The following is a 57,671-nucleotide window of genomic DNA, read 5'->3' as shown; positions in this document are numbered from 1 at the left end:
CTTCGATATTGACCTGAATATCTTTCAGTTTGCCGTGCGCGGTGGTGGACTGCGCTATCTCTTTCATCTGCTCAAATTGGCTGGTCACCCAACCGACAAATTGCCCGGCTTGCGCCAGCGAAAGAAAAGCAAACACGGGCGTGCGAGTCACCCCTTCATTGAGCAGTAGCGCACTTGCGCCGCCTGCTGCAGTGATGAGTTGGCTACCACGATGGTATGACGCCACTAACGCCGCTTCTGTGGTGGCCAGCGGAACCAAATAGTCCCCTTGCGCATGGGAGCCGTTAATACGCAGTGGCCCCGCAATACCGACAGGCAGTTTCACTGTGCCGATGAAATACTCGATGTTTTTTTGGTAAGCCTGCATGGTGCGCTCGGTTTGCTCATCCAAAAGCAGAGCTTGCGCTTCGGGCGCGGCGAGTTTTTGCCAACGCTTCATCACTTGTTGCTCGGTAAGAGCAGGGCTTGGCGTTAGGCGGACACTGGGTCTATCAAATCGGGGAGCAAGCTGATCTATCAATCTATCGGGAGCTAGCGTCGCCACATCTGGCGAATAAAGAGGTTGCAAAGCAAGCTTAGGCATAACAGTTCTTGGTATTGAGTTTGCTGGGCATTGTAAAGCCAACGAGGTGAATTTCAACGCGAGGATAAAAAAGCTTACAGTTTGGCTTAAACACGCACATCCAACATGGTGCCGAGCATATCTTGGTCACGCTGGATCAGGTTTGTTCCAATTCGGCTGTAGTGCGAGGCTTGATTAAGGCTATTGAGCGCATCAATGTGGTTGGCGTACTGCTTTTTCGGTGCGGGAGGCGCAGGTTGCAGCGTGGGGTCTATCGGTTTTCCGATAGTGGATTCAACGGGTAAGCTCGCCTGTTGGATCTCGCGCGCAGCATCCTCCATCATTTTGGAAGAGTGCATGACCATGGATGAACCATTAGAAACTGCTGATACGGACATCGCGCTTACCTCATCGTTACGGTTAAAGTTTAGTCGTATCGCCTGAGTTACTCAAGTTAGGAAAACAGATGCGCAATCGCATCGCGCTCTTCTTCGGTGAGCAATGCACTCTCATTTTGATGCAGCGAACGATCGATTTCCCCTTGCAGGGCGCGCAACTGCTGCGGGCTTAATTGACTCAGTTGTGATTTCCAGCGTTCAAATTGTTTAGGGTTCATTGGGTGTTCCGGTATTAACAAATAGAGGTCTTTGTTGAGACGTCTTCGACAATCGGTGCTCATGGTGTTGCTCCCTGTTGCCGCATTGCAATAAGCAAAAATTAGCGCTGAGCTGCTGGTTTCTTGTCCGAAAAGTGTCAAGGTTATCAAAAAAACAGGTGATATCTGCCTTGGCTACAACAGGTATCTGTGCAGCATCAACTCGTTTGGCAATAAGAAAAATACTCCTTTTGGGTGAGACGATCTTGCGGCTTTTCCTTATCTCTACAACACTTGAATGAAAACAAGCGCAAGTGAGGCAATCCAGATGCAAGGCATTATCTATACCGTTCTCTCCGATATGGTGATTGAAAAGTTTGGTGTGCTGTTTTGGGACCAGATGCTAGAAGATTTGAAACCCAGCTCAGAAGGGGTGTACACCTCTGGTCAGCAATACAACGACGATGAGTTACTGGCCATGGTGGGTTATTTGAGTGAGAAAGCCCAAATCCCTGCGCCTGATTTAGTCCGTGCTTATGGTGAATACCTGTTTACCCATTTATTTAATAGCTTGCCGGAAAACTACCCGCATAAAAGCGACCTCAAAACTTTCCTGCTTTCGGTGGATAAAGTGATCCACAAAGAAGTGCAGCGACTCTATCCCAATGCTTACTTGCCTCAGTTTGAAAACCGAGTTGAAGAGAAAACGCTGACCATGAGTTACTACTCGAAACGACAATTGTGCGCGGCGGCGGAAGGGTTAATTTTAGGCGCGGCCAAGCAATTTAATCAGCCGGTAAAAATTACTCAGCCCGTCTGCATGCATTGCGGGGCTGACCACTGTGAGATTGTAGTGGAATTTTTGCCATCATGAGTGCCGAAGCGCAATATCAACGCATTTACGAGCGAGAACGTAAAGCTCGGATCCTCGCGGAAAAACTCCTTGAGGAGAAAAGCCGCGCCTTGTACGACAAAGTTCTGGAGCTGCAATCCACGTTAGAGCAGTTGAATGGCGCTCAGGCGCAGCTATTGCAGTCAGAAAAAATGGCGTCAGTCGGTCAGTTGGCCGCTGGGGTCGCCCATGAAATCAATAATCCGATTGGATTTTGTCTGAGCAATTTGAATACCTTGCGTGATTATGCTGAGGTGTTTGCTCAGTTAGCGGATTTCGTTGAGCAGTCAGCGCCAAGTTTTGAAGGCAGTGAGTTTTATCAAGCTTGGATGCGCTTTAAACAGCAGCATGATTTGGCGTTCGTGCGCGAAGATGTGCTCAGCCTTGTCGAAGAAAGTGCCAGTGGTTTGCATCGGGTTAAAGACATTGTCACTAGCCTACAAAGCGTCTCGCACAGCAGTGATGGCCGTTTTGCGGAATGCAATCTCAACGACTGCATAGAATCGGCACTGCGCATTGTGTGGAATCAGTTTAAATACACCATGCTGGTTGATCGGCAACTCGCTGAGAATCTACCCAAGATCAAAGGGATTGCCCCTGAAATACAGCAGGTGCTGATGAACATGTTCATCAATGCTTCCCACGCTTGTGATGAGCACGGCGAGTTAACCATTACCACCGATACCTTGAATGAGAAGGGCAAAACTTGGGTACAGGTGCAAATTGCGGATAATGGCCATGGGATTTCACCAGAACACTTAGCCAAAATTTTTGATCCCTTTTTCACCACCAAACCGGTCGGGGTTGGAACCGGGCTGGGGTTATCCATTGCGTTTGGAATTGTGGAAAAACATCAAGGTAAGATCTCGGTGACCTCAGAAGTGGGGCAGGGAACACGGTTTACCTTATTGTTCCCTGCGATCTGAATGGCGCGTTCAGTCGGATTGAGAATCGACCTTGACCGCAAACTTGCTGGCGAGCGTGTGCAGCTCAGGCAGCATGCGATAAATCAAGTGCAGCTGTTGCAGTACCATGCGCGCCGAGCCTTCATCATCTTCACGCCACTCAGCAAGACGTTTCTCTAGGCCTGAGCTATCAATACCGCTGGTATCACACTCTTCACAGTGGTTGGACAACTGTTGATGCAGCAAGTCGAGATGTTGATGGATCACGCGATGTGAATCGAGCACCAACTGATGCACGGTTTCATCATCCAGTCGGGTTCGATGCGCTCCAAGCGCCGAGATATAACTGAGCAGCGCGTGGTTAAGGGTCAGGAAACGAAAGCTCTCATCGGCCGCCGCACGATAACGCCCCGGCTCCGCCAGCATATTGGTGACCGCGGCAGAAAGCGCGGCATCTTGGTTGTGGGCATGACGCCGCGCAATCCGGTAACTCAAGCTGTCTTTTTTACCAATCCGATATTGACCAATGATCTGCGCCAAGTACTGCTTATTGGCATCAATTGCTTCCGCCATCACTTTATGCAGCCGTTTCGATTGCCAGTCCGGCAGAATGAGCACCACGGCCGCTACCGCCAAGGCGCAGCCAATGAGGGTATCGGCCAATCTTGGTAATACCACCGCATAGCCTTCACCTAACTGATTGAAACAAAACAGCACCAATAAGGTGATAAAACCGGTCGCGTAGCCGTAGTTGTTGAGGCGAAACGCAAAAAACATCACACCGGAGAAGACAATAAACACCAATTGGCTCTCTTGTGATGGGAAGAAGGTGAGTAGCGGCACGCCAATCAGCAAGCCGGCTAAGGTGCCAATGATCCGCGCGGTGAGTTTTTGCTTGGTTGCGGCGTAGTTTGGCTGACAAACAAACAGGGTAGTGAGCAAAATCCAGTAACCGCGCTCAATGCCGAACCCTTGGATGATCGCATAGCCCAAGGTGAGCGTGATGGACAAGCGCAGCGCATGGCGAAATAACAGCGAATCTTTATTGAGATTGGCGCGAATACGTTGCCACATGCTGCTTAAGGTGTGCGCTTCAGTGTCATCCAGTACCCCTTCTTCGGGTTTGGCCACATCCGGGTTACTGACGTTATTGAGCTGTTTTTCTACGGTCGCTAAGTTATTGAATAAATAGCCTAATTGACCCAAAAGACTTTTCCAATCTCGTCTCTCTTGTTGGCGAAGATAGCTGAGTGATAACTGCAGTTCATCCAGCGCGACAATCGAAGCAGAGTCGTGTTGGTAACTGTGTCCAAGACGAATCGATTGAGCGATATCGCGGCACGCTTTCGCTTGCGTCTCCAATAAATATTTAAAGCGGAACAGAATGTCTGAGCGTCCAAAGTGATCGGCCAGCTCTTGGTAACGGTAATGGCTGGAACTCACTCGTTCGTGAATGTCTTGCGCCAGAAAATAGATGTTTAAAAAGCGATCGCTGGCGCTGTCCACATGCCCCCGTTTAGAGCGGGTCAGAAACACCGCCTTGCACTGGTTTAACGCATTGACTGTCGCGGCGTTAAGATTGGCTTCAATGATCCGGTGTGGCTGCGGGATCATGTTGGAAACAGGGTGGAAAAGGGTGGATTTCGCCTCTAAATAATTGGCCAGTTGCAGAAACACGTTAGCGAGGTTTTGTTGTACGGGCTGCATTGGCCAAAAGGCATGCCACAGCATCGACATCAGGTAGTACCAAGCGCTGCCGCTGAGTAAAAGTAACGGCTGAAACCAGATGTTAGTGCTTTGATGGGCACCGAGCATGGTGTACACGGCAACCAGTAGAGAAGCAAACGCGATGCTGGCGTAGCGTGCCCCCATAGCGCCGAGCATGATAAAACCAAAACTTGAGGTGAATAGACCAAGCGCAAACAGCCACGGGGTTTGAAACAGAATCTCAATCGAGAAAGCGGCAATCGCAAAGCAGATCAAAGTGAGAATGATGGATTTCAAACGGCCACTAAAGCGGTCATCTCGATCGGCGAGTGCCGCGGCAATCACCCCGAGAATCAAAGGGGTGATCCAAGTGTTGAGCTGATAATACCAAGCGGGGATCACCACACCCAGTAAAGTTAATAAGATCAAGACACTGTAGTTAACAGTTTTATTCGCCCAATACAGGCGCAGTTGGTTAATTTTCGGCACAGCGCAGCACATTCATCAGTGTAGAAAGGGCAAAGTCTAGCAGATTACACCAATAAGATTCTGATCAAGATAAAGAAAACCTCGGTTTGTTGCTTCTGCGCTATGCTCGTTAACCGTTAAGAATATTGACATTATCTTTTCATCGGCACCGGAGTTTGGGGTATGATTGCCGACAACTTTGTTAGTGGGCTTTTACCAATGCAGCTGAATGCGAATAAGACTGCACAATTTTTTATTGCCAATGAATATTACCAAGTCCAGCTTGAGAAAGAGTGGTTGGTGTTAACTTCGCTCAGTAGCGAAGAACGTATTCCCTTTCATGTCTGGAACGGTGAAGTGCAGATCCGCAGAGGCGTGTTTTGGGGAACGTTGCAGTTTTTTGCTCATCCCGAAGAGGGCGTGCAGCGCAGTTGGCTGGTACAAGGTCTTCCTTGGCCGGAGTGTCGCCATTTTGCGCACCAATTAGTGGCGCATTATCAAGCGTGGCACAATCGCCAATGTGAGCAATTGAGCCTCTATTTTCCGCGTTGGCAGCAAGAGTTGTCTCGTCTAAAGCGCCTGCCGTCTTTTCTATCCCACTCCTCCGTTGAAGCTTGGGTCGCGCAAGTGTATGCCGATTTAAAACTGATGGACATGACGCTGCATGAAGCGCAAAAACATCTGCCCACGGTTTTCGATACCTTACTGCCTTGGCTGCTCGATACCTCCGCGACGCTGTATGAGCGTAATAAAGCTTGGCTAGAGATAGAACGCGCGAACTGGACAGTCTTGTTTTCCCAGTGTGAATCGTCGCCGCTCAACGTCTCGCAACAATACGCTGTGCTGCTGAATGACGATCACAACTTAGTGTTGGCGGGCGCAGGTTCAGGTAAAACCAGCGTACTGACTGCGCGCGTTTCCTATTTATTGCAGAGCCATTTGGCGAAACCAGAGCAAATTTTGTTGGTCGCTTTTGCACGCGATGCGGCACAAGAGATGGCCGAGCGCTTAAAAAACAAAATTGGTTTGGAAGCTGAGCGTTTGCACATCAATACCTTCCATCAGTTGGGTCTGCGCATTATCAACCGAGTGGAAGGCAAAACGGTGATCATGTCGCCACTCGCGAATGACAGCAAACTCAAGCAGGCTTGGTGTATTGATTGGTTAAAGCGCCACTGGATGACCCCGACCAATTTTAAACGCTGGCAAAAACATCTCGCCAAATGGCCGATTGCGTATCTGGCAGGGGATGATGAGCTGGGTAGCCACGTAGAAAACCCGAAATTGATCGCATGGCTCGAGAAGCAGCTCGATCAATTGGCACAAATGGGATTGAGTAAAAAAGAGTTGCAAGAGCGGCTGGTGGATCACGATGACTATCCACGCTTAAACAGCGAGCTTTCCTTATGCTGGCCGTGCTATCAAGCGTGGCAGCAGATGCTTAAAGATCAAAACCAGATTGATTTCAACATCATGATCACCAGAGCGACCGAGTATGTGGAAAAAGGCAAATTCCGCTCGCCGTGGAAATTTATTATGGTCGATGAGTATCAAGACATCTCGCCGCAGCGTTTACGCTTGCTACAAGCGCTGTGTGAGCAAAACCAAGGCCAGTGTAACCTGTTTGCGGTCGGTGATGATTGGCAATCCATCTACCAATTTGCGGGTTCCGATGTGGATTTGACCACCGGTTTTGCGTCACGTTTTGCGCATTCGACGGTGCACCATCTCGATACTACTTATCGTTTTAATGATCAGATTGGTGCGGTCGCCAACCGCTTTATTCAGCAAAATCCGCATCAGTTACCCAAAACGCTCAATAGCTTTAAAACCCAGAAGCAAAAAGCGGTCATGCTGGCACCGAACCATTCGATTGAAAAAATATTGGATGAAATCAATCGATCCACCAATAAGCTGAAAACCGTGCTATTGCTTGGTCGTAATCACTACCATAAACCTGAGTTACTGAAAGATTGGCAGAATCGTTATCTCTCTCTCAAGCTCGATTTTATGACTTGCCATGCCAGCAAAGGCAAAGAGGCGGATTATGTGATTATTTTGGCGGTCGATGAAGGCCAATTCCCCGCTCGCGTGAAAGCTTTGCATTTGGATGATGCGTTGAATCAAAGTGAGGATGATTTCCCGTATGCCGAAGAGCGGCGCTTATTCTATGTCGCGTTGACTCGTGCCAAAGAGAAAGTGTGGGTGACTTATAACGGCAACGGCTCCAGCTTTGTTCAAGAGCTGTTGAATGATGACTATCCGGTTGTTAAGCAAAAATAGAATTTGGAATAATTTTAAATGGAGAGAAAAGGCGAGCTAAGCTCGCCTTTTTCAATTAAGACTGTTCACTATTTTGTGAAGATGTTTTATGCCCGATCAGCATTCCATGCACATAAGGATGCCCAGTAAATTTAGACATAATAATGACTGCTGACACATGGACGGCAACGGCAGCCATGGTCAGATTAGCTAAGGTTTCATGCACCTCTTTAATCCAGTCTTCACCCCAAAACAGATCCCACTCACTCATCCAACCCGATAAACCGGTGGCGAGCAGTAAAAACCACATTGCCCAAATCATAATCGCACCAGCAGGGTTATGCCCAGTGTGATTATCTTGTTTGGTTCGCACCACTTCTTTAATGTGCTCAATGGCTTTGGGAATGGATGGCGTAAAAGCCGTTAGCCGAGCAGGGGAGTGAGTGATTACCCCCCAGCCTAAACGCAGGATAATGGCTCCCATAACCACATAGCCAACCCATTCGTGTAAATCACTGCCCTCTTCAATTGCAAAAAAATTAGCCAAGAAAAGGGCGGCAACCAACCAATGCGTTACTCGAACAAAAAGATCCCATGTGTATGGTTTAGCCATCTTTTTCCTCTTTTACTTTCTCCATATTGGTTGGGTTGAAATAGATTTCGACTCGTTTACCCTCTTGGTCGTGACCATACAATTCATAGCAACTGGTTTTGGTGATTTTGAACACTTTAATCTTATAGCCCATATCTTCCACTTGTTGCTGAGCTTGTTCAAAAGGAATCCAACTGCTTTCGGGTTCTGTTGTACAAGTCGGGTCAGCGAATGCTGCCGCAGAAACTAAGCCAAGAGAAGTAATAGCGAACAGACGAGAAATTTTGAGTAGTGACATAATGCGCTCCTTTACGTTATGCATTGATCTCATCCTACCGATTCAAGCTTAATGAATACTTAAGAGAATACTTAAGAGAATAGTTAGAGGAGGTTCAGAATTGAACTCAGTAAGCGTAGCGCAATAAAAAAGGTTTGCTTGAGCAAACCTTTAAATCAACATGAGGGAATATTTACAGTAGGATCCACGTCCAAGTAAACGCGGCAAAACAGAGCGAAACAAAAACCGCAGCAGAGCCAATATCCTTGGCGCGCCCGCTCAATTCGTGACGTTCAGCACCAATGCGATCCACCACAGCTTCAATCGCTGAGTTGAGTAATTCCGCAATCAAGATCAACACTAAACTGCCCACCATTAACACCTGTTCAATCGTGCTTACGGGCAGAAAAAAACTCAACGCGATCAAAGGGAGTGCTAAGGTAACTTCCTGACGAAACGCGGCTTCATTTTTCCATGCTGCGGCAAAGCCTTTCATCGAATATCCAGTGGCGTAAATAATGCGACTTAAGCCAGTACGAGAGTGTTTCATGCGGAGAACTCAGTTAGTCAGTGGAAATAAGCGTGTGATTATATACTCTTAACGGAAACATCGGCAGTGTTAATCGGCGTTAAGATAGTGATGAAATCGCTAATCTGTGCCCAAACTCAAGTCGCAGCGCCAAGTCATTTGGGTATGGAGAAATGGGAAGATTTCCTTTTCACTCTGCAATGAGTTTTGTAAAGTGGCGGCCTATACCCTTCCTACTTGAAGCTGCAACGCCAAGTAGTTTGGGTAAAAACCAATAAGGTCCATTAAATACACATACCCCACTCCCGATAAAGGAAACGAGGCGATGAGCAAAGCACTTCTGTTAGTTGATGTCCAAAATGATTTTTCACCCAGCGGTGCGCTGCCTGTGCCGGATGGCGATGCGATCGTCCCTGTGATTAATCAATTGCTTCCGCTCTTTGAACATGTGATTGCCACCAAAGATTGGCACCCAGCCAAACACGCGAGTTTTGCGTCCGTGCAGGGGAAAACTCCGGGCGAAGTCATTGACCTTAATGGCATTCCACAAGTGATGTGGCCTGATCACTGCGTGCAAAATACCCATGGTGCAGAATTTATAGCTGGCTTAGATGTGCAGCGAATTACGCACATTGTCACCAAAGGCACCCATCTTGATGTGGACAGCTACAGTGGCTTTTTTGATAACCAACGTTTCCATGCTACGGGATTGGCCGAATACTTGAGTAATCATGGAATTTCAGAGGTTTACATTGCAGGTTTGGCGACCGACTACTGTGTGAAATATACCGCGCTGGATGCGGTTTCCCTCTACTTTAAAACTTGGGTCATTCAGGATGCGTGTCGAGGGGTTGAACTGAATGCGGGCGATTGCGCGACAGCGTGGCACGCGATGCAAACGGCAGGGTGTCAGTTGATCACTTCTCAGCAGTTGCTTGCCGGTTAATGCTTTACCTCAGGCTTTATAACCATGGCTATCTCAAGACATAGCCATGGTTGCGATTAGGCCAAGTGTTAGGTGCGTTCAGCGAGATAAGCTTGGTAATCCGGAATTTCAATTTGCACTTCCTGCTCCATCAAAGACGATGAAAACAAGAACTTAGCACTGGCGCGGTTGGTGGCGACGGGAATATTCCACACACTGGCGATACGCAGCAGCGCTTTCACATCCGGATCATGCGGAACGGCATTAAGTGGATCCCAAAAGAAAATCAGCACATCAATTTTGCCTTCAGAAATTAACGCGCCCAGTTGCTGATCACCGCCCATTGGGCCGCTGATCATACTTTTGATCGCCAGTCCCGTTTCTTTACTGAGCATATGCCCCGTGGTGCCAGTGGCATACAGGAAATGGCGTTGCAGTTTTTCCTTGTTCTCTGTTACCCAGCGCAGCAGTTCACCTTTGCAGTTATCGTGAGCCACAAGAGCAACGTGTTTGTGCGCTGCCATAGTGCGGGTGGTTTTTTTCATGGGTACATTTCCTAATGATTTTGGATGAGAGGTTTGATAACCAAATTTTCGAGTTTATTCAACCGCTTTTACTTGAAATACGGGCCTGTATTCGGACGGAGATAACGAATCTGCAATGATCTTTCTCTCTAGGTGCTTGGGGGTTAACGCTTCAATCTTAGGTGCTTGTTGTGTCGCGTACGGTTTGTTGCGTAAAAACGCGGCGGCTTGGCGTACGGAAAGCCGACCTTGTTCGACCATTTGATCGGTTGGGGCAAACTCTACGCGCCCTCGCAGTAATCCGCGATAAACGCCATGACTCAAATAGGTTGCGATAAGGCCGATTTGGTCACTTTTGTTGAGTGAACGCAATTCGCTGATCGCCGCTTCAATCGCCACCGCACTGCCAACCAAATAACGCACGTCCGGTTGCTCTAAGGCTTGCTGTATCAAATTGCGTTGCAGCTCTTTATCGTTGTCCGCCCACAAGATTTCCGTAATACGCACATCGCTGTGACGAATCGCCTCTTCCAGCCCTTGTAAAACGGGCTTTGTTCCGCCACTCGAAGCGGGGCCGGGTAGCACCACAATCTTAATTTCGCCGCTGCCTTTAGGGTGTTTACGCGCTAAATATTCCCCTGCGTAAAATCCCATCCAATACCAATCAACGCCCACTTCGCCTTTTAGGTGCTCTTGCTGTTGCTCATTCAACCGCAACTGATTCACTGTAGCAAACACAGGAACGGAGCGGGTGTAGTGGGCTAAATCATCTTGGTACAGTTCGGGTGATACGGTGCCAAGCAAAATGGCGTCAGCTCCCCAACGTACACACAGGGCAATTTGTTGCTGCTGTTTGTGGTGATTCGGGTAGCCACCTGCCTCCATAACGCGCAAGTTGAGGTTGAGCTTACGTGCTTCCTCCACCATGCCGTAGTTGACCGACAGCCAGTAAGAATCTTTAAGATGAGGGTAAAGCGCACAGAGTTTTTCCGCCGCAGCCGCTGGCAGTGCAGAGAGCAGCAAAAGTGCAGAAATCAGTGAAAATGAGTGCAAACGCAGATTTGGCATGAGGTTATTCGTTGGCGAACCGGAGTAAACACTGCACAATATAGCCCAATCCGCCACGCAGAAGAAGTCAACAAGAAGGTTTTCCCCATGCGTCTCGCCAAAGCCAGTATTGGTCGCAAGCTCTTATTTTCTTTTAGCGCGATGGCGTTGCTCGTGCTTCTCTCAGCGCTGATCGGCGTTCTAGGTTTTTCTCTGGTTGCCAAAACTGAACGTGATGTGGTCAATAATGCCATTCCTTCGATGATCGAGGCGCGCCAAGTCGCTGAGCTCAGTCATCAAATCATTGCTTCTGTACAGACTCTTTCTAACGCCAAAAATGAGCAAGAACACCAAGCCGCTGGGCAGAAGGTTTTTTCGCAGTTGGAGACTTTGCTCACTCATATCCAGCAACTGGGAGAAGAGGCGTTTGATAGCGTGTTGCTGGATAGATTAGAGCAAGACGTACAAAACGTGATTGATACACTGGCGCAATTAGGACGGCGCGTTGAGCACCGACTCACTTTGGAGAGCCAATTGAGTACAAGCGTCAAAGAGATGCGCAAATTGGCACAAGAGCTGGAGCAGCTAACCCGTACCCAAGTGCTCAACACCAGCACGATTGCAATCGCGAATGTCACGCACATCTACGATTTATTGCAAAAGCACCAGCAAGCGCAGGTTTATCAGGCGTTAGACAATCTGGTGGAAGTCGATTTGGATTTAGCGGAACGCTTACATGAGCTGCATCTGTTGGCGTTTAAAGTGCTCAATGAGATAGAAGAGACGCAAACCGTGACCGATTTAGAGCGGATTTTGGCGTTAGATAGTGAATTTGCCGCCAACTTGAGCATTATGCAGCGCCGTGTGCAAGCGGTGGAAGACCCAACGCGCTCCAAACAAATGGTGAGCTTGCTGAGAGGGTTGGAGAAGCGCCGAATCGTATTCGAACTATTGAAACAGCGCTACAGCAATGAACAAGCCGCGCAGCAATTACAGCACGATACCTTGACCCAATTCGCCAAGCTCAATAACACGGTCAATCAGCTGGTGGATGCGTCAAATCAAGTGACCACCGCCGCGGTAAGTAAACTCTCTAACACCCTCTATTACGCGCAATTGATCCTCACCGTGCTGGGGTTACTCGGCCTTGTGATTGTGGTGTGGATCGTGTGGAAGGTCGTTTATCGCTCGGTCATCCAGCGTCTCGATCAACACACCGCCGCGCTGCTCTCGGTGGCAAAAGGGCAACTCGACGTCGACGTTTCAACTCAAGGAAATGATGAACTGGGTCAGATGGGGCAGGCGATTGCCCATGCGCGCGATACCGCCAAAGCGCTCAAAGTGGTAGCAGAGAGTGAAGTATTAGCCAAACGCGAGTTGCAACAGCACAAAGAACATTTGGAAGAGTTGGTTGAACAGCGTACATGTCAATTGAGCGAGATGAACCATAAGCTCAATCAAGAGGTGCTGAACCACGCCAAAGCGCGCCAGCAAGCGGAGCAGGCCAGCCGTGCCAAATCTGCCTTCTTGGCCACCATGAGCCATGAAATTCGCACACCGATGAATGGGGTGTTAGGCACGGCGCGTCTACTGCAAGATACCACGCTGACCTGCACTCAGCAGCACTATGTACAAGTGATTAACCGCAGCGGACGATCGCTGCTGGCGATCCTGAACGACGTGCTCGATTACTCCAAAATCGAAGCGGGGCATCTGGAAATCCATCACACTCATTTCGATTTGTATCGATTAGTGCGTGAAACCCATGAGCTGATGCAAAGCCGGGCGCGAGAAAAAGGCATCACCCTCACTTACCACATTGATGAGGATGTCACCCAATACTGGCAAGGGGATGAGATTCGTATCGGGCAAGTGCTTAATAATTTGGTTGGCAACGGGATCAAGTTTACTGAGCAGGGCGAAGTGCGTATTCGTGTCCGCCTCGCCCCCGATGGTCAAGGCATTCGCTTTGCGGTGGAAGATTCGGGCATTGGGATTGCCGAGGAAGAGCAAGCGACTTTATTTGATGCCTTTACCCAAGCTGACGCCGGACGGCGCAAGCTTGGAGGGACGGGGTTAGGCTTAGCGATAAGCCGTAAGTTGGTGCAGGCGATGGGGGGCGAGTTACAACTCGCTTCGCAGCTCGGTCAAGGCAGCTGTTTTTGGTTTACCTTACCGCTACCAGTGGGAGAGCCAGTTGAAACGCCCGCCTTAGCCGTAGATGATGTGCCTGTGGCTAACGTGCTGCTGGTCGAAGATAACGAAGTCAACTGTTTGGTTGCGCAAGGTTTTTTAACCAGCCTAGGTCATCAAGTGACTCTCGCGAAAAGTGTGCAAGAGGCGAAACTCTGCTTTCAGCAACAACGCTTTGATATTGCTCTGCTTGATATTCATCTGCCCGATGGCAATGGGGTGGATCTGCTGCGCGACCTGCGACAAATGGAAGACAGTATTCACAATGCGGTGATTCCGTTTATTGCCGTTTCTGCCCACGTGTTTAATGAAGAAGTGGCCGGATACTTAGCGGCAGGATTTGATGGCTATCTGCCTAAACCGCTGGTCAAAGAACAATTAGCCGCCATGTTGCGTCAACAGTTAACGGCGAAGAGCGGAGATGATGCCGATATGCGCGATAAAGCCGATAGCCACGATACAAGCAGCATCTTCGATAATGCCCAACCGCAGGGCGAGCCTTCGCCTGAAGCGCAAGCTGCGCGCAAAGAATGTGTCGCGGTACTGGAGCATGCCAAATTTGAGCAGGATGTGCAGATCCTTGGTGTGGAGAAAATGCGTGAGATTGTTGGCTATTTTGAACAAGGGTGTGCTGAGTTTTTCGTTCTGTGCGAGGCAGAGCGCGATAACGATGCGCAGATCAAAAGCCAAGCTCATAAATTGAAAGGTTCTGCTAGCGCATTGTGGCTAACGCAACTCTACCAACTGTGCCAGCAAATCGAGAAAGCCGATTCGCCTGCCGCGGCATATCAACAAACGCCTCTGGTTGATGCGGTAGAAAATGCCAAGCAGGCTTTGCGTAATGCATTGGATTTGCTGAGTAAAGAATAAAAAAAGACCTGCGACAAGCGCAGGCCAAATCCCTATGTGGAGCATTTGGGAGAGTATGATTACAAAGTTTTGGGGGATATAAGTAACGCGAAACCCTACTTTCCGCGTTACTTATTGGGTTAGGCGAACAGGGCTTCCTGCTGCGCCAAATTCAGTAGTCGGCACACGTTGACGTGACCAACCCCTTCGACCGATTCCAGTTGAGTGACCAAAATCGAGGCGATTTTTTTCTCTTGTGCGGGTTTACGCAGCAAATGAATCAGTTGAGTCGCAATATCACCTTGCTTATCTAAATGTGGGAAATAGGTCGGTGTGACACCACGCAAAATAGCAAGCTTACGCAGTAGCGCAGGTTTATCAGACACCGCCCAAATGGTGGCTTGGCTTTGACAGCGTGACATCAAAAGCGGCGTTTCTCCTTGCTCAGTCACAATCGCAACACCGAGATCTTTATTGACTTTGGATGCTGAAATCATCGATGACAGAGCGAAGCTTTTGCCCGCATCGCTGCACAGATGCTGTAGCGCATCCCAACAATTTTGCGCACAGTGAGTTTCGTGCTCAACCCCTTGGGCGATGCGCACCATGGCTTGTACTGCTTCAACAGGGTAACGTCCCGCTGCCGATTCCGCAGAAAGCATGATCGCGTCAGTACCATCAATCACCGCATTCGCCACGTCTAACACTTCTGCACGTGTCGGCAATGGATTTTCGATCATCGATTCCATCATTTGCGTGGCGGTGATGACCGGTTTACCTAAGTGCTTAGCACGCGCGATCAGCGCTTTTTGTACGCTTGGCAAACGAGCATCACCAATTTCTACGCCCAAATCACCCCGCGCCACCATGATCACATCTGATGCGCGAATAACGCTGTCCATCGCTTCTTCACTGGCTACCACTTCTGCGCGCTCAACTTTGGCGACAATGTGCGCATGGCAACCTGCTTGAGTGGCGAGTTGGCGCGCGTATTCAATATCTTCCGCATTGCGTGGGAAAGAGACGGCTAAGAAGTCCGCTTGCAGCTCCGCCGCAGTAATGATGTCGAGCTTGTCTTTTTCTGTGAGAGCCGGAGCGGAAAGACCGCCGCCGAGCAAGTTAATGCCTTTACGATTGGACAGTTTGCCACTATTGAGTGCGATGGTGTGAACAAGGCGAGCTTGCGTATCGACGGCCGTGACTTCCAGTTGAATGCGGCCATCATCGAGGAGCAGGATGTTGCCTACGTTTAGATCATCAATCAGTTCTGGGTAGTCTAAACCCACGCGCTCTTGTGTGCCGGCTTGACCATCTAAATGGCCATCAAGAATAAAGGTGTCGCCAGCGGCGAGTTGAATCGCGCCTTCTGCAAAGCAAGCGATACGAATTTTAGGGCCTTGTAGATCAACCAGTACGCCAACGCTCACATTGAGCTGCTGCGCGATCTCACGCACCATTTCCGCGCGAGCAATGTGTTCTTCAGCGCTGCCGTGAGAAAAGTTCAAGCGAACCACGTTCACGCCAGCTTGGATGAGTTGAGTCAAAGTTTCACGAGTTTGGCTAGCAGGGCCTAAAGTGGCCACAATTTTGGTTTTACACATGTTGTAATTCCTATAACGACGCTCAACAAGAAAATAAAAAAGAGAAAGTAAGCAGGAGCTAGGCTCCTGCTTGGCGTAGATTAAGAGGCTTCTTGAGTTTTCAGAGGTTTGCCTTCAGCTTCGTCGATATCGACGACTTTCTTCGCATTCCACACGGTTAGGGCGAGTAGTACTGAAACCACCCCCGCTGCCAGCCAGAAGTACTGAGCGTTACCGAAGTCGTAGTGTTTTACGCCTTCGACTTCAGTCACAGTGATGAGTGATGCAGAGATCAGTTCTTGAGCAGAAGCAGCGATGTAAGAACAGAGACCGATCAGACCTTTCACGGCGCCGACTGCGTTTTTCGGCATCAGGTCACAAGCGATAAGGCCGGCAAGGAACACCACTAGACCACCGATCGAGAAGCCGATCATGCTCAGTGCTACCGCATCAACGATACGGTTATCTGGGCCGAAGAACATTAGACACATGCCTGCGATGTTGGTTAATCCGTATAGCAGGTTCGGGATGTTACGGTTACCTTTGAACACTTTGTCAGACAAGATACCCGACAAAATCGCACCGGCCAGACCCGCAGTTGGGTACATGGACATGGCAAAACCGGCGTCAATCAGTGAGTAGCCTTTTTGCTCTTGCAGGAACAGCACTGCCCAAGAAGACATGGCGTAGCGAGAGATGTACATCGCCGCACAAGCCAGAGCGATGAGCCATACCACAGGTTGCTTCAGGATGAACATTTGCGCACGGCGTGTTTCTTTTGGATCGTTGGCTTTTTTGATTTCCGTGCCTTCCTCAAACGCTGTGCCTGGATCAGGCATACCATAAGTTTGTGGGCGGTCTTTCAGTAGCTTAAACATGATGAGAGAAGCCACGACACCCGCGATACCCGCACCGATGAAACCTGCTCGCCAGCCGAAGTAGCTCACCAAGCTTGCGGTTAGGATCCAAGTGATACCTTCACCGATGTTACGTGAGCCACCCCAGATGGAGTAACGGCTACCACGTTGCTTTGGAGAGAACCATTGGTAGATAGAGACGCAAGATGGTGCAGAACCGACCGACTGGAACCAACCGTTCAAGCCCCACAGTAGAACGAAGAAGAACGCGACCGTGTTCATCCCCATGAAGATCGAAGCAACGCCCGACAGCAGCAGTGAGAACGACATAAAGCGGCCAATGTTGGCGTAGTCAGATAGAAAGCCGTTCAGGAACTTACCAAAGGCGTAAGTGAAGAAGAAGGCCGACCCCATGATGCCGAGTTCTTCGAGGGTGACGATGCCGGCATCCAGCATCGGTTTTTTCACTACGCCGAGCGCCATACGTACCACGTAGAACATGGCGTAACCGAAAATCAGGCCAATAAAGACTTGCCACTGATAACTTTTGTAGCGTTTTAACATTTCCGCTTTTGAGCTGCTGAGTAAAGGCAGATCGGGGCGGGTTTTAAAGAAATTAAGCATAAGAGCTCTCCCTAGTTCACGATTTCAAACGAGCTGTTTGTCGGGAAGCATCATTAGCCAAAGCCAGTTGTGGCTCAAAAACACCTTTTTGGGACAGAAATGACCCAAATGCGCGTTAGCTGTGAGTCAAAACTGGGAATTTTGCCCTCAGTGGATAAGCAATTGCTGATAAAATTAATGACAGAAAGGTCAGAGTTGACCCAAATGCGTGGACGACTTTTTTTCAACAAATGACAGAGATTTGAGTGAACGCACAAAAACTAGGGATTTGCCTAATGCCGCGATGGATTTTTGCCTTTATTTTGCCCTGCCTCTTACTGAGTTTGGGCGTACCCACTCAAGCTCAGGCTGCCGAGAGAGAGTTGGTGATCCTTACGACATTTTCACGTGAGCCCTTACTGCCTTTGGTGGAGGAGTTCAGTCGCCGTTATCAAGGCATTGAAGTGCAGATCATTCACCGCCGCGCGCAGTCGAGCGTGCAGCTGCTCAACAAAAGCTATATTCAGAATATTGATTTGGTGCTGAGTTCATCGCCATATTTGATGCAGAATTTGGCACAGAGCGGTAAGTTGGCCGCCTTACCAGAGCCGATGCAGACCCCTGAATGGTTGAAACCTTACGCACTGCCGATGACCGAACATGTGGCGACGATCGGTTATTCAGGGGCGGGATTAGTGTGGAATCAAGACTATCTCAAAACGCATCAATTGCCTGAGCCGAAGCAATTTAGCGATCTGGCGAAACCGGTCTATTTTGGGCATGTCACCATGAGTACACCAGCACGCTCTGGCACCACGCAGATGATGGTGGAAAGCATACTGTCCAAATATGGCTGGCAAAAAGGATGGGAGATCTTGCTGCGCGTCGGTGCCAATTTGGCGACGGCATCGGCCAGAAGTTTTGGCGTGAGTGACTATATCGCCAATGGTCAGTTTGCGGTGGGCCCGACCATTGACAGCTATGCCCTGATCCTTGGTCGTAAACTCGACTACGTACAGTTTGTTTACGATGAAAGTTTTACCTTGATGCCGACGTATGTTGCCCAAATTCGGCAAAATCACAACGATCAGTACGCTAAAGCATTTATCGAACTTCTGATGTCCAACGCTGTACAAACCAACATGGAAGGCAACGATTTTGCCAAACACAGCGTACAAGATCAGTCTCTAGTCAACGAGCGATTCACCCGTTTGCCCATGGGCAGCATTATTCGCCGCGAAGAGTGCCTGAACGATTTATTCGATTTGGCCATCACCAAGCAACTGCCGCAACTAAAAGATACGCTACTTGCGGTACTTGAAGCGAAGGCGCAGTTTGCACGTCGTCCTTCTGTATTGGCTAAAATTGAGCAGATTGAACGCACGGTTTTTACCATGCCAATCACTGAGCAAGAGGTTGATGCTTTAGCCATACAAATCGCGCCAAACTCGGCGCTGAGTGAAGAGCAGCAAGCGGAATCCGCCATGCTGCTTGCAGAAAAAGGGCACGAATGGCAAATGCGTTTGGAAAAACAGCTTGAGCAAGCTAACCAAGAATTGAAAATCTTGCTGGCTGAGGAAGCGCAATGAGTTTGACCACTCGCCACACCATAGGCGCAAGACTGTTGCTGGCATTTGCGTTCAGCACTTCGCTTTTGACTATCGTCAGCTTAGTGGCTTGGGGTACATGGAGCCGACTGGATTATCAAGTGGCGGAACTGCTCAATCAAAGCGTGCCCAAGTACAACACCAGCTATGTATTGGAAACCCGCAGTTCAGAAATTCGCAGACGAATTCAACTGATCGTCAGTGCAACCAGCAAAGTGACACTCAATCAGCAATATCAGCGTTTGCAAGAGGATTTCACCGCGATCCACGCAGCGTTGGCGAGTTTGCCACAAAATGAACAGCAAGCGGCGTTGCAACAAGGGTACACAGAGTTGCGGCAAACCACGCAACAGATTAACGATCTGGTTTCGGCTCGGATTGATGTCGACCGACGTTTAGCCCTGTTTGCAGAGCAGTTGGATTGGCTACATCAAGATATTGGGATGGAGCTGTCGCCGATGCGCCAAGAGCTGCAGTGGCAATTAGAGCGAGGTGGCGCAGCCCAGCCACAAGCCCAAGTGATGTTTCAGAACATTAATCTTATTCAAACTATCTTAGATGGTGAAACCCAAGCCTTTTTGTTTGTGGATGAACTACTGAAAGCCAAGCATCTCACCCAAGTGGATAACGGCATGCGCGTTTTGCAGTATCGACTTGATGAATTGAGCCGATTAAGCCAACCGCTATTTACTCAGCCATCGTCAATTGCCTATCAACAACTGCTTGAAGAGTGGCGTAATGTGCTGCGTTTAGAGGGCGATTTTCAGCAAAGCCTGCGTGATAGGGTGGTGCTGACCCAAAAGTTAGAGAGCACGAGTGAACAACTGCAAATTCAGCTCGATCAACAGCATACGGCAATCGCAGATTTGGTGGCGAATGCGGATGCGCTGTTTGTACAAGTCAAAGGACAAACGGCTCAATTGGTGCAAGAAGGTAACCGAGTGCTGCTGCTCTGCTTTGGGCTCTCCATCGGTTTGAGCTTGTTGTTGATGTATTACTTTGTGCATAAACGGATTGTCGGACGCTTACACCGCTTAAGTGAAAGCTTGGATGCGATTATTCATAACGACCTTTCTCACCCGATCACCGTGGATGGTAAAGACGAGATCGGGGCATTGAGTGAACAGCTCATCTTGTATGGCAAAAAAGTGGAAGAGATGGAACGCACTAACGCGTTGAGTCTCATCAATAACACGCAAGCGAGTCTGATCACCTGTGATCGGTATGGGCAAATTGAATCCGCCAACCCGAGTGCAATGGCCACGCTGCGTTTAGAATCTCTCGCTCAACCGTTGACGCTGTGGAGCTGTTTTGCTGAACACGTACAACCTAAAGTCGGTCAATTATTTGATACGAAAGGGAATTTAATTCAGAAAGGGGCGGAGAGTTTAACCTTATCACTTGGTAATCCAGAAAAACCTCATTACTTGCGCCTCTATTTGCGCCGCTACAGCCAAGGCTTGCACGATAAAATCATTGTCACCATCACCGATGTGACCGACCAAGAACACGCCAATCGCTTGTTAGAGCAACGAGTCAAAGAGAAAACCCAATCACTGCGCGAGAAAAACCGTGAGTTACAAGCGGAGGTCGAAGAGCGCCAGCGCGCTGAAGCGCACTTGAAGAAAACACAAGGCGAGCTGATCCAAGCGGCGAAAATGGCGGTCGTTGGGCAGACCATGACCAGTCTTGCCCATGAGTTGAATCAGCCGTTGAGTGCGATGTCGGCTTATCTTTTTTCAGCTCGATTGGCATTAGATGAGGCACCACAGGCTCAATTGGCAGCATCGCTCGACCATATCGAAAATCTCACTGAGCGAATGGGTAAGATTGTGAACAGTCTGCGCCATTTCGCCCGCAAAAACAGCAGCGATGAATCGTTGCAGCCAGTGCGGCTCAACAGCGTTGTAGAACAAGCATTGGTATTGGTGCAAACCAAAGCGAAACGACAGCAGATCAAACTTATCAATACCTTACCCGATGATCTCATGGTAATGGCGGATGCATTGAGTTTAGAGCAGGTCTTAATCAATCTGATTGTGAATGGCTGCGATGCTTCAACAACCTGCGCGCAACCCTGGGTCAAGCTGATTGCGTTAGGCACAGAGCGAGGGATGCAGCGGATTGCGGTGATTGATAGTGGGCAGGGTTTTGAACACGAAGTCGTTGATAAATTATTTACCCCATTTACCACCACCAAAGAGGTGGGCTTGGGGCTTGGGCTGAGCATTTGCCAGTCATTAGTGGAAAAGATGCAAGGCCGGATTGCACTGGCCTCTAATTTGGAAAAAGGTGCAATGGTTATTTTGGAGTTACAGCAAGATGAAAAGTACCGTACTGCTGATTGATGACGATCAGGATGTGTTGGATTCCTACCTACATTTGATGTCGATTGCCGGATTAACCGCCAAAGCGGTGATCGATCCTACTCAAGCCATGAGTCACATCCAACCCGATTGGAATGGCGTCGTGCTGCTGGATATGTACATGCCTCAACTGCATGGCATGGAATTGCTCAAGCAGATCAAAGCCGTAGACGACAAAATTCCGGTCATCGTGATCACAGGACACGGTGATATCCCGATGGCGGTGGAAGCGGTCAAAATGGGCGCGTGTGATTTTCTTGAAAAACCGATCAATCCTCCGCAATTGCTCACGCTGATCAAGCAACATCTTGAGCTGCGTCGTTCGTTCATCGAGCAGAAGCTGCTGTTATCCCGTTCAGTCAAACGTGAATTAGTCGGCAAATCTGCACAAATGGAGCAAATTCGCTCTCATGTGGCGCAATATGCGCTGCTGAATCGCCATGTGGTGATAGTGGGGGAGTCGGGCTGTGGGCGGCACACCATCGCCTACCTTATCCATCAACTGACCACCAATAACGGTCACTTGCCCTGGGTTGAGTTAGTCGCTTCGGCCAAAACCGAGTGGAGTACCGTTGAACCTAAAGTGCAAGAGAGTGCGGGTGGAACCTTGTTGATTGACCATATTGAGTTGCTCAGCGAGGAAGTGCAGCGCAATGTGGTACAGAGTTTACTCAACCAAGAGCGACTCAATCGCCCCAGAACGCGAGTGATTGCGGTGATTGATCAGCCACCCGAGCAGTTAATTGCTCAAAACCAGCTTTTGCCAGAGCTTTACTATTTGCTCAATCAAGGGCAGATCGATGTGCCTTTGCTGCGTCAAAGGCCTGATGACATTGCGGCGCTGTTTCACTACTTCCTAAAACAGAGCTGCTATAAGCTCGGCAAACCCATGCCCAATGTTGAGCCGCATTATCTTGCCTTGCTGCGCGCCCACCAATGGCCGGGGAATGTGCGTGAGCTGCGTAATGTGGCGGAGTTGTATGCGATTGGCATTGTAAAACTGGCGGGCAAAGAGCGTCTCTACAATCAAGAAGAGATGCTGTCGCCATTGGATGAGCTGGTGGACGATTACGAAAAGCAAGTGATTGAAGATGCGCTGTTTCTGTTTTCTGGCCGAGTAGCCGATGCCGCGAACTACCTACAAGTGCCGCGTAAAAAGCTCTATCTGAGAATGAAAAAGCATGGTTTAGAGAAAGATGCGTTTAAAGCCCGAGGTTAGGGGATGACGGACAAGGTTAGTAAAGCCTGCGCGCTGTAGTAACTAAACATCACCACATGTCGTGAAAACTGCGATGAAGAGCGAAATCGGTCAATGGCTAGCACCAAATCGGAAAGCATAAACATCGCCGCCCCCATGAGAGCAAGGCGTGAGGCATTGTTGTTATAACCTAGCCAGTACTCTGTGGCGGTGCACGCCATGAATACGATAACGGCAATGTAGCCCGCGACTGGAAAAGTCATTTTGCCAAGGTTGGGCAGTAGCAGTAAAAAAGCGATTACGCCCAGTGCTGACCAAATGGCGAGCGGCCACCAAGTAAAGGTGGTGATGGTGGTGCTAAAACCGAGCGTATAAGCGATGTGGGCCAGCAGAAAAGCCAGCAAACCAGAGACAAATTTATCCTTTGGATGCATCAGTAATATGTCGCCAAGCGCTGAGAGCAAAAGGCCTGCCACGATCCACCACGCAAAATCGGATAATGGGTTAGGGGTGATCACAATCGACAAGGCCATCAGCAGGATCGGGGTGGGCTTCGAGAGATAGAACATCCAACGTGGACCGCGATCAATCGTGATTAATTGAACAACACAAAGAGCAATAATCAACAGCCACATAACTCTATCCGCAATAACATCCGCAATAACATCCGCAAAACGACCATAAACGAAACTCAAAAAATGCAGCACGCCATCCGCATTGGATTGACGTGCTGCAAGAGTGTAACAGGATTTATCGTTTAGCGAATAGCGCTGCTTGGCTCAGATTTAATACAAGGCGTTTTCTAAGATCTTGCGTGACTCTTGTAAGTCAATCGTGCCTTGTTCACCCAGTTTATGCATACCGTGGGCTGTCAGTTGCTGCAATACCGCATCGACGGCAGCCTCTTTTGCCATGCCGTGTTCACCAAATTGGGTCGCCACATTCAGTTGGTGGTAAAAAGCTTCAATGGCCGCAATGGTTTTTTCCGCTAAATCATCGGATTGCGGTAAACCAAAGACATTTTTGCCCATCTGTTCGAGTTTGGCTTTTTTATGCTTCAGTTGATTGCGTAGCAGCCAAGGTTGCACAATCGCTAGCGAACGAGCGTGGTCGACATGCCATAACGCAGTGAGCTCATGACCGATCATATGCGTTGCCCAGTCTTGCGGTACTCCAGTGCCAATTAAGCCATTTAGCGCTTGGTTGGCTGTCCACATGAGGTTAGCTCGCCATGCGTCATTGTCTCGATTTACAAAATCTGCGCCTAAGGCTAACAGGTTGCGTAGCAGCACTTCGGCATAGCCTTCTTGCACCATGGCTTGAGTGGGGAGTGTCAAATACTGTTCACACACATGCACCCAAGCATCGACTAAACCATTCACCAACTGGCGTTCTGGCAAGCTCTTCATCACATCAGGGTCAAGCACGGCAAAACGTGGCTGAACGGCGGGAGAGAGAAACGCCAATTTATCTTGTGTTTCCGCTTTGGTGATGACCGCACCAGTATTGGATTCAGAGCCGGTAGCGGGCAGAGTCAAAATCGCGCCGATCGGTGTGGCTTGTTTTACGGTGTGTTGCCCGGTCAAAATATCCCAACCATCGCCTTCATAAAATGCTGCGGCGGCCACGTACTTTGAGCCATCGATGACCGAGCCACCGCCGACGGCAAGAATAAAGTCAATGTGTTGGTTTTTCACTATGTGCACCGCTTTATCCAGTGTTTCCTTGGTTGGGTTAGGCTCAACACCGGAAAATTCAACCCATTGATGTTCACTTAGTGCCTCAACCACTTGGTCATAAACGCCATTACGTTTAATGGAACCACCACCATACAGCACTAACACTTTGTGATCTTTTGGAATATCCCGACGGATGCTGGCGATCTGCCCCTGTCCAAAATGGATCATGGTTGGGTTGACGTAACTAAACTGCATCTGCTCACCTCATTAGTATGGTTTTTGGAGTAGCCGTGAATCGGAAAAACGAGCAGCCCAAGCTGCCGTTAGCCCACAAGTTTATAGGCTGAATGCTATTACGCATCTGCAAAACACAATAGGTCATTTTGCGAGGAAATTTTGTGTATTGTGCGAGGAAATGGGCATTTCATATCCCCTTCCTACTTGAAGTTGCCGCGGTGTTGGCTACGTTCGTTCACCCCAATCACATAGTTTGCCTATGCTCATGGGGAGTCACTCACTTGCTGCCTACCTGTAACTCCAAGTTGTTTGGGTATCGCAAGGGTTAACAAAAGAGGAAGTAAAATTATTGATGTTTTACTCTTTTGTAACAATAAGCATAGTTGTAGGCTTGTGCTCCCTCTTAGGAAAAATTGTCACACAAAAATTGTTGAACCCCGTATTTTGTTCTGAAAAACGGGGCTTTTTTTATGGTGAAAAATTTATGAGTAATTCGTTGTTGATGCAAAATAACTCGCTTTGATTTGCATAAATCAGACACTCGTTTGCGAGTCATTATTAAAATTCACACTTTTTTGAGTGCCAAATTATCCCTCTATTCTAAAGTTGTTTTACGCAAGATTTTAAGTGAACCGATGTCGACGTGGTTTATTTAATGGTTGAAATAATAACTTGAGGGAAGAACAACAATGCGTGTACTCGAAGGAAAAGCAGGGAAGAGTGTTTTTACACTAAGCACTTTAACCGCTTCATGTTTAATGGCTTTTAGCAGCTATGCTGCGGTGGATTGCTCGACGTTACCTGAATGGCAATCGTCTGCGGTGTATACCGGTGGTGCCAAAGTGCAGCACAAGGGCAATGCTTACCAAGCCAACTACTGGACTCAAAACAACGATCCTGAAACCTTTTCTGGTAACTATGCCCAATGGAAACTGTTGGATTCATGCAGCACATCGGGGGGGACTAACCAAGCACCGAGTGTGACGTTAACCTCACCGCTTGCCACTGCGCAGGTGAAAGCTGGAGAGGTCGTGACACTCGCAGCAAACGCCTCTGATGCAGATGGTTCTGTCGCGCGTGTTGAGTTCTTAGTGGATAGCGTATTGGTTGGTCAGGCAACCAAAGCCCCGTACAGCGCGAGCTGGACAGCGACCAAAGGAACGCATGAATTTAGTGCGGTTGCCTTTGATGATAAAGGGGCTGTCAGCACCAAAAATGCAGTCACTCTGACGGTGAGTGACGCTGGTCCAGCGAATCAAGCGCCAACCGTGGCGGTGGCTCTCTCTGCATCAAGCGTGGATGTTGGGGCGGTCGTAACGTTGAGCGCAGAAGCGGCGGATGCGGATGGCTCAGTAGAGAAAGTCGATTTCTATGTTGGTGGTGCGCTTGTCGGCACTTCAGCAAAAGCACCTTACACTCTCAATTACACGGCAACCAAAGCAGGTTCACTAGCGGTTTACGCGCGTGCTACCGACAACTTAGGGGCAGCCACAGATTCTGCACTGACCACGCTGGTGGTGAATGGCGTCGCACCGGTTGCGAATTGCCGTCCGGATGGTTTATATCAAACGGAAGGCGTACAAGTGCCATACTGTACCGTTTACGATGCAGATGGCCGTGAGAAAATGGGCGTGGATCATCCACGCCGTGTGATTGGTTACTTTACCAGCTGGCGTTCAGGCGATGATCCGCAAGCCGCTTACTTGGTTAAAGACATTCCTTGGGAGCAACTGACACACATTAACTATGCGTTTGTTAGCATTGGTTCGGATGGCAAAGTGAATGTCGGTGATGTCAACGATCCAAATAACGCGGCCGTTGGTAAAGAGTGGCCTGGGGTAGAAATCGATCCAACGCTAGGTTTTAAAGGTCACTTTGGTGCTCTAGCCACTTACAAACAAAAATACGGTGTAAAAACCCTGATCTCTATCGGCGGATGGGCCGAAACTGGCGGTCACTTTGATGCAAATGGTAACCGTGTGGCTGATGGTGGCTTCTACACTATGACCACCAATGCTGATGGTTCCATCAACCACGCAGCGATTGAAAAATTTGCGGCATCTGCAGTTGAGATGATCCGTAAGTACAAATTTGATGGTGTGGATATCGATTACGAATACCCAACCTCCATGGCGGGCGCAGGAAATCCCGATGATAAAGGTTTTATGGAGCCACGTCGTGCTTACCTGTGGGCTTCTTACCAAGAGTTGATGCGTGTTCTGCGTGAAAAACTCGATCAAGCCTCGGCGCAAGATGGCCATCACTACATGCTGACGATTGCCGCACCATCTTCTGGTTACTTATTACGTGGTATGGAAACATTCGATGTCACCAAGTATCTCGACTACGTCAATATCATGTCTTACGACTTGCATGGTGCGTGGAACGATCACGTTGGTCACAACGCCGCGCTCTACGATACAGGTAAAGACTCTGAATTGGCGCAGTGGAACGTTTACGGTACAGCGCAATACGGTGGTATCGGTTACCTGAATACGGACTGGGCATATCACTACTTCCGTGGCTCAATGCCTGCAGGTCGTATCAACATTGGTGTGCCTTACTATACCCGCGGTTGGCAAGGTGTCACCGGTGGTGAGAATGGACTCTGGGGCCGAGCGGCACTGCCGAACCAAAATCTCTGTGCACCGGGTACTGGTGAAGGGGAGAAAAACAACTGTGGTCACGGTGCAACCGGCATCGACAACATGTGGCATGACGTTAACGCTGCAGGTGACGAAATGGGCGCAGGCTCTAACCCAATGTGGCATGCGAAGAACCTAGAAAAAGGCATTTGGGGTTCATACGCAGCGGCTTATAAGCTCGATCCAACCACCACACCGCTGATTGGTACTTATGTACGCAATTATGACAGTGTGGCCGTGGCTCCTTGGTTGTGGAACGCAGAGAAGAAAGTGTTCTTGTCGACCGAAGATAAACAGTCAATTGATGTGAAAGCCGATTACGTTATCGACAAAGAGATTGGCGGTATCATGTTCTGGGAGTTGGCGGGTGACTATAGCTGTTACAACCTTGATGCCAACGGCAAGCGCACCTCAGTGGATCCTTCTGAGCAAGCGTGTGCCACCGGTAAAGGTGAGTACCACATGGGTAATACCATGACCAAAGCCATCTACGACAAGTTCAAAGTCGCCACGCCTTATGGTAACAAGGTGGCAACGGGCGCAATCCCTGCTGAAGCGGTGAATATTGCGGTGAAAGTCGGTGGCTTCAAAGTCGGTGACCAAAACTACCCAATCAATCCGAAGATTACCTTCACCAACAATACAGGGGTTGATATCCCGGGAGGAACGGAATTCCAGTTTGATATTCCGGTTTCAGCGCCAGATAACGCGAAGGATCAATCGGGCGGTGGTTTGAAAGTGATTGCGTCGGGTCATACTCGTGCCAATAACATTGGCGGATTAGACGGTACGATGCATCGCGTGGCGTTCTCTCTACCCGCTTGGAAATCACTTCCTGCAGGGGCAACCTATGAATTGGATATGGTTTACTACCTGCCGATTTCAGGTCCAGCGAACTACACAGTGAAAATCAACAATGTGGAGTACGCATTTAGCTTTGAGCAACCGGATCTCCCTGTCGCCGATTTGACTGCAGGTGGCAATACGGGAGGCAATACCGGCGGTAACACTGGTGGTGGTACGGGTGGTGGCTCAACGGGTGATGTCATCCAGTGGGTTCCCGGTTCGACCCAAGTCCAAAATGGCACAACGGTGACTTACAACGGTAAATGCTTTGTAGCTCAAAATAGCCCCGGCGTATGGGAATCACCGACACAATCTAACTGGTTCTGGAAAGAAGTGACTTGCCCTCAGGCGTAACTGTTCGAATCAGGTCATCAAGAACCCCCGCATTGCGGGGGTTCTTCTTATTCAGTCACTCAAAGAGTGTATGGTTTGCGATAGATGAGCCATGAACGGTCTAATATCTACTTTCCGGGAAAGCTACTCGGTCGAAAACTGATAACTTTCTGGTACGACAACAACGCCTCGCTCTGAGATATGAAAGCGTTTTCTATCCTCGATAGGATTAAGGCCAATTTCGGTATAGGGCGGAATTTTTACGTGTTTATCGATAATGCAATGAATGAGCTTACACCCTTCGCCCACTTCAACATCATCAAACAAAATACTGTCGACGATCAGCGCAGAATCATTGATGCGAACATTGGAAGAGATGATCGAATGTTGCACCGAGCCGCCCGAGTTGATGACGCCGTTAGCAATGATTGAATTGATAAAAATCCCTTCGTTACCCGTGGCTGACGAAACGGTTCTTGCTGGCGGGTACTGCTGCTCATAAGTGCGGATTGCCCAGTTTTTTTGATACAAATTCATGGGCGGAACGGGCTGCAACAAATCCATATTGGCATCATAAAAAGAGTCTATGGTTCCGACATCTCGCCAATAGCAATCCCGAGCGACGCGGCCTTTACCAGAGCAGAACGAGTAGGCAAAGACACTTCCTGTCGCGATCAATTTAGGAATGACGTCTTTCCCAAAGTCGTGGCTAGATTGCTCAATTTCAGCATCTTCGGTTAATGCTTTTTTCAGTACATCCATATTGAAAATATAAATCCCCATCGAGGCTAAACTGTGATCGGGTCTGTTGGGGATACAAGGGGGATCCGCGGGCTTTTCAACAAAGCAGGTAATACGAGAGTCGTCATCAATGGCCATCACGCCAAACGCGGAGGCTTCATGTCGAGGCACTTGCATACAGGCAATGGTTAAAGTGGCATTTTTGCTGATGTGTTCTTCGAGCATGGCAGCATAATCCATGCGATAGATGTGATCACCAGAAAGCACCACGACATATTTGGCATCACTACGCGCAAGTAGCCACATATTGTGGAACAGCGCATCGGCGGTTCCTTCGTACCATTTTCCTCCCTTACGCATTTGCGGCGGCACCACGGTGATGAATTCACCAAGCTCGGGATTGAATATGGACCAGCCATTACGAAGATGTTTATGCAAGGAGTGCGATTTGTATTGAGTTAACACCAAGATGCGGCGTAATCCAGAATGCAGGCAATTGGTTAAGGTGAAATCGATAATCCGATATTTTCCACCAAAAGGTACAGCGGGCTTGGCTCTGTCATCCGTCAGCGGGGAAAGGCGTGAGCCCATTCCTCCTGCGAGAATCACAGCTAAAGTGTCCTGCATAAAGCATCTCCATGAATCGATTTGTGACTAACTCCTTCCTCCTTGAAGTTGCAGTTGTGTTGGCAATATTCAATCATCCCAGTTACATAGTTTGTCTACGTATATGAGAATTTATTCACTTGCCGCCTACCTGCAACACCAATGAGTTTAGGTGTGTTTGTAGTAAAACCAACCTATGAAGCGTAGTACAAGACGCAAAAGTTAGCGGAGGGCTTAAGAGCCCACTCGATAAGGCTGAGTGAAAATCGCTACAAGCTGTGAGGTAGCTCTTAATAATCTTTGCTGCTTACATCGATTTTGCATCACGCAAAGTGATGCATTTCCATGGCGGTGAGTACTGATATTTGGTTGCGTCCCGATGTTTTGGATTCATATAAAGCCAGATCGGCTCTTTTGTAGCTTTGGTCGGGTGATGTGCAAACATCGGTAACACCACCACTTAGGGTCACTTGTTGATGGTGTAATGAAGCGATATGCAGGCGTACGCGGTTAAGTACTTGTTCGGCTTCTTCAATGGAAGTGTAGGGGAAAATAATGGCAAACTCTTCTCCGCCAATCCGTGCGATAAAATCCGATTCCCGTAACTGATCTTGGATGCCTTTCGCAACGGTCCGTAACACTAGGTCCCCTTCGTTGTGTCCGAATTTGTCGTTAATGCGTTTAAAGTGGTCGATATCAATGATAGCAAGGCAGCTCTGGGCTTGATCGGGATAACGGCGACGCTTAGCGCACTCTAAAGAGATGGTTTGATCGAATTTACGTCGATTCCACAAATCGGTTAACGCATCTTTTTCGCTCAGCTCACGCAGGCGATTCTCCAGCGCCTTGCGATGTGAAATATCCACAAAAGAGGCAACGTAGAATTGAATGACATTGTCTTCATCGCGGATGCTTTGAATACGGAGAATCTCGGTGATGCTTTCGCCATCTTTGCGTTTGTTGATCACTTCACCTTCCCATACGCCATTGTCTTGCAGAGCTTTCCACATCTGCATATAGAATTCGACTTTGTGTAATCCAGAAGCAAAAATGGACGGCTGCTTACCTTTGACATCTTCAAAAGTGTAACCACTTAGGCGGGTAAATTCGTTGTTTACTTTTATGATGCGATTCTGGCGGTCGGTAATGACCACCGCTGACATGCCATCCATCGCTGCTCGAGCCAATTTACTGTCAAGGCTATTTTTCAAATGGTTGATGTTCCATGCCGCAAATCCAGCCGCAATGATAGAGAGTAGCGATAACACTGTCACCGCTTGACTCATCAGTGCCCAGCGCGCATTTGCGTAGGTCTTATCTATTTCTGCCTTATTGATGCGCAGTACCAATACCAAAGGTTTAAAGTCAGGTAAGACAGAACTGAGATCCACTTTGATATAGCTAAACCAGGTTTGATTGGATAGAGCAAAGCCTTGTTGGTTGAGTTGGATTTTTTGCCAAAGCTCTGGGTGTTGGGCTGAAAAGTGGAGTGAATAGGTTGAACGCGTACCGGATGGCTTGTGTTCACTGAGCAGTAATTCTCCTGCCGAATTCAAAATATCCGGTGAATCAAACTGATCATAAATAAAAGAGAGACGTTGATAGAGAGACTGTAGCTTCACCGTCACGACAAGAAAACCTTGCCGTTGGCCTTGATGCTCAATACCCGTCACAAAACGAAAGGTCGGCAGCATACCAGAAGGCGTATCTGCTGACATCGCCACTTGCGTTGCCCACACTTGAGGCGTCGTGAGTTGGGCGTATTGAGCCACAATTTGCTGGCTGAACGGATCTGTCGTTTGAGCAGATTCAACAAAGGTGACTTGGTGCCCATCGTAAATCGCTTTAAGTTGTTCTTTTCCTTGTCTATCCAGCAATCTGAATGAAGAGAAAATAGCTTGCGATCTTAACGTCACATCCCACAATGTTTTGAGTTGACTGAGTGCTTCTTTGCTTGGTGTGGTGACAGCCGTGAATAAAAGGTCATTTTTAGCTAACAGCTGGGTGGCTTGGTGTGTGCTTTCCAGCATCCGTAACAAGTCATGCTGACTGAACTCAAGTTGTAAGCGAGTCTGTTTTTCAACGCTGCTGACCGCTTGAGTCTCAAGTTGGCTAGCAGCATGTATGAAATACAGTGTAGGAATGAAACCAAGTACAAACGCAACAATGGCAAATTGTATGAAATATTTACGGGCTGAGGTGTACATAATTCGATGTATAAGTCGTTAAGTGCATACTATAGAACGAATCAAATGAGATTTCGCTTCCAGAATTTTACTTCGTGCACTCGATCATAGTTTGTGTTTGTTAATAAACGAACCATGCTCAATTTTTCAGCAGAGGATCCGATTAAGAGAGGCAATTCGATGATGTCTGCCGCATTTACATTGTAAATCTCGCATTCATCTTGGGGGTCGATTGGGCGACTCGGTGACGGATGATCTTCCATAACCGCAGCATGAAGTGTGTCTTTACTTCAAAAAATCTTTTTATCAGAAGATTTCTGGTCAAGCTTTGTTCAAATATCCCGCTATATTGATAAGAAAGTAAGATTCGTCGCATTTTCGTATTAATGACGTTGCGCTAGAGAAATTTTACGAGCGGGGGAAAATGAAAAAAATACTCATGCTACTCGTGCTGATACTCGGATTAGGCGGAGCAGGTGCGGGATTTTATCTGTTTTATCTCAAACCGCAGATGGATGCGGAAGCGGCTAAAGCCAATGAAGTACCTGAAACTGCGCCTGAGACTCCTGCAGAGCCAACTCCCGCTATCGAAGCCAAACCTGAGATTATGGATTTTTATGTCGATGCGGTGACATTAAGCATTCGTGAGCAACCCGATCCCAATGCTTATCCGGATGTTGATAAGCAACTCTATCGTGGTGACAAGGTTCATTTGCTTGAAAAAAAAGGGGGATGGGGGCGTATTTCGGATTATTACGTGTATGAGGACGGTGGGCTTGAAGTGGCAGAGTGGATCCCCTTAGAAGGATTGACCGTCGAACCGCCTGTGATTACGCCAGAAGAGCGCACTAAAACCTTAATAGGCTACATCGAAAGCTCGGATGATTTTCTTTTGCATCAAGAAAAATTCCTGACTACAACCGATACCTTATTAAAAGAGGGAAATTGCTCGCCCAAAGATTTTGAAGAGCTCGGAGGCTGGGTGCGCTCAGTCACTTTCGGAGAGCAGCCGGTGTATTTTATCTACTGCGGAGGTTTGAGCCAGACACATAAGATCTACCTGAACGTGCAAACTGGCCAAATTTTCTATCGCTAGATCACATTTTTTCGCTTGAGCTTCACTGAGCATCGGCCTACACTGCTCACTTATCTAAGAGGCGAGATCTGAAGTCATGTACTTGCGTGTTCTGATCCAGTGTTGGTTTGCTTTACTTGCGGTGGTGCTACCTTCGCAGGTTTTTGCTTATGCGCTGGAAAGTGAAGCAAGCTCCGCATGTCCAGAAGCCAGCATTTCGACAAATCCGATCCTTGAATCCGATTGGCTTTTGAGTTCAGCTCCGCAGCCTGCCATACCGAGTTCGCAGTCGCACGTTAGTCATGGTGCTTATGCCATTTTAAATCATTCGCGTCACGCCCCGACACAACGTCTTCTCGTAGGGTGTGGCTCTGATCTGCCGTTGGACGCTGATTTTGATGAGCCCCAATTAGGCACTTCTCACAGTCGGCCGCTTTTTGCTACAACGACCGACTACTGCAACCGAAGTTACGACTTTTTCACCTCCTCTCACCGACTTGCGGGTTGGAAAGAGAGTAACGCTATGTATGTAGCGCTCAACAGCCAATTCTAACGTTCCCATATTCATTTTTTAGTGTGACATTGTCACTTGTTGAATCACTCAGTTTAGGCTGAGAGGGAACTATGAAGAAAAAAACACAAAATCAGGCGGCTAAACGCCTGATCAACCACTATTCCGCTTGGAAGTATGTGGTTCTGGTAACCACCATCATCATTCTAACCTTAAGTGCTATTCCTACTTGGTATGGCGAACAACCTTCTATTCAGTTGCAATCTAAAGATGCAACGAGTGTATTACGCAATGTTCCTGAGCTGACGCAATTGCTCAATAAGCAAAATATTCAGGCCGATGAAATTACCCAACAAGGGGATAACACCACCTTGGTTTTTGCCAACGAAACGCAGCAGTCACAAGCCAGAAATGCACTGGATGCGCTTGTGAAAGAAGGGGATACGATCACGTATTCTTATGTGTCTGTTGCGCCAAAGTGGCTAGGCAATTTGGGTTTTTCACCCATCAAATTAGGCTTGGATTTACGCGGGGGCGTACAGTTTCTGCTGAATGTGGATGTCGATAAGGCCTTCCAAGAACAGCGCGACAGTATGATGGATGCAGTAAAAGATTCGCTGCGTACAGAGCGTTTGCGCGGTGTCTCGGTGCAAGCGATGGGTAATGATGCTTTTGAGGTCAAAACTGAACAGCCGCAAGCCTTGAGCCATGTACGCAAATACTTGCAAGAAAATTATCGAGGCTGGGAGATTCGTCAAGGCTCAGATCAGTTGCAGGTTCAGCCATCACAACAAAATAAATCCGAGTTTCAAACTGCGACGATTCAACAGAACTTGAAAATCATGCGTGATCGGATTGAAGAACTTGGGATTACAGAAGCTCTGGTTCAACGCCAAGGTGAACATGCGATCCGTATTGAGCTGCCCGGTGTGCAAGACCCCTCACAGGCGAAGAATGTGATTGGTGCGACCGCAAGTTTAGCGTTTTATGAAGCAAAATCTCCAACGGATGCGCGCAGTTACGACGATTTAATCCTAGAAGATGGCAATGGACGTCCTGTGATTCTGGCTAAGCGTCCAGTGCTGAGTGGCGAGCATATCGTCAATGCCCGTGCGGGTGTGGACAACATGGGTATGTCTGAGGTGAACATTTCACTGGATCACGCAGGCGGCAAAATCATGAGTGATTTTTCCGGTAAACACATTGGCAAACCGATGGCGACCGTCTATCGCGAATATAAAACCAATGCGCGTGGCGAAACCGTTCGCAGTGAGAAAGTGATCAGCGTTGCCACCATTCAATCTCAATTGGGGAGCCAATTTCGTATTACGGGCGCAGGTTCAATGGAAGAAGCACAGCAGCTCGCCCTACTGTTGCGTGCAGGCTCGCTGACGGCACCTGTCACCATTGTTGAAGAGCGCACCATCGGTGCTTCTTTGGGTGAAGAAAATATTGCCAACGGTTTTGCTGCCTTGGCGCTTGGTATGGCAATGACGCTGACGTTCATGGCGCTTTGGTATCGCCGTTTGGGTTGGGTGGCAAATGTCGCTTTGTTGGTCAACATGGCTTGTTTGTTGGGTCTGATTGCTTTATTGCCAGGGGCAGTATTGACCCTACCAGGTATTGCAGGTTTGGTGTTAACCGTGGGTATGGCGGTGGATACTAACGTGCTGATCTTTGAACGTATTCGCGACAAACTCAGTGAAGGGCGTAACTTTGCACAAGCTATTGATACCGGTTTTGACAGTGCTTTCAGCACGATTTTAGATGCCAACATTACCACCATGATCACGGCAGTCATTCTGTATTCGATTGGTAATGGTCCTATCCAAGGCTTTGCTTTGACTTTGGGCTTAGGCCTACTCACCAGTATGTTCACTGGCGTATTCGCTTCACGAGCATTGATTAATTTGGTTTGGGGACGCGATACGCGTCGTGATGTGAGGGTATAAGCCATGGTTGACTATTTAAAATCTCGAATCCGTTCGATTCGCTACATCACTGGCATTATTTCGGTCTTGTTGATGGTGATCTCGCTAGGGGCTTTTGCAATCAAAGGCTTGAATATGGGCTTAGATTTCACCGGCGGGATGGTCACGGAAGCGATCATTAATCACTCGGTGACCAAGTCTCAGCTGATGGATCAATTACAGCCGGTACTGGGGGAGTCGGTTTCTGCCACGCCTTCGGGAGAAGAAGGGCGTTGGGTGATCCGTTATCCATTAGCTGCTGAAGATGCTACGCCTGTAGACATTGCGACAGAGCTGCATCACATCTCAGATCAAGTGCAAATTGTCAGTAACAGCATGGTGGGATCGCAAGTTGGGCAAGAGTTGATCGATCAAGGCGGACTCGCTTTGTTGATTTGTCTGCTCTCAATACTGGCTTACTTGAGCTTTCGTTTTGAATGGCGTTTAGCGAGCGGAGCCCTATTAGCCCTACTGCACGACGTGATCTTGGTACTGGGTTTCTTTGCGATAACGCAAATGGAATTCAACTTGACGGTATTTGCTGCAGTCTTAGCGGTGCTCGGCTATTCATTGAACGACTCGATCATTATTTCGGATCGTATCCGAGAATTACTGTTAGCGAAGCAGCAGACGCCAACCGCAGATATTAATGACCAAGCCATTATTGCGACCTTCTCACGTACAATGGTGACATCAGGTACCACTTTGATGACCATTTCGGCACTTTGGCTGATGGGCGGTGCCCCGTTACAAGGTTTCGCCATCGCCATGTTTATCGGCATAATTTCAGGGACTTGGTCATCGATTTCGATTGGTACTGTGTTACCTGAATGGTTAGGTTTGGAATCGAAGCACTATCTCCCTGTTGAGTTGGATGCAGCACCATAAATTGCTCATATAAAATAGAATAAAGCCAGTTTGTACTGGCTTTATTTGTATTTGAAGATATTAAATCTATTATTTTGCTAAATGTATCTATAGTTATATTTGTTAATTCAATATTTGTTGGTTTAATTGCTGATAATAATAACGCTATCCTGATATAAAATGATTAATGTCAGTCCTGTTAATAGTACGTCTGTAATCAGAGACTAAATCGCTACTGTTCGAATCTGTGTTATCTATCATTAACACATCGAAAATGTGTTACGTTTAATGTTTCTTATGTAACCATTTTTGATTTTAACTCGCTGATAAAATTGATTTATTTTTATTTCACTCTGAATTTTTGAGTTAAAACCTCTTATCTTTCAAGAACATTTATTTATTTAACATTTTATTATCATTTCATTTGAATAGCGATATTGATCAACTTTTATAAAAATACACAAAACTGAATTTGAAATGTCATAAACCTCGATTAGGTTTAAATAGGATAAGTAATTCGAATAACCTATCTAACTGATTATTTAATAAATAATTTGGTTATAGAACTACTTACGAATAAGCATTTTTTATTTCATGTTGAGCGTAATATACCTTCGCCAATTCAAACCACACTGAGTGTCAGAGTTGGAGAGGTATAAATCTAATATTGCTGTTGAGAATGGAGTCTTGAATGAGAAAAATCGCTTTGATCACAGGATCGAAAGGCGGGATTGGTTCTGCAATTTCAACCCAGTTGGTCAGTGAAGGTTATCGAGTTATTGCCACTTACTATACGGGCAATTACCAATGTGCGTTAGATTGGTTTAATGAAAAGCAATTTACCGAGGATCAAGTGCGCCTCTTAGAGCTAGACGTCACCAATACCGAAGAGTGTGCTGAGCGTTTAGCCAAACTGCTTGAAGAAGAAGGCACCATTGATGTGGTGGTCAACAACGCAGGTATCACGCGTGACAGTGTGTTCAAAAAAATGCCCCATCAAGCATGGAAAGAGGTCATAGATACTAACCTCAATAGCGTATTCAATGTCACCCAGCCTTTGTTTGCCGCTATGTGTGAAAAAGGGTTTGGTCGAATCATCAATATCTCCTCGGTTAATGGTCTAAAAGGTCAGTTTGGTCAAACTAACTATTCGGCTGCCAAAGCTGGGATGATTGGTTTTTCTAAAGCATTAGCTGCAGAAGGCGCACGCTACGGTGTGACGGTTAACGTGATTGCACCTGGCTATACGCTGACGCCAATGGTTGAGCAAATGCGCGCTGAAGTTTTGCAATCGATTGTGGATCAAGTACCCATGAAACGCTTGGCTAAGCCGGAAGAGATAGCCAATGCCGTCAGTTACTTAGCCAGCGACGCCGCCGCCTATATCACAGGGGAAACCTTGTCGGTGAACGGCGGCTTATACATGCGCTAAGTAGGAGGTAATATGGAAAAGATCTATATCGTGGGCGCAAAGCGCTCAGCTATCGGAGCCTTTGGTGGTTCACTTAAAGAGTGTTCGGCAGGTGCTTTGGCAGGGCAAGTCATCCAAGCCGCTCTTGAAGCCGCACAAGTCAAACCTGAAGCTGTGGATGAAGTGATTGTTGGTAACGTTGTGAGTGCCGGACAAGGCATGGGTGTTGGGCGTCAAGCGGCTTTAGCGGCTGGTGTTCCACAGTCGGTTCCAGCTTACAGCATCAACATGGTGTGTGGCAGTGGGATGAAATCGGTGATGGATGGGGTTGCGCACATCAAAGCGGGAGATGCTTCTGTCGTTGTGGCCGCTGGTGTTGAGGTCATGTCACAAATCCCATTTGTTACGCCTGCCAGCTTACGAGATGGGCAGAAAATGGGCGCGTTTGAAGTGAAAGATCTGCTCATCCATGACGGTCTGACCGATGTTTTCAATCAATATCACATGGGTGTGACGGCAGAAAATATCGCTAAACAGTACGACATCGCTCGTCAAACACAAGATGAGTTTGCGTTGGCCAGCCAAATGAAAGCGACAGCGGCCATTGAAGCCGGACATTTTAAGCGAGAAATTGTGCCTATTTCGGTCAAAAAACGCCGTGAAACCGTCGTGTTTGATACGGATGAATACCCCAAACCGACGACCACGTTGGCAGCATTGCAAGGTTTACGCGCCGCGTTCGATGCGCAAGGTACGGTTACCGCAGGTAATGCTTCTGGAATTAACGATGGTGCCAGTGCGGTGATTATCGCCCGTGAAAGTGCGGTAAAAAAACTAGGCTTAACCCCTATCGCAGAAATTATGAGTTATGCACAAACAGGGTTGGATCCGAAAGTCATGGGCTTAGGGCCTGTGAGTGCAGTCACTCAAGCATTAGCGAAAGCAGAATTATCTATCACTCAGGTTGATCTGTTTGAACTTAACGAAGCGTTTGCCGCTCAAGCATTAGGTGTCGTTTACGGTTTAGCTGAGCAACACGCGATTCAACCTGAGGCGATTTTAGAAAAAGCTAACGTCAATGGCGGTGCCATTGCGTTAGGGCATCCACTAGGGGCATCGGGTAACCGCATTCTGGTGACTTTAATTCATGAATTACAGCGTCGCCAAAAACACTATGGCGTTGCTTCACTCTGCGTCGGCGGTGGCATGGGCACCGCGATCGTGATTAAAACAGTTTAACTTTAGATTCATTCACTAGGAGATAACGTATGTACACGGAATTTTTTAAAACATTCAGCGATCAAACTGAGAAGAACTTCGAACCGTATATCAAGTTCAACAAGTTGGTGACCAAGAATGTTGAAGTGCTGACTGAGCTACAACTCAATGCCATCCGCACTTATAGCGAGTTAGGTCTGGCGCAGATGAAAGCTGCCAGTGAAATCAAGGATGTAACCTCTTTAACTGCATTTAACTCACAGCAGTTAGGCGTGCTGAATAAACTCTCTCAGCAAATGATGGATGACAGCAAAAAACTGCAAAACATCGCGAAAGAGTTTAAAGATGATGTAGAAAAACTTGCCTCTGAAAACCTTAAGACAGTGACCCCTGCGTAACACTGTATTTCGCGCCGCCTACGGGCGGCGCTTTTTTCTGTTTTAAGGAGTAAGTGTATGTTCCAACATGCCTTTACGGACTACCTTGTCCAATTACAACAAGTGAATCAGCGTTGGTGGAAAGAGGTCGAACAGAGCAAAGCCGCCGTGAATTCCCCACTCAATAAAGCGATGCAAGAAGTGAATCTGGAAGACTCGCTCAAGTTCTTTGAGCAAGCCGCCAATCAACCTGCAGCTCTGCTGAAAGTGCAAACCCAGTGGTGGGAGCAGCAACTCCAGATTTGGCAAAAAGTGGTGCTTGAGTCGAAAATTCAATCCATCATGGAAGCCGAAAAAGGGGATAAGCGTTTTAGCCATGAAGCGTGGCAGCAAGATCCTTTCTTCAACTTCATCAAACAATCCTATCTGCTGTTCAGTAAGACTTATCTTGACACGATCAATGCTATCGAAGGTCTTGATGAAAAAGCCAAAGAGCGGATTTTGTTCTTCTCGCGTCAGATGATCAATGCGCTTTCTCCGAGCAATTTTATTGCGACGAACCCAGAGTTGCTGCGTCTAACCTTAGAGAAAAACGGTGAAAACTTGATTGCGGGTCTTGAGCAACTGAAAGAGGATGTCGCGTCCAGTGCCGATATTCTCAAAATCCGCATGACCAACAATAATGCTTTCCGCCTTGGTGAAGATGTGGCCAACACGCCGGGGGAAGTGGTGTTCAAAAATGAGGTGTTTGAGCTTATTCAATACAAACCTCTGACTGAGCAAGTGGCCGTGACGCCACTGTTGATTGTTCCGCCTTTTATCAACAAATACTACATTCTCGATTTGCGTGAGAAAAACTCCATGGTGCGCTGGCTAGTCGAGCAAGGGCACTCTGTGTTTATGATCTCATGGCGCAATCCGGGTGCGGCGCAAGCCCAACTCAATTTTGAAGACTATGTGCTCGAAGGCGTTGTTAAAGCGGTGAATGCGATTGAATCGATCACCGGTCAAGAGCAGATCAACGCGGCAGGTTACTGCATTGGCGGAACAGTATTAGCGACAACCATCGCTTACTACGCGGCCAAACGCATGAAAAAACGCATCAAAACCGCGAGCTTTTTCACCACTTTGCTGGATTTCTCTCAACCGGGAGAAGTGGGAGCCTACATTAACGACACCATTATTCGAGCCATTGAGCTACAAAATAATGCCAAAGGCTATATGGATGGCCGCTCACTCAGCGTCACGTTCAGTTTGCTGCGTGAAAATAGCCTGTACTGGAATTACTACGTGGACAACTACCTAAAAGGGCAGAGTCCGGTTGATTTTGATCTTCTGTACTGGAATAGCGATAGCACTAACGTGGCAGGTGCTTGTCATAACTTCTTGTTACGAGAGCTCTATCTTGAGAACAAGTTGGTTCAGGATAAGGGCGTGAAAGTCGGTGGTGTCTGGATTGATTTAGATAAAATCAAAGTGCCGAGTTATTTCATTTCCACCAAGGAAGATCACATTGCTCTGTGGCAAGGCACATACCGCGGCGCATTGCGTACGGGGGGGAACAAAACCTTTGTACTGGGTGAATCTGGGCATATTGCGGGAATTGTTAACCATCCTGACAAACGTAAGTATGGTTACTGGGTTAACGACACCTTGGATGATTCGGCGGAAGATTGGCTGGAAACGGCTCAGCACCGAGAAGGGTCATGGTGGGTGCATTGGAATGAATGGTTAAACGGCTTTGCAGATGGCAGCAAAGTTGAACCTTATCCATTAGGCAATGCCGACTATCCGGTGTTGTACAGTGCACCGGGTGAGTATGTAAAACAGGTATTACCCATTCAAGACGCCTAAAAGTAACGCCACCTTAGGGTGGCGTTATTCTTACTGTACTTGAATTTAAATGTCGAGAGAGACGGCTTTACTCAAGGTGTTATCACTATTCTGCATAGGGCAGCAAAAATAGGCCGCGGGGGTTAAAGACTACATACGCGTGCTGAGTTAATGCGTGATTAAACTGCGCGGAATTGAGCTGTAACAGCAGTTCTTGATCGTGCCATTTTACGGTCACTTCATACATTGAACCCATATATGCAGATTTGAGGATTTGGCAGGCTTGGCTTTCGCTGCCTTGCGTATGTAAGGTGATCGCTTCTGGCCGGACACCAATTTGATATTCACCGGTAGGCTTATCCCGCGTCACTTCAAGATCGGCATCAATTGCATAGCCATTAATGTGGATCTGCTGCCCGTCAAAATGGCCTTGGAACATGTTGGCCTCACCCATAAAGTTTGCCATAAACATCGACTTAGGCGCTTTATACAACTCTTGTGGCGTGCCGATTTGCATGATGTCGCCCTGTTTCATCACGATAACGGTATCCGATACCGCAAAGGCTTCTGCCTGATCGTGCGTCACGTAGAGCGAGGTAATATCAAAACGCTGTTGCAGTTCGCGAATGGTTTCACGCATGCTGCGGCGCAAGTTGGCATCTAAGTTACTCAACGGTTCATCAAATAGCAGTACCTTAGGTTTGAGCACCAAAGCACGAGCAAGGGCAACACGTTGCTGCTGACCTCCGGAAATCTGGTCAACATAGCGTTCACCCATTCCTTCGAGATCAACAATTTTAAGTGCTTCATCAACTCGCTGACGCACTTCTTCACTCGGTAACTTGAGCATCTTTAAGCCATAAGCCACGTTTTCGTACAGAGACATGTGCGGGAACAGTGCGTAAGACTGAAACACCATACAGATATCGCGTTGTTGGATGGAGCGTTCGGTGACATCTTCACCATCGATGAAAATCTGCCCGCTGGTCGGTTTTTCTAAGCCAGCCACCAAACGTAAAACGGTAGTTTTACCGCAACCAGAAGGGCCAAGTAACGTAACCAAACTGCCTTTTTTGATCTCAAGATCCAAGTTGCCAATCACGGTATTGCTACCAAAGCGTTTACAGATGTTTTTGAGTACAACAAAGTTTTGTTTTTCCACGGTGATGTCTCCTAAGAATCTTGATTGGTGGCTTTGGAACGAGAAACGCGAGCTTCACCGACCAGTAAATCGAACAACAAAATGATGGCTAACATCACGACAATCAGCACGGAACCGTAGGCGATAGCGATGCCGTACTCACCATCTTCTACTCGGTTCAGAATGTAGGACGTTGCAACGCGGGTTTCCGGTGTAACCAGAAAGATGATCGCACTGACCGTGGTCATCGCCCGCACAAAACTGTACACCAGCGTAGAAAGAATCGCGGGGCGCAGCAGTGGCAAAATAATGTAGCGAATGGTTTGTAATGAGCTGGCACGTAAGCTCAGTGACGCTTCATCCAATGATTTATCGAGCTGCCCGAGCCCTGCAATACCAGAGCGGATCCCCACAGGCACGTTACGCATCACCATTGAGATCACCACAATTGCGGCGGTGCCAGTTAAATAAATCGGCGCATCGTTAAACGCCAAGATGTAGGAAACGCCTGCCACTGTACCGGGTACGGCAAAGCAGAGCATGGTGGAAAACTCGATCACTTTTTTGCCGTAGAACTGCTGTCTCACCACCACATAAGCAATCAATAAGCCGAACAGGGCAGTAATCGGAGCGGCCACTCCTGCATAAATCATGGTGGTGATCAGTGACGGCCAAGCGCCATCAGACATACCATTCCCAAACAGATTGAGGTAGTTTTTGAAGGTCAGGGTGTAATCGACGCCCCAGTTCACCGTAAAGCTGCCGAAGAAGATGCTGCCGTAGAGCAGAACGTTAAAGATCATCCACGTATACAAAGTCACAGTGACGCCCAATTTCAGTGAGGTGGGCATCTCTTGCACATCGCCACGGTAGGCTTTACCAGAAATGGTGACGTAGGAGCGCTGGCCGATCCACAGATACTGCACCACAAAAATCGCGAGTGAGAACAGCAGCAGAACCGAGCCGAGCGTGCTGGCAGAAGCGTAATCCAGTTGCGCACCTGCAATATAGAAATAGATTTGTGTTGCGAGCACATCAAAGCTGCCGCCCAGTACCAAGGGGTTACTGAAATCTGCCAATGATTGCACGAATATGATCAAAAATGAGTTGGCTAACGCGGGCTTAAGCAGTGGCATGATAATGCCAAAGAAGGTTTGATAACGGTTGGCTTTGAGCGTGTAGGAAGCTTCTTCCAACGAAGGATGCAGTGACTTGAGTGCGCCATCCAAAATCATGAAGGACATAGGCGCAAACGCCAGCACTTGCGCGAGCCAAATGCCCGTGAAGCCGTACAGCCAGTTGGTTTTCTGTAAACCAAACCCATCGACCATCAACTCAGTGATATAACCCGAGCGACCCAGCATTAGAGTCACGCCCAACCCGACAATAAAGGGCGGTGTCACGATCGGTAAAATGGAAAATACACGCGCGATAAAGGCGGAGCGTTTGGCAATACGTGTGGTGTAAATGGCAAAAATCAGTCCGAAGAAGGTGGCGCCAACGCCTACCGCAATACCGAGTACAATCGAGTTGTAAATGACGGTGAGGGTATGAGACTGGGACAGGATCGTCATGAACTGCCAAGCCGTCCAGTTGCCCATGTCATCTTTAAACATCGGCAGGAAAATGGCGATGCTCGGATAAACAATAAAAATCACAATCAGCAGAATGATGCTGATCAGTGAGCCAATGACAAACTGGTCGCCACCGAGGTATTCCAAGCGAGCAAAAGCCAGCGTCATAATAGCACCAAGGGCAGTGAACAGAATGATGCTGGAATAACCCAATCCTTTACCGCTTAGCCAAGCGCTGAGCAAAATGGCCAGCATACAGAAGCTAGAGTAGGCAATATCGAGATAGTGGCGGTTTGTGGACTGACGTCCCTGAGCTTGCCGAGGTCGAAAGGCGAGCAATAAAGGCAAACTAAACCAGAACCAAGAAATGTTTGGTTCACTCCAACCCATGGCGGCATAAAATTCATCTGGAGTGGATTCAAATAGCCCATAATCCAGAGCAAAGGATGGCAGAAGAATAAAGCTAAACAACACCGCAGCCAGCCAGTAAAAAACCGGATCGGTTTTGACTGGCTGGTGGAGTGTCAGTTTCAGCGCTTGAGAAGGCTCATGCATGGTCAAACCTTATTATTGAGTCGCACTTAACCTGCCCGTAAGCTGTGAGCAGGCTAAGTGTCATGAGAGAAATACCGCCACCGAGTGGCGGTGCGACTACGATTTCGGGTTAGTTACCCATTTTGATTTCGTTAACCCACTTGGTGATCAAACGCTTACGCTCATCAGAAGAGCCGTAGGTTTCCATATCGTAATTGATCAGTTTGAGTGTTTTCGGATCGAGCGCGTTCGGAGACTGTTCCGCTTGGGTGTTGGTCAAGATTTGGTAGGAATCACCTTGTTTCCATGCCACTTCTTGGCCTTCTTTTGAGAGTACCCAGTCAACAAATAGCTTGGCATTATCGAGGTTGCGCGCGCCTTTGATGATGCTCACGCCACCCAACTCATAACCTGTACCTTCACAAGGAGAAATGAGCTCCAGCGGTGCACCTTTGGCTTGCTCCAGCGAGTAGTCGTGCAGGAATCCAATACCAATCGCTACTTCACCACGCGCCGAGTTACGTGATGGCGTTACCCCAGATTTGGTGTATTGAGAGACGTTTTTGTCGAGCTTTTTGAAATACTCAAATGCGGTGGGTTCATCCCAGAGCTGGATGAAGGTTGCGAGTGCGGTATAAGCAGTGCCAGAGCTTTGTGGGTCGGAGATTTGAATTTCGCCTTTATATTCTGGTTTGGTCAAATCCGCCCAGCAACGCGGGATCGGAATGCCTTTTTGTGCCAAACGTTCGGTGTTCACACCAAAGCCCAAAATGCCCATGTATACCGCAGAAGAGTAGTTACCTTTGCGTTTGGCAGGATCACGGAAACCTTCCATGATGTTGGCCAGTTCTGGGGATTGGTAAGCTTGGAGTAAGTCCATTTCACCCGCTTGTGATTGTGGGTCAAGCGTGCCGCCGTACCAAACATCCGCGCGTGGGTTGTTTTTCTCTGCATCAATTTTTGCGAGTGTACTGCCTGAACCGTTGCGTACAAAGGAAGTGTTCACATTGTATTTTGCAGCGAACGCTTTGGTACCTGCTTCACACATCGCATTGGTTGCACTGCAGTAAACCACCAAACGGCCTTCCGCATGAACCAGCGGCGCAGTCATCATTGAACCAAGAACACTGAGTGCCAGCAGCGTGCGTTTTGCATTAACAATCATTGGGTTTTCCCTCTTGTTGATGCTCCCTTGTGTCCTTGTCAGGTCGGTACTGCGTCAGGTCATAAAGTGGAGCACAGTTACGTTATTGGTTGGTAAAGATTGGTTATGTTTATCACTCATCTTCCGTCACCGGTTGCTGAGCTTTTATAAAGGGCAGCAGTTGTAAACTGATCACAGCTGCTGCCGCAGTAATGAGGCAGAAGAAGCCTTCCCAGCCCCATGCTTCAATAGCCAGTGACATGGGGTAGCTGGCTAACGCTGCACCGAGATAGCTAAATAGCCCAACAAATCCGGTCGCGGTGCCTGCCAAATCTTTCCTTGCGCATTCTGCGGCGGCCATACCAATCATCATTTGCGGGCCGAAGACAAAAAATCCGATACAGAAGAAGCAGCCAGCCAAAAACCATAAATGATCGATAGGGGTTAGCCATAAGGCCGCAACGGAGGCAAAAATGCCTAACGCAAAAATCAAGTTCATCGGGGCGCGGTTGCCGCGAAAGTAATAGTCGGAACCCCAGCCACCAAGCAATGAGCCCAAAAATCCGCCCACTTCAAACATGGCTACTGCGCTATTGGCACTGAGAATGTTGTACGCGTGCCGCTCAACCAGATAGAGCGATCCCCAGTCGTTAATGCCAATTCTGACCACGTACACCAGCAAGTAAGATCCACACAACAGCCAAATGTAGCGATTAGTCAGTACATAGCGATAAACCGCAACGCGGAAGGCGAGACCTTGGCCTTCTTTTTCGTGCTCGAGTTCGAGAGCATCACCGCGCCATTCACCGACCGAAGGCAACCCCATTTCGCTTGGCTTCTCTTGGATGCGATAACAGAGCCCAAGCCCAACGAAAATCGCAACTCCGCCGGCAAACAAGAATCCGTAACGCCAGCCAAAGGTTAAGCTGATAAAACCAATCACGATGGGGATCAATGCGCCACTTAAGTTGTGGCAAGTATTCCAAATTGACCACCAAAAGCCCCGTTCGCTACGTGAATACCAGTGGGTGAGCACCTTGGCACACGCAGGCCAGCCCCAGCCTTGAAAAAAAGCGTTCGCCGTCCATAACAAGGTAAAAGCCAGCAAGGACGAGCTAAAACCAAAAGCGATGTTGATGATGCCGGTAGCCATTAATCCCAACCCCATGAAATAGCGCGAGCGGGAGCGGTCGATCATCAAACCAGAAACAAATTTAGACACCCCGTAAGTGAGGTAGAACAGCGTACCGAGAAAACCCAAATCGGAATAATCGAGTCCTAACTCACTGAGCATTTGCGGCATCGCAAAGTTGAAGCTTTTACGAGTGAGATAGAACACGCCATAACCGACATACATGGAAATCATTAAATGAATGCGCCAGTGGCGATAAGCCTGATCGATTTCCATTGCCTGAATGGGTTGCACCATAGGTACAATCTTCATATTGCTTGTCCTTATTGAGTTTCATCCTAATCAAGCGAGGTGGGAAAAACATGGGAAGGAGTTGTATTCATCTAGGAATATTTCCTAGTTTTTCGCTGGTTATTGAGCGTTTTGTGGGTAAGTTAACAATTATTCGCGTGCCAGTTTGGAAAGTGGATGAAGTCATCTTTAATTGACCGCCGAGTGCGGATACACGCTCACTCAATCCTTTTAAGCCTTGCCCACGCACCCGCCAGTCGGTAGGCAAACCAATGCCATCGTCTTTGACTTCCAAAACCATTTCACTTCCCGGAAATAGGCTGATGTGTACGCGGGTGGCTTTGGCATGTTTGCAAATGTTGTTCAGCAACTCCTGCACAATCCGATACAGAGTGACTCGCGTGGTATCGTCCAGCTTTTGCGGATTGACCCCCATATTGAGGCGAACTGTCATACCTTGTTCGGCAAACCGCATTTCTTGCACTAGCTGACGAATGGCATGTTCTAACCCGAGTTCATCCAAAATATGCGGGCGCAACTGCTTTAAAAGTTGTCGAGTGGATTGATGAATACGCATGGCGAGCGACTGCACGCTAGAAGCCGCTTGTTTGGCTTGATCATTACTGGCTAAACGTTCAGCGAGCATGGATTGAATTTGAATCGCGGTAATGTTTTGGCCAATCTCATCGTGCAGTTCGCGGGCAACGGATTTGCGAATTTGCTCTTCCACAGAAACGAGCTGGCGCGCCAGATCTTGTTTCTCACGCAGCTCTTTGGCTAAGCGGGTGTTCATTTTTTGCAGCAATAAAGCGAGCTGATGCTGGCGGCTAATGGCGATACCCAATCCAAGCCCGACAAAAGCTTGGCTCGACATAAAAATCAGCAGCTCTTGATCCGAAGAAAAGGAGCCACTGAACTGGCGTGCCGTCGCTAGCAGAATGCAGTTTAAACTGCTCGCCAATACACCGCCTTGCCAGCCATAACGATAGGCAAGAAAAATCGTCGGGAGCAAGATGATCAATAGGGCAAACGGCTTCATCTGCTCAAGTAAGGTCAGCTCCGCCAGCAGTCCTAAGCTGAAAAACAGTAAGCTCCACATCAACATTTTCGGTTTAAGTTTCACATCGTGGTGAATCAGTTGTGGAGAAAGCGGATGCCATGTTTGGTGACGGAGATAGTCGGCCACCAGATACAAAAATGGGGTCAGCACAATGCCTCCCGTGAGCGAAGCGATACTCACGGCAATTAACGTCTCCGCCCCCATGTGTAGCGGTTTCGCCAACAAGGTAAAAGTGAGACCTACTAAAATAGTGTGCAGCAGCACCAGTGCCACAATCAGCAGTAACTTTTGCCAATACAAATGTAATTTCGGCCAGTGTTGGCGGGCAATGGCTGCGGCTAGCCAAACCACCCAAGGCATCAGCAGCATCAACGGGCTGGATTGGTCTGGAAGCAACACCAAGATCGCGCCAGCCAAAAGCATGTCACTCAGTAACCAAACCCAAGCATAGGTTGGGCGAGCTAACAAATAGACCGCCAAGCGTAAGCCTGTGGGGAAAAGCAGATAGGCTTGGAGCGGATTGTGGCTCAAATATTGGCTGACATTCCACAGACTAAATTGGCTAATACTGTAGAGCACAAAAGCAAAAATCAGTGGAAACAGCTTGGCCATGCTTAACCTTCCACGAGCAGGTGGTGCTGCAAAGCAAAGCGGATCACATCCACGTTATTGGTTAGATTTAATTTGCTCAAAATGTTGGCTCGGTGAACGTGAACGGTTTTATGGCTGAGAAACAGCGTTTGCGCGATCTCTTTCACCTCTTTGCCTTGTACCAATAAATCAAACACTTCAACTTCACGCTTGGTAAGGTCGGCAAGCACATTATTGATATCGGGATTACTCAAATTGACCAAGGCATCGGCGCACAAATAGCGTCTGCCAGAGGCAACGGTACGAATCGCACTCACTAGCTCGCTTGGGCCACAACGTTTTGAAAGATAACCTTGCGCTCCTGCATCCAAGGCTTTTTTCACAAATGAAGCCGAGTCATAAATACTGAGGATGATCGCTTTGAAACGCGGGTTATGTTGGCGCAGGCGCTCAAGCAGACTCAGTCCATTTTCATCCGGCATTGAAATATCGATGATAGCGACATCGACTTCCGCTTGGGTGAGGGCATGAAAGGCCGCTTTTGCGCTTTCGTACTCTCCTTGCACCCTAATATCTTGCTCAAGATTAAGTAGTTGAGTGAAGCCCGAACGAACAATCGTGTGGTCATCCACCAGCGCGATGGTAATCATGATGTTTATCACCTAGCAAAATCAAGTTCACAAAAGTGTAATATTTTTATTGTGCGATGGCTGCGACTTGTCGCACGAAGCATCACTGACAGGCAGAGTTGGTCATTTCGTTGGGCAAGATTGGGGTGGTCTACTACATTCTTATTATGGGATGAGCAATGAGATGGTCAGAAATAGGCTGCACTATGAAATCGGTAAATATCGAATGGAACGTCAATCTAAGGCAGGCATTTTTTTGTATCGCAAGAGCGCTCGACTCGGTCGGTGTGGATGATATCAATCACGGGCATCGTGTCGGTTATATGGCCTATTCTTGTGCTCAAGCCATGGAGTGGAGCGAAGAGGAGTGTCAACTGGTGTTTGCGCTGGGTTTGATCCATGACTGTGGCGTGGCTCAGAAGCGTGATTTCTATCGTTTACTCGAAAATATGCAACCCGACAATACCCAGCAGCATTGCGTGCGAGGTAATGAGTTGCTGTCGAATTGTCCACCGCTTGCGCCGTTTGCGGATGCGATTTTGTACCACCATACGCCTTGGGATGAGCTGAAAAATATTGCTATTTCGGATCGAAACAAACGGTTCGCGGCGTTGATTTTTTTAGCGGATAGAGTGGATTACCTTAAAGAGCTCTATCCAAGAGATGAGTATGGCAATGTGACTCAGGAAGCTCGTAATCAAGTCTGTTTAGAAATTGGTCGATTGAGCGGAAGCTTGTTCGAGCGTGACTTGGTACGCACCATGCAACATTTGCTGAGTAAAGAGTTCATCTGGTTTTCAATGGAGCATCACCATATTGAAGCGATGGGTCACAATTTGCCATCCACCCCATTTTTTGAGCAGAAGTTGGGGGTGGAAGAGATCATGTCTATCGCGATGTTAATGGCAAACGTGGTGGATGCGAAAAGTCAGTTCACTTTTCAGCATTCGCAAAAAGTAGCAGAGATCTGTCAGCACTTAGCGAAAGAGCTAGGGTTAAACGTGGAGATGCAAAAAGCCCTTTACCTGACAGGATTGGTTCACGATATCGGCAAGCTGCACACCCCAGAAGAGATCTTACATAAACCCGGTAAACTCAACGAGAGCGAGTATCTTTGTATTCAACGCCATTCGACTGATTCTCGCTATACCTTGCAAATGGTGTTTGGCCAATCTGTGGTGTGTGAGTGGGCAGGAAACCACCATGAGCGTTTAGATGGTTCGGGTTACCCAAGAGGACTCCAAGGGTCGGAGATTGATCTGCCTTCACGGATCATTGCGATTGCGGATGTGTTTCAGGCGCTCACCCAAGCAAGGCCATATCGCGGCAGCATGTCGCTCAACGAGGTAATGAATATTATGCGTCACGAAGTGAGTTGTGGTCGGTTAGATAGCCAAGTGTTTGATGTGATTGTGCGCAATAGCCAGCAATACTATCAGCTCTCGATAGCGGAAAGCCCAACCGAATGGGCATAAAAAATCCGGTGCGAATAGCACCGGATTTTCTCTCTGCATTCCTATTTGTCTTTGGTCATGGCGAGTAAGCCAATTGAGACGACGGCAACCCCAAGGAAACCGGCCAGAATGATGAATGGCATGGCGCTGTAACCGAGCACGTGCCAAAAAATCGATTCAAGAGTACTCATAGTGGCTCTCCTTATTGCCAGCCTTCAACACCATGCATGTCGGGTAGATTGTGTGCGATGCCTTTATGGCAATCCACACAGGTTTTTTCACCAGAGGCGAGTGCGGTCGAGTGTTGCTTCGCTGCTCGGCTACTCTGCTCAGAGAAATCCATGTAGTTGAACTGGTGACAGTTTCGACATTCCAACGAATCGTTCTTTTTCAAGCGTGCCCATTCGCGTTCAGCTAAGTGTGCGCGGCGTGCTTGGAACTTCTCTGGCGTATCAATCGTGCCGATAAAGTGTGCCACCAATTCCTTGGACGCTTGCACTTTACGCACAATTTTATCCGTCCATTCATGGGGGACATGGCAGTCAGAACAGATGGCGCGAACCCCAGAACGGTTTGAATAGTGAATCGTCTCTTGGATTTCGGCCACAATCGGCGCGTGACAGCCCGAGCAAAACTCTTCGCTGTTGGTCGCTTCCATTCCTGTATTGAAGGCGCCCCAAAATAATAGGCCGCCGACAAAACCCATCAGCAAAACCACACCCACGGCGGCTTTACTTGGGCTCGATAGACGAAGCCAAAACGCTTTTAGAAATTTCATAAATGGCCTCTTTTCGGTTAACGAAGTGAATCAACACGTTCGAAATCGTTTTCAACCAGCGGTTTTGCATCCGCCTGAGGGACGTGACACTGCAAACAGAAGTAGCGGCGTGGAGAGACGTCCGACAGTACCGCATCTTCGCGGTTCACAAAGTGAGTGACACTGATCTTGGTGGCGCCCATTTCTTTGGCGTTTTTCCAACTGTGGCACGCAAGGCACTTGTTGGCGTTCAACGACACTTCATAGTTGCGAATGTTGTGCGGGATGAGTGGTGGTTGATACACAAAATCACTCTCTAGCGCTTGTTCGCGTGGGTATTTTTTCATTGGGTCTGCAGCGCGAGTTGCTTCAATTTCTGTTGCTCCGCGCAGTGATTCTAGACCTCCGATACCGCCTGGATTGTTCAGCTCAGCATGAGCAATGCCAGCCAGTACGGTAAACACTGAAAGTAAGGCAATGAGTTGTTTTTTCATCGTAAATTCTCCGCCTTGCGGCTTAATACTTGGTCTGGGCTGACGGGCAGCCCAGTGCAATCAGGGTTACGCGACTTTGGTGATCTTAACCGGACACTTCTTGAAGTCAGTCTGCTTCGAGAGTGGGTCGGTCGCATCGAGGATCAACTTGTTGACCAAAATGCGGGCATCAAAGAAAGGCACGAACACCAAGCCTTTTGGCGGCTTATTACGACCGCGAGTTTCTACGCGCACTCGAACTTCACCACGCGAGTTGGAGATCAGCACTTCATCGCCACGGCGTAAACCGCGCGCTTGCGCATCTTCATGGTGCATAAAGCACAGCGCATCCGGTACCGCTTTATACAGCTCAGGAACACGACGGGTCATAGTGCCTGTGTGCCAGTGCTCAAGAACACGGCCAGTACAGAGCCATAAATCGTACTCTTCATTCGGCATTTCTGGCGGCGCTTCATAAGGCGAGGAGATGATCCACGCTTTGCCATCCGGTTTGCCGTAGAAATCCCAACCTGAACCGGCTTTGGCATAAGGGTCAGAGCCTTCTTTAAAGCGCCATTTAGTTTCTTTGCCATCGACAACCGGCCAACGCAGGCCGCGTACTTGGTGGTAAACATCGTAAGGCGCTAAATCGTGACCATGGCCGCGGCCAAACTCGGCATACTCTTCAAACAGACCTTTTTGGATATAGAAACCAAAGTGGTGTGCATCATCGTTGAGTTCACGTGCTTCGCTCAGTGGGAACTTGTCCACCTGACCGTTTTTGAACAGCACGTCATACAGGGTTTTGCCACGGTATTGCGGTGCTTTTGCCAGCAGTTCTTCCGGCCACACTTCTTCGACTTTGAAGCGTTTTGAAAACTCAATCACCTGCCATGAGTCGGAGTGAGATTCACCGACAGTCTTCACTTGTTGATACCACACTTGAGTACGACGCTCGGCGTTACCATAAGCACCTTCTTTTTCTACCCACATGGCGGTTGGCAAAACAAGGTCAGCGGCTTGCGCCGTTACGGTTGGGTAAGCATCCGATACCACAATGAAGTTTTCAGGGTTGCGGTAGCCCGGTAAACGCTCTTCATTGATGTTTGGACCAGCTTGCATGTTGTTATTACATTGCACCCAGTAACAGTTCAGTACGCCATCTTTGAGCATGCGGTCTTGCTGCACTGCATGGAAGCCCGGTTTCTCAGGAATCGTGCCTTCAGGCAATTTCCACACTTTTTCGGCAATCGCACGGTGTTTAGGGTTAGCGACCACCATGTCGGCTGGCAGACGGTGTGCAAAGGTACCCACTTCACGCGCCGTACCACAGGCTGATGGTTGACCGGTCAGTGAGAATGGGCTGTTGCCTGGGGTGGCGATTTTGCCAGTAAGCAAGTGCAGGTTGTACACCAAGCTTTGCATCCAGACACCGCGAGTATGTTGGTTCATCCCCATGGTCCAGAGTGACATCACTTTGGTGTTTGGATCGGCATACTGCTTCGCCAGTGTGATCAGCTTATCCGGTGATACTCCGGAAATTTCAGACGCTTTTTCAACCGTGTAAGGCGCAACCGATTTTTTGTACTCTTCAAACGAAATATCGCTGACATCACCGGAGTTGGCGTTTTTCGCCTTTTTCTGTAGAGGGTGATCGTCACGCAGACCGTAACCGATGTCCGTGACCGCTTGTTTGAAATGGGTGTGCTTGTTGACAAAGTCCCAGTTCACCGCATCGTTTTGAATGATGTAGTTGGCGATGAAGTTGGCAATCGCTAAGTCAGACTGTGGGTGGAAAATGTAGCCATGATCCGCCAACTCAAAGGAACGGTGGTAGTAAGTGGAGAGCACATTCACTTTGACATGAGGATGGCTTAGGCGACGGTCAGTAATGCGCGTCCAGAGCACTGGGTGCATTTCTGCCATGTTGGAACCCCAAAGTACAAACGCATCGGCGTGTTCAAAGTCGTCATAACAGCCCATAGGTTCATCAATACCAAAGGTACGCATAAAGCCCACTACCGCAGAAGCCATACAGTGACGTGCGTTGGGGTCAATGTTGTTAGAACGAAAGCCCGCTTTCATCAGCTTCACCGCCGCGTAACCTTCCATCACTGTCCACTGGCCAGAACCGAACATACCCACGCTGGTTGGGCCTTTGGTTTTAAGCGAAGCTTTCCATTTTTCAGCCATCACATCAAATGCGGTATCCCAAGAGACTGGGGTGAATTCACCGTCTTTGTGGTATTGACCATCTTTCATGCGCAGCAGCGGCGTTTTTAAGCGATCTTGACCGTACATGATTTTGGAGAGGAAGTAGCCCTTAATGCAGTTAAGGCCTTTGTTTACTGGAGCTTCAGGATCACCTTGTGTGGCGACAACGCGACCATCTTGGGTTCCGACCAGCACAGAACAGCCTGTACCACAAAAACGGCAAGGTGCTTTGTCCCAATGAATTGCGGTTTGATCGGAGCTAGCGATCAAGTTGGTGGCAGATGCGGGGAGGGTGATCCCTGCAACCGCCGCAGCTGAGGCGGCTGCGTTTGCTTTCACAAACGCACGTCTGGTCATTTTCATACATTACCCTCGAGTTCAGAAAAGGTATTTCCAGTGTGTAATTGTTCTTCTTCCGTTACCGTCTCTACCTGATGAAACACCAGAAAAGCGTTGAGCACATTGGGAAGATTATTAATATGTTCTATGGTTTCGGTGATGAAGCCTTGACGATCGGTTTCAATCACAACGACGAGTTTGCCTTGCGGATCCTCGCCGTAAATTTCCACATCACGCAGCTCGCTCACCTGCTGTTTCACTGTGAGCAAATGCTCTGGCAAGGTGTGAACCACCAAGCTGGAAATGTGTACTTCGTGCAGTGAAGCTGAGGGGTGTGACATCTTGCTCTCCAATTTATCCACGCCGTTTAAGCGATGTGTTGGGTGTAGTGAACCGTCATTGCGTTACTGGGACAAACCGAAACGCAAGCTCCGCAACCGGAGCACTGTTCGCTGTTGACCTGCGGGCTTGCGGTGCGGCCGATTTGCAAAGCAAAATGAATCGCCTCTTCTGGGCAGGCATCTTGGCAAGAGCGGCACTCCACTTGCTGTTGAGCCAAACAGTGATGGGTAATGTGCACCTTTGCTTGCCATGGCGCTTCGCTTTGCGCCACGAAGAGGGGTTCCGGACAGCTCTGTGCGCACTGGTAACAAAACGTGCACTCATCCATCGAAAAATTCACCGTAGGAAAGCCGCCATCACCTTTTTCGATAATGTGAGTCTCACACGCAGTAACGCACTTGCCGCAGCGAGTACACTCATCGGTAAACGCGTCTGGACGTGCTAACCAAGGCAGCCGAACTTGGCTTTGGTTGGGCTGACGATTCGGAGTGAACCAACGTCGTTTACTTAAGTCGACCATGTTTTTCTCCACACCTGTTCACAACCTGCCATATTCCCATACACAAATTGTAGTTTTTGACATATTTGTATAAATACCTCTTAGGAGGTAATTGGGGTGGTGGATTGTTTTGGATCAATAAATTAACCTGCCCGTTTCGGATAGTGTGTAGCCCTAAAGAGGTGGAAGCTTGGTTATCAATCAGAGAGAGACGGCATTGTTCACTCCAGTACGACATTCATTAACCCGTACTATGGCGAAAGCCATGTTATTGATTTTGTTTCTCTCGGCATTGACGACTGGGGTTGCCATTGTCACTTTGGCGTCTTCTTTGAATGATGCAGAAGCGGTAAACGTCTCCGGCTCTATGCGTATGCAGAGTTATCGTTTGGCGTATGACATCCAAACCCAATCCCATGACTACAAGGCGCATATTTTTCTGTTTGAAAACTCACTGTACTCGCCCTCCATGCTCGCTTTGCTCGACTGGACGGTACCCAGTGACATTCAACAAGATTACTACCAGCTGATTGAGCGCTGGCATGAGCTCAAAAAAGTGCTTAATAGTGACCAAAAAGCGCAATATCTTGACCAAGTTGCGCCTTTTGTCAGCTTAGTGGATGGCTTTGTACTCAAGTTACAGCGCTTTTCTGAGCGTAAATTGATTGCGTTAGCTGCAGTGGGCAGTTTTGGTTTAGGCGGGATTTTTGCGGTATCCCTCTTTGTGGTGTATTACATCCGGGAGCAGGTCGTGCGGCCGCTCAATGCCATGGTTGATGCCAGCGAAAAGATCAAAAATCGAAATTTTGATGTCATGCTGGAGGAGACCAGCAGCACTGAAATGGGGATCCTCAGCCGAACGTTTAACAGTATGGCGGGCGATCTTGGCAAACTTTATCGCGGGCTGGAGCACGCAGTGAATGAGAAAACCAACAAGCTGCAAATGGCCAATCAATCGCTGCAGATCTTGTATCACTCTTCGCAAGAGTTGACGGCTTCACGGATCACGGCGAGTAACTTCCAAACCATTTTGCACCATTGGGTCGCGTTGGACGGGATTTGTGCTCTTCGATTAGAAATTGAAGAGGAAGCTGGCAAGCCATTGATTTTGCAAGAAGGAAAGCCAAGCGGTGCTGCGATGTTGCAAACACCACTCACCTTAGATGGTCATCATCTTGGCTTTTTGTATTGGGAAGCGGGTTCGCCTGAGCCAGATCGGGCTTTGATTGATAACTTTGCGCTGATATTGTCACGCGCGATTTACTACAATCAAGCGCAGCGCCAAGCAGAGCAACTGCTGTTAATGGAAGAGCGAGCCACCATAGCGCGAGAACTGCATGATTCGCTTGCTCAATCGCTCTCTTATTTAAAGATCCAGTTGACCTTGCTGAAACGTTCCGTCACGCCGTTAAAGTCGGATGGCGATTTAAGTAAGACGGAAAACATCATTCGCGAAATCGATAAAGGTCTGTCGGATGCTTATACTCAGTTGCGCGAACTGCTCACCACCTTCCGGCTGACCTTAACCGAAGGCAGTTTTGGTCAATCTCTACTGGGTATGCTGACTCAGCTTTCGGGGCAAACCGATGCGAAAATTGAACTCAATAATGCGCTTTCCTCAATTGCGCTGGATGCTCATCAGCAAGTGCATTTGGTGCAGTTGATTCGTGAAGCAACGATTAACGCGATAAAGCACGCCAAAGCCACTAAAATTAAGGTCAACTGCCAAGAACAGCAGGGACGAGTCCAAGTTACGATCGAAGATGATGGGGTTGGCTTCGATCTGCAAGATCACAAGCTCAATCACTATGGTATGAGCATAATGCAAGAACGCGCCGCCCGTTTACGTGGCGAATTAAAGGTTGAATCCGCTCCGGGTAAAGGTTGCAAAGTGGTGCTGACTTACCAACAAAGCGAGGAGAAAAATAAGAATGAGTTGTAGAGTCCTTTTAGTGGATGATCACCCGCTGATGCGCCGTGGTATCAATCAACTATTGAGTTTTGAAGAAGAATTTGAGGTGGTTGCCGAAGCGGGGAATGGGGCTGAAGCGATTGCTCTGGCGCATGATCTACAACCGGACTTGATTCTGCTCGATCTCAATATGAAAGGGATGTCGGGATTGGATACGCTGACTGCGCTGCGCACCGATGAGTGTGACGCTTATGTGGTGATCCTCACGGTTTCAGACAGCGCTGCAGATATTGAAGCATTAGTCAAATCGGGGGCTGATGGCTATCTGCTCAAAGATACTGAGCCAGATCAACTGGTGGCGCTGCTTAAACAAGCCATGCAAGGCGAAAAAGCCTTTAGTGAGTCGGTCGAACGCTACCTTTTAAATCGCGAGCATACGAGTAATCCTTTTGAAGCACTGACGGAACGTGAAATGCAAATTATGTCAGAAGTGGCAAAGGGTTATCGCAATC

At 48.3% G+C, this 57,671-nt stretch carries 47 protein-coding genes (2 of these 47 running past the window's edge); 20 read left to right on the top strand and 27 right to left on the bottom strand.

Features of this window, described 5'->3' with window-relative positions:
- The 3 genes from F0316_RS14925 to F0316_RS14915 form a co-directional block, all read right to left on the bottom strand.
- Positions 1-583, bottom strand: the start of a protein-coding gene (locus F0316_RS14925) for a hydroxymethylglutaryl-CoA reductase (RefSeq protein ID WP_033930492.1). It extends 671 nt beyond the left edge of the window; the window shows 583 of its 1,254 coding nt (coding positions 1-583); the start codon lies at positions 581-583; its stop codon lies off the left edge, out of view.
- Between the two features lie 86 nt (positions 584-669).
- Positions 670-960, bottom strand: coding sequence for a hypothetical protein (locus F0316_RS14920; RefSeq protein ID WP_001889103.1), 291 nt, complete (start codon positions 958-960; stop codon positions 670-672).
- A 56-nt stretch (positions 961-1,016) separates the two neighbouring features.
- The gene (locus tag F0316_RS14915; RefSeq protein WP_001068418.1) at positions 1,017-1,178 is read right to left on the bottom strand and encodes a hypothetical protein; all 162 of its coding nucleotides are present in this window, start codon (positions 1,176-1,178) and stop codon (positions 1,017-1,019) included.
- Positions 1,179-1,485: 307 nt separating this feature from the next.
- Between F0316_RS14915 and F0316_RS14910 the strand changes: the two genes are divergently transcribed.
- On the top strand, positions 1,486-2,031 hold the full coding sequence (locus F0316_RS14910) for a heme NO-binding domain-containing protein (RefSeq protein WP_001161568.1): 546 nt from the start codon (positions 1,486-1,488) through the stop codon (positions 2,029-2,031).
- The gene (locus tag F0316_RS14905) at positions 2,028-2,975 is read left to right on the top strand and encodes a sensor histidine kinase (RefSeq protein WP_001271643.1); all 948 of its coding nucleotides are present in this window, start codon (positions 2,028-2,030) and stop codon (positions 2,973-2,975) included. The genes F0316_RS14910 and F0316_RS14905 overlap by 4 nt, the downstream gene beginning before the upstream one ends.
- Before the next feature lie 9 nt (positions 2,976-2,984).
- On the opposite strand, the gene yccS is transcribed toward F0316_RS14905, so the two are convergent.
- On the bottom strand, positions 2,985-5,150 hold the full coding sequence (yccS, locus tag F0316_RS14900; protein WP_032474428.1) for a YccS family putative transporter: 2,166 nt from the start codon (positions 5,148-5,150) through the stop codon (positions 2,985-2,987).
- 198 nt (positions 5,151-5,348) lie between these two features.
- On the opposite strand from yccS, the gene helD reads away from it, so the two are divergent.
- The gene (gene helD / locus F0316_RS14895; protein ID WP_149560869.1) at positions 5,349-7,412 is read left to right on the top strand and encodes a DNA helicase IV; all 2,064 of its coding nucleotides are present in this window, start codon (positions 5,349-5,351) and stop codon (positions 7,410-7,412) included.
- 55 nt (positions 7,413-7,467) lie between these two features.
- Here helD and F0316_RS14890 read toward each other — a convergent pair whose 3' ends face one another.
- The 3 genes from F0316_RS14890 to F0316_RS14880 form a co-directional block, all read right to left on the bottom strand.
- The gene (locus tag F0316_RS14890; protein ID WP_001118402.1) at positions 7,468-8,004 is read right to left on the bottom strand and encodes a cytochrome b/b6 domain-containing protein; all 537 of its coding nucleotides are present in this window, start codon (positions 8,002-8,004) and stop codon (positions 7,468-7,470) included.
- Positions 7,997-8,281: a PepSY domain-containing protein gene (locus tag F0316_RS14885; RefSeq protein ID WP_000054775.1), complete on the bottom strand. Its 285-nt coding sequence runs from the start codon at positions 8,279-8,281 to the stop codon at positions 7,997-7,999. Before F0316_RS14885 ends, F0316_RS14890 begins: the two co-directional genes overlap by 8 nt.
- 172 nt (positions 8,282-8,453) lie before the next feature.
- Positions 8,454-8,810 (bottom strand): diacylglycerol kinase, encoded by a 357-nt coding sequence (locus tag F0316_RS14880; RefSeq protein ID WP_000682928.1) that lies wholly within the window; start codon positions 8,808-8,810, stop codon positions 8,454-8,456.
- Positions 8,811-9,114: 304 nt separating this feature from the next.
- Between F0316_RS14880 and pncA the strand changes: the two genes are divergently transcribed.
- On the top strand, positions 9,115-9,735 hold the full coding sequence (gene pncA, locus F0316_RS14875; protein ID WP_000030356.1) for a bifunctional nicotinamidase/pyrazinamidase: 621 nt from the start codon (positions 9,115-9,117) through the stop codon (positions 9,733-9,735).
- Between the two features lie 68 nt (positions 9,736-9,803).
- Here the strand turns inward: pncA and F0316_RS14870 are convergent, their stop codons facing one another.
- Together F0316_RS14870 and torT are read right to left on the bottom strand one after the other, a co-directional pair.
- Positions 9,804-10,259 carry a methylglyoxal synthase gene (locus tag F0316_RS14870; RefSeq protein WP_000754102.1) on the bottom strand — a complete coding sequence of 152 codons (456 nt, stop codon included), beginning with the start codon at positions 10,257-10,259 and terminating at the stop codon, positions 9,804-9,806.
- 54 nt (positions 10,260-10,313) lie between these two features.
- A complete protein-coding gene (torT, locus tag F0316_RS14865) occupies positions 10,314-11,306 on the bottom strand; it encodes a TMAO reductase system periplasmic protein TorT (protein ID WP_046126078.1) in 993 nt (330 codons plus the stop codon).
- A gap of 87 nt (positions 11,307-11,393) precedes the next feature.
- On the opposite strand from torT, the gene torS reads away from it, so the two are divergent.
- A complete protein-coding gene (gene torS / locus F0316_RS14860) occupies positions 11,394-14,348 on the top strand; it encodes a TMAO reductase system sensor histidine kinase/response regulator TorS (RefSeq protein WP_149560654.1) in 2,955 nt (984 codons plus the stop codon).
- A 119-nt stretch (positions 14,349-14,467) separates the two neighbouring features.
- Here torS and pyk read toward each other — a convergent pair whose 3' ends face one another.
- A complete protein-coding gene (pyk, locus tag F0316_RS14855) occupies positions 14,468-15,928 on the bottom strand; it encodes a pyruvate kinase (RefSeq protein WP_149560653.1) in 1,461 nt (486 codons plus the stop codon).
- 80 nt (positions 15,929-16,008) lie between these two features.
- Positions 16,009-17,388: an MFS transporter gene (locus tag F0316_RS14850; protein WP_000931483.1), complete on the bottom strand. Its 1,380-nt coding sequence runs from the start codon at positions 17,386-17,388 to the stop codon at positions 16,009-16,011.
- A gap of 275 nt (positions 17,389-17,663) precedes the next feature.
- Here F0316_RS14850 and F0316_RS14845 point away from each other — a divergent pair, with 275 nt between their 5' ends.
- The 3 genes from F0316_RS14845 to F0316_RS14835 are packed head-to-tail and all read left to right on the top strand — an operon-like array spanning position 17,664 to position 22,559.
- The gene (locus tag F0316_RS14845) at positions 17,664-18,956 is read left to right on the top strand and encodes an ABC transporter substrate-binding protein (RefSeq protein WP_001138400.1); all 1,293 of its coding nucleotides are present in this window, start codon (positions 17,664-17,666) and stop codon (positions 18,954-18,956) included.
- A complete protein-coding gene (locus F0316_RS14840) occupies positions 18,953-21,322 on the top strand; it encodes an ATP-binding protein (RefSeq protein WP_149560652.1) in 2,370 nt (789 codons plus the stop codon). The genes F0316_RS14845 and F0316_RS14840 overlap by 4 nt, the downstream gene beginning before the upstream one ends.
- Positions 21,297-22,559: a sigma-54-dependent transcriptional regulator gene (locus F0316_RS14835; protein ID WP_000843516.1), complete on the top strand. Its 1,263-nt coding sequence runs from the start codon at positions 21,297-21,299 to the stop codon at positions 22,557-22,559. Before F0316_RS14840 ends, F0316_RS14835 begins: the two co-directional genes overlap by 26 nt.
- Here the strand turns inward: F0316_RS14835 and F0316_RS14830 are convergent.
- Positions 22,556-23,173: a lysoplasmalogenase gene (locus F0316_RS14830; RefSeq protein WP_001912281.1), complete on the bottom strand. Its 618-nt coding sequence runs from the start codon at positions 23,171-23,173 to the stop codon at positions 22,556-22,558. The two genes, F0316_RS14835 and F0316_RS14830, sit on opposite strands and share 4 nt — an antisense overlap.
- 150 nt (positions 23,174-23,323) lie before the next feature.
- Positions 23,324-24,472: an iron-containing alcohol dehydrogenase gene (locus tag F0316_RS14825; protein ID WP_001160754.1), complete on the bottom strand. Its 1,149-nt coding sequence runs from the start codon at positions 24,470-24,472 to the stop codon at positions 23,324-23,326.
- Positions 24,473-25,143: 671 nt separating this feature from the next.
- On the opposite strand from F0316_RS14825, the gene F0316_RS14820 reads away from it, so the two are divergent.
- Complete coding sequence (locus F0316_RS14820) at positions 25,144-28,299, top strand: chitinase C-terminal domain-containing protein (protein ID WP_149560651.1); 3,156 nt, start codon at positions 25,144-25,146, stop codon at positions 28,297-28,299.
- A 123-nt stretch (positions 28,300-28,422) separates the two neighbouring features.
- On the opposite strand, the gene glgC is transcribed toward F0316_RS14820, so the two are convergent.
- Together glgC and F0316_RS14810 are read right to left on the bottom strand one after the other, a co-directional pair.
- Positions 28,423-29,646: a glucose-1-phosphate adenylyltransferase gene (glgC, locus tag F0316_RS14815; RefSeq protein ID WP_001154339.1), complete on the bottom strand. Its 1,224-nt coding sequence runs from the start codon at positions 29,644-29,646 to the stop codon at positions 28,423-28,425.
- A gap of 302 nt (positions 29,647-29,948) precedes the next feature.
- Entirely contained in the window at positions 29,949-31,832 is a 1,884-nt protein-coding gene (locus tag F0316_RS14810; protein ID WP_002157076.1) for a sensor domain-containing diguanylate cyclase, read from the bottom strand.
- Positions 31,833-32,250: 418 nt separating this feature from the next.
- Here F0316_RS14810 and F0316_RS14805 point away from each other — a divergent pair, with 418 nt between their 5' ends.
- The 8 genes from F0316_RS14805 (at position 32,251) to F0316_RS14770 (ending at position 41,094) form a co-directional block, all read left to right on the top strand.
- The gene (locus tag F0316_RS14805; protein WP_172626098.1) at positions 32,251-32,907 is read left to right on the top strand and encodes an SH3 domain-containing protein; all 657 of its coding nucleotides are present in this window, start codon (positions 32,251-32,253) and stop codon (positions 32,905-32,907) included.
- Positions 32,908-32,983: 76 nt separating this feature from the next.
- Positions 32,984-33,439 (top strand): hypothetical protein, encoded by a 456-nt coding sequence (locus tag F0316_RS14800; RefSeq protein WP_033930482.1) that lies wholly within the window; start codon positions 32,984-32,986, stop codon positions 33,437-33,439.
- A 71-nt stretch (positions 33,440-33,510) separates the two neighbouring features.
- On the top strand, positions 33,511-35,349 hold the full coding sequence (gene secD / locus F0316_RS14795; protein ID WP_114711563.1) for a protein translocase subunit SecD: 1,839 nt from the start codon (positions 33,511-33,513) through the stop codon (positions 35,347-35,349).
- A 3-nt stretch (positions 35,350-35,352) separates the two neighbouring features.
- Positions 35,353-36,255: a protein translocase subunit SecF gene (gene secF / locus F0316_RS14790; RefSeq protein WP_149560649.1), complete on the top strand. Its 903-nt coding sequence runs from the start codon at positions 35,353-35,355 to the stop codon at positions 36,253-36,255.
- Between the two features lie 670 nt (positions 36,256-36,925).
- On the top strand, positions 36,926-37,666 hold the full coding sequence (locus tag F0316_RS14785; RefSeq protein ID WP_001225698.1) for an SDR family oxidoreductase: 741 nt from the start codon (positions 36,926-36,928) through the stop codon (positions 37,664-37,666).
- 12 nt (positions 37,667-37,678) lie between these two features.
- Positions 37,679-38,884, top strand: a complete 1,206-nt coding sequence (locus F0316_RS14780) for an acetyl-CoA C-acetyltransferase (protein ID WP_084981593.1) — start codon at positions 37,679-37,681, stop codon at positions 38,882-38,884.
- Positions 38,885-38,913: 29 nt separating this feature from the next.
- Complete coding sequence (locus F0316_RS14775; protein ID WP_000287820.1) at positions 38,914-39,261, top strand: phasin family protein; 348 nt, start codon at positions 38,914-38,916, stop codon at positions 39,259-39,261.
- Positions 39,262-39,318: 57 nt separating this feature from the next.
- Positions 39,319-41,094, top strand: coding sequence for a class I poly(R)-hydroxyalkanoic acid synthase (locus F0316_RS14770; protein ID WP_000486233.1), 1,776 nt, complete (start codon positions 39,319-39,321; stop codon positions 41,092-41,094).
- 85 nt (positions 41,095-41,179) lie between these two features.
- Here F0316_RS14770 and fbpC read toward each other — a convergent pair whose 3' ends face one another.
- The 6 genes from fbpC to F0316_RS14740 all read right to left on the bottom strand — a co-directional run bounded on the left by fbpC (position 41,180) and on the right by F0316_RS14740 (position 49,190).
- On the bottom strand, positions 41,180-42,235 hold the full coding sequence (gene fbpC, locus F0316_RS14765) for a ferric ABC transporter ATP-binding protein (protein ID WP_001914785.1): 1,056 nt from the start codon (positions 42,233-42,235) through the stop codon (positions 41,180-41,182).
- A gap of 11 nt (positions 42,236-42,246) precedes the next feature.
- Positions 42,247-44,343, bottom strand: a complete 2,097-nt coding sequence (locus F0316_RS14760) for an ABC transporter permease (RefSeq protein WP_172626058.1) — start codon at positions 44,341-44,343, stop codon at positions 42,247-42,249.
- Positions 44,344-44,452: 109 nt separating this feature from the next.
- The gene (locus F0316_RS14755) at positions 44,453-45,487 is read right to left on the bottom strand and encodes an ABC transporter substrate-binding protein (RefSeq protein WP_032473674.1); all 1,035 of its coding nucleotides are present in this window, start codon (positions 45,485-45,487) and stop codon (positions 44,453-44,455) included.
- A gap of 112 nt (positions 45,488-45,599) precedes the next feature.
- The gene (gene uhpC, locus F0316_RS14750) at positions 45,600-46,910 is read right to left on the bottom strand and encodes an MFS transporter (RefSeq protein WP_148531667.1); all 1,311 of its coding nucleotides are present in this window, start codon (positions 46,908-46,910) and stop codon (positions 45,600-45,602) included.
- Between the two features lie 67 nt (positions 46,911-46,977).
- The gene (uhpB, locus tag F0316_RS14745; protein WP_033932044.1) at positions 46,978-48,561 is read right to left on the bottom strand and encodes a signal transduction histidine-protein kinase/phosphatase UhpB; all 1,584 of its coding nucleotides are present in this window, start codon (positions 48,559-48,561) and stop codon (positions 46,978-46,980) included.
- Between the two features lie 2 nt (positions 48,562-48,563).
- Positions 48,564-49,190 (bottom strand): response regulator transcription factor, encoded by a 627-nt coding sequence (locus tag F0316_RS14740; protein ID WP_033932045.1) that lies wholly within the window; start codon positions 49,188-49,190, stop codon positions 48,564-48,566.
- Between the two features lie 185 nt (positions 49,191-49,375).
- Here F0316_RS14740 and F0316_RS14735 point away from each other — a divergent pair, with 185 nt between their 5' ends.
- The gene (locus F0316_RS14735) at positions 49,376-50,644 is read left to right on the top strand and encodes an HD-GYP domain-containing protein (protein WP_033932046.1); all 1,269 of its coding nucleotides are present in this window, start codon (positions 49,376-49,378) and stop codon (positions 50,642-50,644) included.
- 41 nt (positions 50,645-50,685) lie between these two features.
- On the opposite strand, the gene F0316_RS14730 is transcribed toward F0316_RS14735, so the two are convergent.
- The 6 genes from F0316_RS14730 to napF form a co-directional block, all read right to left on the bottom strand.
- Positions 50,686-50,814 carry a TIGR02808 family protein gene (locus F0316_RS14730; RefSeq protein WP_149560647.1) on the bottom strand — a complete coding sequence of 43 codons (129 nt, stop codon included), beginning with the start codon at positions 50,812-50,814 and terminating at the stop codon, positions 50,686-50,688.
- Between the two features lie 11 nt (positions 50,815-50,825).
- A complete protein-coding gene (locus F0316_RS14725) occupies positions 50,826-51,401 on the bottom strand; it encodes a NapC/NirT family cytochrome c (RefSeq protein ID WP_000670286.1) in 576 nt (191 codons plus the stop codon).
- Positions 51,402-51,418: 17 nt separating this feature from the next.
- Positions 51,419-51,874, bottom strand: coding sequence for a nitrate reductase cytochrome c-type subunit (locus F0316_RS14720; protein WP_000744358.1), 456 nt, complete (start codon positions 51,872-51,874; stop codon positions 51,419-51,421).
- A 66-nt stretch (positions 51,875-51,940) separates the two neighbouring features.
- A complete protein-coding gene (napA, locus tag F0316_RS14715) occupies positions 51,941-54,430 on the bottom strand; it encodes a periplasmic nitrate reductase subunit alpha (RefSeq protein WP_000784577.1) in 2,490 nt (829 codons plus the stop codon).
- Positions 54,427-54,747, bottom strand: coding sequence for a chaperone NapD (locus F0316_RS14710; protein WP_000019313.1), 321 nt, complete (start codon positions 54,745-54,747; stop codon positions 54,427-54,429). The genes napA and F0316_RS14710 overlap by 4 nt, the downstream gene beginning before the upstream one ends.
- A gap of 26 nt (positions 54,748-54,773) precedes the next feature.
- Positions 54,774-55,268 carry a ferredoxin-type protein NapF gene (napF, locus tag F0316_RS14705; protein ID WP_057555530.1) on the bottom strand — a complete coding sequence of 165 codons (495 nt, stop codon included), beginning with the start codon at positions 55,266-55,268 and terminating at the stop codon, positions 54,774-54,776.
- A 232-nt stretch (positions 55,269-55,500) separates the two neighbouring features.
- Here napF and narQ point away from each other — a divergent pair, with 232 nt between their 5' ends.
- Positions 55,501-57,189, top strand: coding sequence for a nitrate/nitrite two-component system sensor histidine kinase NarQ (gene narQ / locus F0316_RS14700; RefSeq protein ID WP_025984292.1), 1,689 nt, complete (start codon positions 55,501-55,503; stop codon positions 57,187-57,189).
- A protein-coding gene (locus F0316_RS14695) for a response regulator (RefSeq protein WP_148500697.1) crosses the window boundary here: on the top strand, positions 57,179-57,671 show its 5' portion. It continues 134 nt past the right edge of the window; only the first 493 of its 627 coding nucleotides appear in the window; it begins with the start codon at positions 57,179-57,181; the stop codon falls past the right edge of the window. The genes narQ and F0316_RS14695 overlap by 11 nt, the downstream gene beginning before the upstream one ends.

It is taken from the genome of Vibrio cholerae (genome assembly GCF_008369605.1).
Taxonomy (GTDB): Bacteria; Pseudomonadota; Gammaproteobacteria; order Enterobacterales; family Vibrionaceae; genus Vibrio; species Vibrio cholerae.
The sequence above is the reverse complement of the archived record's forward strand: the minus strand, read 5'-3'. Positions and strand labels throughout refer to the sequence as shown.

Bases quoted from the DNA above. Each gene is read 5' to 3' on its own strand.
- F0316_RS14920 (WP_001889103.1), bottom strand. From the start codon at position 960: ATGTCCGTATCAGCAGTTTCTAATGGTTCATCCATGGTCATGCACTCT.
- F0316_RS14915 (WP_001068418.1), bottom strand. From the start codon at position 1,178: ATGAACCCTAAACAATTTGAACGCTGGAAATCACAACTGAGTCAATTA.
- F0316_RS14910 (WP_001161568.1), top strand. From the start codon at position 1,486: ATGCAAGGCATTATCTATACCGTTCTCTCCGATATGGTGATTGAAAAG.
- F0316_RS14905 (WP_001271643.1), top strand. From the start codon at position 2,028: ATGAGTGCCGAAGCGCAATATCAACGCATTTACGAGCGAGAACGTAAA.
- helD (WP_149560869.1), top strand. From the start codon at position 5,349: ATGCAGCTGAATGCGAATAAGACTGCACAATTTTTTATTGCCAATGAA.
- F0316_RS14890 (WP_001118402.1), bottom strand. From the start codon at position 8,004: ATGGCTAAACCATACACATGGGATCTTTTTGTTCGAGTAACGCATTGG.
- F0316_RS14885 (WP_000054775.1), bottom strand. From the start codon at position 8,281: ATGTCACTACTCAAAATTTCTCGTCTGTTCGCTATTACTTCTCTTGGC.
- F0316_RS14880 (WP_000682928.1), bottom strand. From the start codon at position 8,810: ATGAAACACTCTCGTACTGGCTTAAGTCGCATTATTTACGCCACTGGA.
- pncA (WP_000030356.1), top strand. From the start codon at position 9,115: ATGAGCAAAGCACTTCTGTTAGTTGATGTCCAAAATGATTTTTCACCC.
- F0316_RS14870 (WP_000754102.1), bottom strand. From the start codon at position 10,259: ATGAAAAAAACCACCCGCACTATGGCAGCGCACAAACACGTTGCTCTT.
- torT (WP_046126078.1), bottom strand. From the start codon at position 11,306: ATGCCAAATCTGCGTTTGCACTCATTTTCACTGATTTCTGCACTTTTG.
- torS (WP_149560654.1), top strand. From the start codon at position 11,394: ATGCGTCTCGCCAAAGCCAGTATTGGTCGCAAGCTCTTATTTTCTTTT.
- pyk (WP_149560653.1), bottom strand. From the start codon at position 15,928: ATGTGTAAAACCAAAATTGTGGCCACTTTAGGCCCTGCTAGCCAAACT.
- F0316_RS14850 (WP_000931483.1), bottom strand. From the start codon at position 17,388: ATGCTTAATTTCTTTAAAACCCGCCCCGATCTGCCTTTACTCAGCAGC.
- F0316_RS14845 (WP_001138400.1), top strand. From the start codon at position 17,664: ATGCCGCGATGGATTTTTGCCTTTATTTTGCCCTGCCTCTTACTGAGT.
- F0316_RS14840 (WP_149560652.1), top strand. From the start codon at position 18,953: ATGAGTTTGACCACTCGCCACACCATAGGCGCAAGACTGTTGCTGGCA.
- F0316_RS14835 (WP_000843516.1), top strand. From the start codon at position 21,297: ATGAAAAGTACCGTACTGCTGATTGATGACGATCAGGATGTGTTGGAT.
- F0316_RS14830 (WP_001912281.1), bottom strand. From the start codon at position 23,173: ATGTGGCTGTTGATTATTGCTCTTTGTGTTGTTCAATTAATCACGATT.
- F0316_RS14825 (WP_001160754.1), bottom strand. From the start codon at position 24,472: ATGCAGTTTAGTTACGTCAACCCAACCATGATCCATTTTGGACAGGGG.
- F0316_RS14820 (WP_149560651.1), top strand. From the start codon at position 25,144: ATGCGTGTACTCGAAGGAAAAGCAGGGAAGAGTGTTTTTACACTAAGC.
- glgC (WP_001154339.1), bottom strand. From the start codon at position 29,646: ATGCAGGACACTTTAGCTGTGATTCTCGCAGGAGGAATGGGCTCACGC.
- F0316_RS14810 (WP_002157076.1), bottom strand. From the start codon at position 31,832: ATGTACACCTCAGCCCGTAAATATTTCATACAATTTGCCATTGTTGCG.
- F0316_RS14805 (WP_172626098.1), top strand. From the start codon at position 32,251: ATGCTACTCGTGCTGATACTCGGATTAGGCGGAGCAGGTGCGGGATTT.
- F0316_RS14800 (WP_033930482.1), top strand. From the start codon at position 32,984: ATGTACTTGCGTGTTCTGATCCAGTGTTGGTTTGCTTTACTTGCGGTG.
- secD (WP_114711563.1), top strand. From the start codon at position 33,511: ATGAAGAAAAAAACACAAAATCAGGCGGCTAAACGCCTGATCAACCAC.
- secF (WP_149560649.1), top strand. From the start codon at position 35,353: ATGGTTGACTATTTAAAATCTCGAATCCGTTCGATTCGCTACATCACT.
- F0316_RS14785 (WP_001225698.1), top strand. From the start codon at position 36,926: ATGAGAAAAATCGCTTTGATCACAGGATCGAAAGGCGGGATTGGTTCT.
- F0316_RS14780 (WP_084981593.1), top strand. From the start codon at position 37,679: ATGGAAAAGATCTATATCGTGGGCGCAAAGCGCTCAGCTATCGGAGCC.
- F0316_RS14775 (WP_000287820.1), top strand. From the start codon at position 38,914: ATGTACACGGAATTTTTTAAAACATTCAGCGATCAAACTGAGAAGAAC.
- F0316_RS14770 (WP_000486233.1), top strand. From the start codon at position 39,319: ATGTTCCAACATGCCTTTACGGACTACCTTGTCCAATTACAACAAGTG.
- F0316_RS14760 (WP_172626058.1), bottom strand. From the start codon at position 44,343: ATGCATGAGCCTTCTCAAGCGCTGAAACTGACACTCCACCAGCCAGTC.
- F0316_RS14755 (WP_032473674.1), bottom strand. From the start codon at position 45,487: ATGATTGTTAATGCAAAACGCACGCTGCTGGCACTCAGTGTTCTTGGT.
- uhpC (WP_148531667.1), bottom strand. From the start codon at position 46,910: ATGAAGATTGTACCTATGGTGCAACCCATTCAGGCAATGGAAATCGAT.
- uhpB (WP_033932044.1), bottom strand. From the start codon at position 48,561: ATGGCCAAGCTGTTTCCACTGATTTTTGCTTTTGTGCTCTACAGTATT.
- F0316_RS14740 (WP_033932045.1), bottom strand. From the start codon at position 49,190: ATGATTACCATCGCGCTGGTGGATGACCACACGATTGTTCGTTCGGGC.
- F0316_RS14735 (WP_033932046.1), top strand. From the start codon at position 49,376: ATGAAATCGGTAAATATCGAATGGAACGTCAATCTAAGGCAGGCATTT.
- F0316_RS14730 (WP_149560647.1), bottom strand. From the start codon at position 50,814: ATGAGTACTCTTGAATCGATTTTTTGGCACGTGCTCGGTTACAGCGCC.
- F0316_RS14725 (WP_000670286.1), bottom strand. From the start codon at position 51,401: ATGAAATTTCTAAAAGCGTTTTGGCTTCGTCTATCGAGCCCAAGTAAA.
- F0316_RS14720 (WP_000744358.1), bottom strand. From the start codon at position 51,874: ATGAAAAAACAACTCATTGCCTTACTTTCAGTGTTTACCGTACTGGCT.
- napA (WP_000784577.1), bottom strand. From the start codon at position 54,430: ATGAAAATGACCAGACGTGCGTTTGTGAAAGCAAACGCAGCCGCCTCA.
- F0316_RS14710 (WP_000019313.1), bottom strand. From the start codon at position 54,747: ATGTCACACCCCTCAGCTTCACTGCACGAAGTACACATTTCCAGCTTG.
- napF (WP_057555530.1), bottom strand. From the start codon at position 55,268: ATGGTCGACTTAAGTAAACGACGTTGGTTCACTCCGAATCGTCAGCCC.
- narQ (WP_025984292.1), top strand. From the start codon at position 55,501: ATGGCGAAAGCCATGTTATTGATTTTGTTTCTCTCGGCATTGACGACT.